43 protein-coding genes, 4 tRNA genes and 1 riboswitch (2 of these 48 only partly in view) are annotated in these 57,671 nt (G+C 40.2%); of the genes, 28 read left to right on the forward strand and 19 right to left on the reverse strand.

All coding sequences use genetic code 11. The features are described from left to right. Positions 1-529: the 3' portion of a nucleotidyl transferase AbiEii/AbiGii toxin family protein gene (locus AC1EKB_RS00820; protein WP_415694713.1), read on the forward strand. 410 nt of this gene lie to the left of the window's left edge; only the last 529 of its 939 coding nucleotides appear in the window; its start codon lies off the left edge, out of view; its stop codon occupies positions 527-529. A 91-nt stretch (positions 530-620) separates the two neighbouring features. Here AC1EKB_RS00820 and AC1EKB_RS00825 read toward each other — a convergent pair whose 3' ends face one another. After that, positions 621-1,274, reverse strand: a complete 654-nt coding sequence (locus AC1EKB_RS00825) for a DUF4125 family protein (protein ID WP_415694714.1) — start codon at positions 1,272-1,274, stop codon at positions 621-623. A gap of 109 nt (positions 1,275-1,383) precedes the next feature. After that, on the reverse strand, positions 1,384-3,459 hold the full coding sequence (locus AC1EKB_RS00830; RefSeq protein WP_415694715.1) for a DUF4037 domain-containing protein: 2,076 nt from the start codon (positions 3,457-3,459) through the stop codon (positions 1,384-1,386). A gap of 280 nt (positions 3,460-3,739) precedes the next feature. Between AC1EKB_RS00830 and AC1EKB_RS00835 the strand changes: the two genes are divergently transcribed. Then, complete coding sequence (locus tag AC1EKB_RS00835) at positions 3,740-6,145, forward strand: BspA family leucine-rich repeat surface protein (RefSeq protein ID WP_481248566.1); 2,406 nt, start codon at positions 3,740-3,742, stop codon at positions 6,143-6,145. Between the two features lie 201 nt (positions 6,146-6,346). Here the strand turns inward: AC1EKB_RS00835 and AC1EKB_RS00840 are convergent. Then, positions 6,347-6,420, reverse strand: a tRNA-Pro gene (locus tag AC1EKB_RS00840). Positions 6,421-6,868: 448 nt separating this feature from the next. On the opposite strand from AC1EKB_RS00840, the gene lysS reads away from it, so the two are divergent. Together lysS and AC1EKB_RS00850 are read left to right on the forward strand one after the other, a co-directional pair. Beyond that, positions 6,869-8,545 carry a lysine--tRNA ligase gene (lysS, locus tag AC1EKB_RS00845; RefSeq protein ID WP_060785558.1) on the forward strand — a complete coding sequence of 559 codons (1,677 nt, stop codon included), beginning with the start codon at positions 6,869-6,871 and terminating at the stop codon, positions 8,543-8,545. 155 nt (positions 8,546-8,700) lie between these two features. Then, positions 8,701-9,441, forward strand: coding sequence for a phosphoglyceromutase (locus tag AC1EKB_RS00850; protein WP_415694717.1), 741 nt, complete (start codon positions 8,701-8,703; stop codon positions 9,439-9,441). Between the two features lie 149 nt (positions 9,442-9,590). Here the strand turns inward: AC1EKB_RS00850 and phoU are convergent, their stop codons facing one another. Next, positions 9,591-10,271 carry a phosphate signaling complex protein PhoU gene (gene phoU / locus AC1EKB_RS00855; RefSeq protein ID WP_481248567.1) on the reverse strand — a complete coding sequence of 227 codons (681 nt, stop codon included), beginning with the start codon at positions 10,269-10,271 and terminating at the stop codon, positions 9,591-9,593. A gap of 145 nt (positions 10,272-10,416) precedes the next feature. Here phoU and AC1EKB_RS00860 point away from each other — a divergent pair, with 145 nt between their 5' ends. Beyond that, entirely contained in the window at positions 10,417-11,856 is a 1,440-nt protein-coding gene (locus AC1EKB_RS00860) for a sensor histidine kinase (RefSeq protein ID WP_481248568.1), read from the forward strand. A gap of 58 nt (positions 11,857-11,914) precedes the next feature. On the opposite strand, the gene AC1EKB_RS00865 is transcribed toward AC1EKB_RS00860, so the two are convergent. After that, a complete protein-coding gene (locus AC1EKB_RS00865) occupies positions 11,915-12,181 on the reverse strand; it encodes a hypothetical protein (RefSeq protein WP_020759075.1) in 267 nt (88 codons plus the stop codon). 146 nt (positions 12,182-12,327) lie between these two features. Here AC1EKB_RS00865 and AC1EKB_RS00870 point away from each other — a divergent pair, with 146 nt between their 5' ends. The 3 genes from AC1EKB_RS00870 (at position 12,328) to AC1EKB_RS00880 (ending at position 15,456) form a co-directional block, all read left to right on the forward strand. Beyond that, complete coding sequence (locus AC1EKB_RS00870) at positions 12,328-13,353, forward strand: CHAP domain-containing protein (protein WP_415694720.1); 1,026 nt, start codon at positions 12,328-12,330, stop codon at positions 13,351-13,353. A gap of 100 nt (positions 13,354-13,453) precedes the next feature. Next, the gene (locus tag AC1EKB_RS00875; RefSeq protein WP_415694721.1) at positions 13,454-14,221 is read left to right on the forward strand and encodes a C40 family peptidase; all 768 of its coding nucleotides are present in this window, start codon (positions 13,454-13,456) and stop codon (positions 14,219-14,221) included. A 191-nt stretch (positions 14,222-14,412) separates the two neighbouring features. Then, a complete protein-coding gene (locus tag AC1EKB_RS00880; protein WP_481248569.1) occupies positions 14,413-15,456 on the forward strand; it encodes a universal stress protein in 1,044 nt (347 codons plus the stop codon). Between the two features lie 126 nt (positions 15,457-15,582). Here AC1EKB_RS00880 and AC1EKB_RS00885 read toward each other — a convergent pair whose 3' ends face one another. Together AC1EKB_RS00885 and AC1EKB_RS00890 are read right to left on the reverse strand one after the other, a co-directional pair. After that, the gene (locus AC1EKB_RS00885) at positions 15,583-16,821 is read right to left on the reverse strand and encodes a glycosyltransferase (protein ID WP_415694723.1); all 1,239 of its coding nucleotides are present in this window, start codon (positions 16,819-16,821) and stop codon (positions 15,583-15,585) included. Positions 16,822-16,985: 164 nt separating this feature from the next. Continuing rightward, positions 16,986-17,405, reverse strand: coding sequence for an OsmC family protein (locus AC1EKB_RS00890; protein WP_481248570.1), 420 nt, complete (start codon positions 17,403-17,405; stop codon positions 16,986-16,988). Between the two features lie 116 nt (positions 17,406-17,521). On the opposite strand from AC1EKB_RS00890, the gene AC1EKB_RS00895 reads away from it, so the two are divergent. The 3 genes from AC1EKB_RS00895 (at position 17,522) to AC1EKB_RS00905 (ending at position 19,661) form a co-directional block, all read left to right on the forward strand. Continuing rightward, positions 17,522-18,394 carry a thymidylate synthase gene (locus AC1EKB_RS00895; protein ID WP_481248571.1) on the forward strand — a complete coding sequence of 291 codons (873 nt, stop codon included), beginning with the start codon at positions 17,522-17,524 and terminating at the stop codon, positions 18,392-18,394. Between the two features lie 79 nt (positions 18,395-18,473). After that, positions 18,474-19,097, forward strand: a complete 624-nt coding sequence (locus AC1EKB_RS00900; protein ID WP_481248614.1) for a dihydrofolate reductase — start codon at positions 18,474-18,476, stop codon at positions 19,095-19,097. Between the two features lie 18 nt (positions 19,098-19,115). Beyond that, positions 19,116-19,661, forward strand: coding sequence for a low molecular weight protein-tyrosine-phosphatase (locus tag AC1EKB_RS00905; RefSeq protein WP_481248572.1), 546 nt, complete (start codon positions 19,116-19,118; stop codon positions 19,659-19,661). A gap of 112 nt (positions 19,662-19,773) precedes the next feature. On the opposite strand, the gene AC1EKB_RS00910 is transcribed toward AC1EKB_RS00905, so the two are convergent. Together AC1EKB_RS00910 and AC1EKB_RS00915 are read right to left on the reverse strand one after the other, a co-directional pair. Continuing rightward, positions 19,774-20,559 (reverse strand): DUF4191 domain-containing protein, encoded by a 786-nt coding sequence (locus AC1EKB_RS00910; protein WP_248901087.1) that lies wholly within the window; start codon positions 20,557-20,559, stop codon positions 19,774-19,776. A 162-nt stretch (positions 20,560-20,721) separates the two neighbouring features. Beyond that, positions 20,722-21,378 (reverse strand): DUF3043 domain-containing protein, encoded by a 657-nt coding sequence (locus AC1EKB_RS00915; RefSeq protein ID WP_415694727.1) that lies wholly within the window; start codon positions 21,376-21,378, stop codon positions 20,722-20,724. Between the two features lie 116 nt (positions 21,379-21,494). On the opposite strand from AC1EKB_RS00915, the gene AC1EKB_RS00920 reads away from it, so the two are divergent. From AC1EKB_RS00920 to AC1EKB_RS00930, 3 genes are all read left to right on the forward strand, one after another. Further along, on the forward strand, positions 21,495-22,862 hold the full coding sequence (locus tag AC1EKB_RS00920) for a M20/M25/M40 family metallo-hydrolase (protein ID WP_481248573.1): 1,368 nt from the start codon (positions 21,495-21,497) through the stop codon (positions 22,860-22,862). Between the two features lie 104 nt (positions 22,863-22,966). Beyond that, a riboswitch (TPP riboswitch) is annotated at positions 22,967-23,069 on the forward strand. 61 nt (positions 23,070-23,130) lie between these two features. Then, the gene (locus tag AC1EKB_RS00925; protein ID WP_415694729.1) at positions 23,131-23,742 is read left to right on the forward strand and encodes an ECF transporter S component; all 612 of its coding nucleotides are present in this window, start codon (positions 23,131-23,133) and stop codon (positions 23,740-23,742) included. Between the two features lie 83 nt (positions 23,743-23,825). Beyond that, positions 23,826-26,504, forward strand: coding sequence for an ATP-binding cassette domain-containing protein (locus AC1EKB_RS00930; protein WP_481248574.1), 2,679 nt, complete (start codon positions 23,826-23,828; stop codon positions 26,502-26,504). Positions 26,505-26,517: 13 nt separating this feature from the next. Here the strand turns inward: AC1EKB_RS00930 and AC1EKB_RS00935 are convergent. After that, positions 26,518-26,590, reverse strand: a tRNA-Arg gene (locus AC1EKB_RS00935). A 597-nt stretch (positions 26,591-27,187) separates the two neighbouring features. On the opposite strand from AC1EKB_RS00935, the gene AC1EKB_RS00940 reads away from it, so the two are divergent. The 8 genes from AC1EKB_RS00940 to AC1EKB_RS00975 all read left to right on the forward strand — a co-directional run bounded on the left by AC1EKB_RS00940 (position 27,188) and on the right by AC1EKB_RS00975 (position 37,563). Further along, on the forward strand, positions 27,188-27,847 hold the full coding sequence (locus AC1EKB_RS00940; protein WP_481248575.1) for a hypothetical protein: 660 nt from the start codon (positions 27,188-27,190) through the stop codon (positions 27,845-27,847). 151 nt (positions 27,848-27,998) lie between these two features. Beyond that, on the forward strand, positions 27,999-28,580 hold the full coding sequence (locus AC1EKB_RS00945; protein WP_481248576.1) for a tryptophan transporter: 582 nt from the start codon (positions 27,999-28,001) through the stop codon (positions 28,578-28,580). A gap of 145 nt (positions 28,581-28,725) precedes the next feature. Then, positions 28,726-30,594 (forward strand): ABC transporter ATP-binding protein, encoded by a 1,869-nt coding sequence (locus tag AC1EKB_RS00950; RefSeq protein ID WP_481248577.1) that lies wholly within the window; start codon positions 28,726-28,728, stop codon positions 30,592-30,594. Positions 30,595-30,608: 14 nt separating this feature from the next. Further along, positions 30,609-31,382 (forward strand): energy-coupling factor transporter transmembrane component T family protein, encoded by a 774-nt coding sequence (locus AC1EKB_RS00955; protein ID WP_481248578.1) that lies wholly within the window; start codon positions 30,609-30,611, stop codon positions 31,380-31,382. A gap of 56 nt (positions 31,383-31,438) precedes the next feature. Further along, positions 31,439-32,539 carry a 1,4-dihydroxy-2-naphthoate octaprenyltransferase gene (menA, locus tag AC1EKB_RS00960; protein ID WP_481248579.1) on the forward strand — a complete coding sequence of 367 codons (1,101 nt, stop codon included), beginning with the start codon at positions 31,439-31,441 and terminating at the stop codon, positions 32,537-32,539. 215 nt (positions 32,540-32,754) lie between these two features. Beyond that, positions 32,755-33,543, forward strand: a complete 789-nt coding sequence (locus AC1EKB_RS00965; protein WP_481248580.1) for an ANTAR domain-containing response regulator — start codon at positions 32,755-32,757, stop codon at positions 33,541-33,543. A gap of 96 nt (positions 33,544-33,639) precedes the next feature. Continuing rightward, positions 33,640-36,651, forward strand: coding sequence for a DNA polymerase I (gene polA / locus AC1EKB_RS00970; RefSeq protein WP_481248581.1), 3,012 nt, complete (start codon positions 33,640-33,642; stop codon positions 36,649-36,651). Between the two features lie 57 nt (positions 36,652-36,708). Beyond that, positions 36,709-37,563 (forward strand): Nif3-like dinuclear metal center hexameric protein, encoded by an 855-nt coding sequence (locus tag AC1EKB_RS00975; RefSeq protein ID WP_415694737.1) that lies wholly within the window; start codon positions 36,709-36,711, stop codon positions 37,561-37,563. A gap of 79 nt (positions 37,564-37,642) precedes the next feature. On the opposite strand, the gene AC1EKB_RS00980 is transcribed toward AC1EKB_RS00975, so the two are convergent. The 5 genes from AC1EKB_RS00980 to AC1EKB_RS01000 all read right to left on the reverse strand — a co-directional run bounded on the left by AC1EKB_RS00980 (position 37,643) and on the right by AC1EKB_RS01000 (position 43,503). Further along, a tRNA-Leu gene (locus tag AC1EKB_RS00980) sits at positions 37,643-37,729 on the reverse strand. A 66-nt stretch (positions 37,730-37,795) separates the two neighbouring features. Further along, the gene (locus AC1EKB_RS00985) at positions 37,796-39,775 is read right to left on the reverse strand and encodes an FAD-binding protein (protein ID WP_481248582.1); all 1,980 of its coding nucleotides are present in this window, start codon (positions 39,773-39,775) and stop codon (positions 37,796-37,798) included. Between the two features lie 64 nt (positions 39,776-39,839). Beyond that, positions 39,840-41,357 (reverse strand): DNA-processing protein DprA, encoded by a 1,518-nt coding sequence (gene dprA / locus AC1EKB_RS00990; RefSeq protein WP_415694739.1) that lies wholly within the window; start codon positions 41,355-41,357, stop codon positions 39,840-39,842. Beyond that, positions 41,354-43,039, reverse strand: a complete 1,686-nt coding sequence (locus AC1EKB_RS00995; protein WP_481248583.1) for a YifB family Mg chelatase-like AAA ATPase — start codon at positions 43,037-43,039, stop codon at positions 41,354-41,356. The genes dprA and AC1EKB_RS00995 overlap by 4 nt, the downstream gene beginning before the upstream one ends. Beyond that, the gene (locus tag AC1EKB_RS01000) at positions 43,039-43,503 is read right to left on the reverse strand and encodes a YraN family protein (protein WP_415694741.1); all 465 of its coding nucleotides are present in this window, start codon (positions 43,501-43,503) and stop codon (positions 43,039-43,041) included. The genes AC1EKB_RS00995 and AC1EKB_RS01000 overlap by 1 nt, the downstream gene beginning before the upstream one ends. Positions 43,504-43,745: 242 nt before the next feature. Here AC1EKB_RS01000 and glgX point away from each other — a divergent pair, with 242 nt between their 5' ends. After that, positions 43,746-45,869, forward strand: coding sequence for a glycogen debranching protein GlgX (gene glgX, locus AC1EKB_RS01005; RefSeq protein WP_020757416.1), 2,124 nt, complete (start codon positions 43,746-43,748; stop codon positions 45,867-45,869). A 162-nt stretch (positions 45,870-46,031) separates the two neighbouring features. Here the strand turns inward: glgX and AC1EKB_RS01010 are convergent, their stop codons facing one another. After that, complete coding sequence (locus AC1EKB_RS01010; protein WP_481248584.1) at positions 46,032-47,084, reverse strand: ABC transporter permease; 1,053 nt, start codon at positions 47,082-47,084, stop codon at positions 46,032-46,034. A gap of 135 nt (positions 47,085-47,219) precedes the next feature. On the opposite strand from AC1EKB_RS01010, the gene AC1EKB_RS01015 reads away from it, so the two are divergent. From AC1EKB_RS01015 to aroA, 5 genes are all read left to right on the forward strand, one after another. Then, a tRNA-Pro gene (locus AC1EKB_RS01015) sits at positions 47,220-47,293 on the forward strand. Positions 47,294-47,653: 360 nt separating this feature from the next. Beyond that, on the forward strand, positions 47,654-48,256 hold the full coding sequence (locus AC1EKB_RS01020) for an ECF transporter S component (protein WP_415694743.1): 603 nt from the start codon (positions 47,654-47,656) through the stop codon (positions 48,254-48,256). 199 nt (positions 48,257-48,455) lie between these two features. After that, positions 48,456-50,057, forward strand: coding sequence for an ABC transporter ATP-binding protein (locus AC1EKB_RS01025; RefSeq protein ID WP_415694744.1), 1,602 nt, complete (start codon positions 48,456-48,458; stop codon positions 50,055-50,057). 2 nt (positions 50,058-50,059) lie between these two features. Beyond that, positions 50,060-50,953: an energy-coupling factor transporter transmembrane component T family protein gene (locus AC1EKB_RS01030; protein ID WP_481248585.1), complete on the forward strand. Its 894-nt coding sequence runs from the start codon at positions 50,060-50,062 to the stop codon at positions 50,951-50,953. A 74-nt stretch (positions 50,954-51,027) separates the two neighbouring features. Further along, positions 51,028-52,395 (forward strand): 3-phosphoshikimate 1-carboxyvinyltransferase, encoded by a 1,368-nt coding sequence (gene aroA, locus AC1EKB_RS01035; RefSeq protein WP_415694746.1) that lies wholly within the window; start codon positions 51,028-51,030, stop codon positions 52,393-52,395. A gap of 102 nt (positions 52,396-52,497) precedes the next feature. On the opposite strand, the gene AC1EKB_RS01040 is transcribed toward aroA, so the two are convergent. The 3 genes from AC1EKB_RS01040 to AC1EKB_RS01050 form a co-directional block, all read right to left on the reverse strand. Continuing rightward, positions 52,498-53,727: an acetate/propionate family kinase gene (locus AC1EKB_RS01040; protein WP_481248586.1), complete on the reverse strand. Its 1,230-nt coding sequence runs from the start codon at positions 53,725-53,727 to the stop codon at positions 52,498-52,500. Positions 53,728-53,881: 154 nt separating this feature from the next. After that, on the reverse strand, positions 53,882-55,540 hold the full coding sequence (gene pta / locus AC1EKB_RS01045; protein ID WP_481248587.1) for a phosphate acetyltransferase: 1,659 nt from the start codon (positions 55,538-55,540) through the stop codon (positions 53,882-53,884). Between the two features lie 282 nt (positions 55,541-55,822). Beyond that, positions 55,823-57,671, reverse strand: the 3' portion of a protein-coding gene (locus tag AC1EKB_RS01050) for a phosphoketolase (protein ID WP_464407583.1). It continues 629 nt past the right edge of the window; 1,849 of the gene's 2,478 nt are visible here — the last part of the coding sequence; the start codon falls outside the window, past its right edge; its stop codon occupies positions 55,823-55,825.

The raw sequence follows: 57,671 nt of genomic DNA on the forward strand, positions 1-57,671 counted from the left end.
TAAAATTAGGTTTCCTTTTTCGGTTGATATAGCTACTGGAGATCCAATGTATCCAGAAGTTAAAGTGGGAAAATATTCTACTGTTCTTGGAGATGATATAGATTTGCAAATGTATCCACTTGAATCAGTATTGGCTGAAAAATTGCAAACCATTCTTTCTAAGGCGGAGAGTAATACAAGAAGCAAAGACTTTTACGATATTTACGCAATTATGAATTCGCTGAATGCGTCTAATAACGGGAATTGTGGAGTTGCTATTTCGTATTTAGCCGATTGTGAGTTTGTGAATCAAATTAATGAAAGTATTGATTTTAGTGTATTAAAAATTGCTATGTCACTTACTTGCAAGCATAGAAATACGTATTTTTCAAAAGTAAAAGCATGTGAAATACTTGAATGTATCTCATGCGATAGTGCTGTAATCGATAGATGGAATAGATATGCTAAGAAGCATCAGTACGCGAAAAGTGTAAATTTTGAAGATGTTATTTCCGCTATCTCAAAACTAATAAATCTTATGCTTGATTAGGTTTTTTTTAGCTTTGATTTTGTAGCTTGCTTTTGTGCTTCATATTTTCATAGATAACGCACAAAAGCAAGTTTTTTTATAAGCAAGTTAACTAGTGTGCGCATTCGGCCGAATCGAGTGAGTCATAGCCATACATGTGCAAAGTATTCGTAATAATCATTTGCGTAAGATTTAGATTTTTTGCCGTTAAATCTTCTATAAAAGTTTTATATTTAGCAAAAGTTTCGGCAGAATACGTGCTTAATTCTCCTCGCAAATATGTTTCAAAAGACGTATTTTCTGCTGTATCTTCGCTTGTTTTTAGAACGCGCATTGCAATACCTAAATGCGTGTAGCGATTGCGAAAATCATCTGCCCATTTAACTTGCGTTAAAATAATCTTCTCTTGCTCACTTTTTCTAGGCTCTAAAATCGGCTTAATATAAGGCTTAATCGTGCGTTCAAAAATCTCTGGCGCAGTAGACTCCATCATTCTTGCATATTTTTCTGTTATCAAATTTCTACCATCGCTATTTGCGCGCTCAAGATCTTGCCTATAAGACTCTTGCAAGTCAAGCGGCCATGCCAAAAACTGACTCATGCGCATAATGTGGAACGTTTGCCAATCTCCTTGGCAATTTGCGCGCCCGCCTTCGTTTTCTGTAAGCTGAAATTGCTGCCATTCTAGTCTTGTAATTTCTTCTGCAATTGTGTGATTTTTGCTGTCTATTTGCGTTATTTGCGCGTTGTCTTCTTTGCTAATCATTTTTAATCCTATCGATTTTAGTTCTAGTAATCTTTTATACTATCTCCGATTAGGGTTTGCTGTGTTAATCTAGCTTTTCGAATTTCACGAGTTTTAATTTTCGCGAGTTTTACAAGCTATGCAAGCATGCATCTTTTTGCTTAATATGTGCTTCAACATACGGGCGCTGCCATTCTAAAAACGTTTCGCCGCAATTGCTTAAGCCTTGATATTTAAGCTCTTCCACTACTTCGTTGCACACGTTTTGAATAATCTCGTTTATTTTAGATTCGGCTTCGCTGCTTCCTTTTGTGCCTTCGCCAAATCCGATTCCACCAAAGCATGCCGCGGAGCTTAGTCGCATAAGCGATTCAAGCTGATTGCACACGTTTGAAAGTCTAGACGCCATTCGCGCGCTGAGCTTGCGTAAAGCTGCAAATTGCCACTTATAATATGGCAAATATCCCGTACTTATTGGGTTATTTAGAAAAAATACGATTGACGCGCTTGCATGCACAAACTCGTTTATAGAAAGCCATGCTGCAGCTCCGTCTTTTCGCGCTAGCATTCGTGGAACATTGTATTGGCCTGCTTGAGCCATCATGCCAAGCCTTCTGGAGATTAGTGAGATTCGCACATCGTCTGGCATAAGCTTAAAACTTTGACGCGTTTTGCTAAATTCTCCAAGTGGGTCTGCAAAAATTTGGCCATTCGTAGCTGCAGCAAGTGTTGACTCGTTTAGCGAAAGCCACAAATACGGCTCGTCTTGGCTTGGCGCGGCGGAAAATCCTGTTATGTTTTCAAAAAACTCAGATGTACTAAATACTCCGACTCGCTTACTGCTTTCACATGATTTAGCGCGTGGAGTTTCTTCGCGAGAACCAAAACCAGCAAATTCTTGCGGCAAATCGTTGTAAGCTGTTTGCAAATCCTCGCCAATTTTCGCATAGTCTTCATCTGTAAGCCATAAGCAGAATCCTGGTCCAAAATCGTGGTCTCTAGAAATCTCGTCGTCAAATCCGTAGCATTCCGATCCGTGACCAACTAATCCTGCAGCTATGCGGTTTTTATAGTCCCTAAATTCTTCAAGTTCAAGCAGCGGCTTTCCGTAAGTTTGCCAATATTCTTTTGCAAGTTGCATGCCGTTTTTGATTTTTGGGTTATCTTCTGCTTTTATAGTTCTGCTTGATTTTATAGTGTTATTTAATTGTATGGTTTTATCTATTTTTATGGTTTTATTTGACTCTGGCTGTGTCTCATCGGTTGCTGGCGACTTTTCCGCATCACACCGAATCGCATCCGCCACGCCAGTCTCCGTAAATTTTTCTGCTGCCTTCTGTGATTGCTGTAGATTTTCCAACGTAATCGCATAGGACTCGCTATCTTTTCCGTAACATTGTGCTATTAAATCAAGCGCTTTACTGTATGCGTCTACAGAATCGGAATACTCTTTTCGTGCATATTGAACTTGCGCATATCCTGCCAACGCAGAAGCGTAGTGCGGTTGATTTTGGTTGTTTCCTGCAATGTACATGCGAATGCTGGTTGAAGCATGTTCAAAAGCAGAGTTAAGAGTTGCAGATTTGCTATTCGTGCTTTCCCTAGGCTGCGAGCACTCTTGCAAAATCGCAAGCGCAATATTCGTGTGAGTTGCTGCTATATCTATGTCTGTTGAAGGATTGATACTCGATTTTTGCAATATATCTAATGCTTTTTCAAGCTGATCTATTGCCTCTTTAATTTTGCCTGTTTCGCTGTAAAGCATTGAAAGATTGTTGTGAAGGGCCGCGAGCTTTCTATCGTTTGGTTTCAGTGTTTTCGATGATTCTTTAAGAGCTTTAGAATATATTTCTGTTGCGCGCTCATAATCGCCAGCTGCGCGAAGACTAGTAGCAGCGTTTATAAGCGTTGTTGTGCCAGCTTCACTGCCTGCTAGTTGCATTTTATTTGAAAGTTTTAGCGCATTATCAATGATTTGCTTGTTTTTTGCGTATTCTCCTCGAGACCTATAAAATCCCATCAACTCGTTTAACACAGATAGTTGCAATGCTTGAGCGTTTGATTCTTCTTGGTTTGTTGTTTCTTGGTTTGCTTTTGCTTGCGATTGGTTTAGAGCGTTTAGCAAATATTTTTCGATTTCTTGCGCGTTTGCGTGATTAGCAAACATACTGTCTAGTTCTTTATACAATTGCGAAACGCTTAACATTTAAGCCACCTTGCTTCTTGCGATTTAATTCCGTTTTACTCACTACTCAATCATACAGAGTTATGCGTTTATACAGAGAATTACGCGTTTATAAGAGTGTTGTAATGCATGCGAATCCTGTTTTATTTTTTAATGATTTGTGATAAAGAAGATATTTTCTAACTTATTTCCTGATTTTTCTTTCATTTTTTTTTTTTTTAAGAGCTATACTTTCGTGCGTTGTATTGAGATTAGCCCGTATACGGGCTAACGATGGGATTGCGTAACTCGGAGGACTTCAATGAGGGGTAGTCTGCATAATAACGTTATTGGTTTGGTTGCTGTTTTTGCAACTATTGCAATGACAATGGAGTTTACTGGCAATGTAGCTAATGCTGAAACTGCTAGCGGTGTATCTAACAATATATCTAGAACTACTTCTAATACTAAGGCTAGTGAGAGTCCTGAAACCGATGTTACAAAAACTACAGAAAGGTCTTCCGCTGAATCTGAACCATCAGCGAGTAACATTTATAATAAATGGGGGACGGCTTCCTCTGGCATTAATTTGAAGGTTATGCTAGAAGAAAATAATGATAAGAATGAAGAAGGAACTCTAACTCTTCATATTAAGCCTGTTGATGATAAGCAAATAGCTCGTATAACTACACAGTTGAAAAACAGTACAGTACATGTAAACAACTCAAAGTTCGAATTATCAACTGTTGCTAGCAAAATTACTAAAGTTGTATTTGATGAACAAATTACGATGAGTGTATCTGAGAACATGTTTAAGGACATGGAAAATTTGGAGAGTGTTGAAAATATAAATAACATTAAGTTTAAAGAAGATAAAAGCAAAGATAAAAAACAAGCCGACATTGTTACAACAGCATATATGTTTGAGGATTGCCCAAAACTTAAACATATTGGTGGTATTGAAAACTGGGATTTAACTAATGTTGTTAATGCTGATGACATGTTCGACGGATGCTCTTCTATTACAACTTTAGACCTACATGGTTGGATAGTTCCTGATTTGGAATTAGCTCAAGGCATGTTTATGAATATGACAGCTCTGACGACTTTGATGTTGTTTAAACAAAAAGAAGCCAGTTTAACTCGTATTAATAACATGTTTACGGGTGATCAAAAATTAAACAAACTCAATAATATTGCTGATTTAAAAACATCAAAGGTAGTTGAATTCTACCAAACATTTGCTAAGACTGGTTTAACTACTTTAGACTTATCTAAATGGGATACTTCCGCAGCAGGAACAGATAAAACCGAAACGTTAGGCGGAATGTATGCGATGTTTGCATTAATGCCAAATCTTAAATCGATAAAATTTGGTGAAAAATGGAACACAAGCAATGTAACAAATATGTCTTCAATGTTTTATAACGATTCCAACTTGAAGTCTATTGATGTGTCTAACTGGAATACCAAAAAAGTCACAGACATGCATTATATGTTTGAAGGATCTGGTATTCAATCTTTAAATATTAGCGGATGGACGATTCCTCAAGGAACTGTAGATATTCCTGATGGTAATGATAAGACCTATAAAGTAAGTACTTCTTCAAATATGCTATATACCAATAATTTGCGTGATGTAACATTTCCTCACGTCAATATTTATTCCTCTATTCCAGTAGGCGTTTGGCGTGATTCCTCTGGAATATCGGGTGTAAATCCAGGTGAGAATATTGATCTTATTGCTAATACAAAATCCTCTAAAAAGTCAAACGAGCCTGCTAAAAGGCCTGTTACTAGTACGAAAACAATTATTCGTAAAGTACGAGACTACATTAAAGTAACTTTCAAGACAAGCGGTAAGAATAGTAAAACTGTTAATTGCATAGCGGATGTATTGCAAGGCAAAGATCCTGCAACCAAGAAAGCCAATACTTACTCAATTAATGGAATTCAAAACTTTATTAGTTGCAATCAAGAAGATGCAAATAAAGCTAGTAGGTCTGCTAGTGGTTCGTCTACTATGACTCTTTTTCAAGTAAAAAGTGCGTTAGGAATTAAATCAGGCGATACCGTTAAGTGGGATATTGATGAAACTCCAGTAGTAAAAAGCATTAAAGAGATAGTTCGTGGGCAAGGTGTAAATGCTGTTCACACAGGCATCTTCCATTCTGCAAGAGATAAAGATGCTATAGAAGTAACTGCTGACAATAAAAAAGAGCAGTCCGATTCTGTTTTTGGTGCCTATATTCTTTTGCCTTGGAAAGATGTTACGTTCACTGCGCATGTGACGCACAATCCATCGAATCCAGGTGGTGGTTCTAATCCAAGTGGTTCTAATCCAAGTGGTTCTAGCCCGATTAAGGATACGAATCCGAATAAGGATGTGAATCCTGATTCTTATTCAGACGAAAGTCTATCTGACGCTAAACATAATCATCAAAATATTTCTATTGACTCTACGATTTTGAATAATGGTGTTAATTCTGCAAAAACAAAAGATATTCGCAATAACACGTATGAAAAGAATATTAAGAAATCTAATAATGACGGAGAGAAAAATATTGCTGGTCAGGGTCACAAATCTGTGCCTATGCTGGCTCGCACTGGTAGTGTAATTGCTGAATTAAGCATGTGTGCGTATGTGGTGATGTGCGCTGGAATTGCTGTGTTTGCATGGAAGTGGAATCGTTTTGCTACTTCGCGTGGAAGCCACTTGCGTAAATAAGTTTGTTTTTGCAAAACCATTATTTGCAAGCATCAAAATCGAATGTCGTCATCGTTATGTCTCAGTGGAATATGTGGACATGTCCGCTGAGACATAACATTTGAAATTAACGCGAAAGCGGACATATGCGCTGAGACATGTGATAGAAAATAAAAAATCTCAGCGGAATATGAGGACATATCCGCTGAGATATCACAAAAGTCGGGCTGGTGGGATTTGAACCCGCGGCCTCTTCGTCCCGAACGAAGCGCGCTACCAAACTGCGCTACAGCCCGATGTTAATTGTGTGAATTCATCTTGCGAATACATGATGCAACTACATGCTGTAATCGCTCATGAAACACTACAACAACTTGGTTATAATAGCGTGAACTTGCTACAAAATATCATTGTGTGTCGCTGGTGTGTGTTGCTGTGTGTGTCGCTAGTAAATAAATTTTTTGAGATTTTATTAAAAATTTACTTTCACTTTTTTATGGCTTGCATGCAATCTGCAATATTTGCAAAATCATGTCTCTTTTCGTAAATAATTTTGTATATCTTAATAAAATAATAAAAATTTTTACTGTAAATCTATTTTTCTTCCGAAAACAGAAAAATATAAATATTTCTATAAAAATGTGTATTTGATGTAAAAATGATTCGCACAATCAACTAAATAACGCAATAAAACGTATTTGTTGCGCACTTATCTGTATTACCTAGTAGCTACAATTAGCGACTATGAGTGACACGAATACTACAATGCTCGCTGCGCAAAACGATGCAGCAGAAAATGAATCAACAGACAACGTCAACGAAATTGACACCGTTGAGCATGCCGAAATGCTGCTCGCGCAGGATGAGGTTATTGCTAAGCGTGTAAACGAGGGCGCAAGCCTGGACGAAGCAATTGACCCAAGCAATAAAGAGTTTGGTCCCCTTGCGCACCCAGAGCAGGTGCAAATGCGCGTTGCAAAGCGCGCGATGATGCTTAAGGAAGGCGTGCAACCATACCCAGTGCATCTTAACGTTACGGATACAATCGAAAAAGTTCGCGCCGATTTTGATGGCAAGCTTCAAGCTGGCGAAGAAACCGATACAGAGGTTGGCATTGCTGGCCGCGTGCTTTTCTTGCGTAATGCTGGCGGCTTGTGCTTCGTTAAGCTTTCTGCTGGTGACGGCACTACGATTCAGGCGATGGTTTCCAAGAAGGAAATCGGCGAAGAATCAATTAAAAGCTTCAAGCAGATGGTTGATTTGGGAGACCATTTATACGTTCGCGGTCGCGTTATTTCTTCCAAGACGGGCGAGCTTTCCGTATTTGCAACAGAGTGGGCGATTGCTGCTAAGGCTTTGCAGCCGCTTCCAGCTTTGCATAAGGAATTAAGTGACGATACTCGTACTCGCAAGCCATATATTGGCATGATTGCAGACGAGAAGATTCGAGATATGGTTCGCAGGCGTTCGCATGCTGTTGCTTCTCTTCGCCGCACTTTCGACAGCCACGACTTTTTGGAAGTCGAAACTCCAATGTTGCAAACGGTTCACGGCGGTGCTGCTGCTCGTCCGTTTACAACTCATATGAACGCTTTCGACATTGATCTCTACTTGCGTATTGCTCCAGAGCTTTTCTTGAAGCGCTGCTTGGTTGGTGGTATTGACCGCGTGTTTGAAATCAACCGTGATTTTAGAAACGAAGGCGTGGATGCAACTCACGCTCCAGAGTTTACAATGCTTGAGGCTTACCAGGCTTACGGCACTTACGATACGATTGGCGCTCTTACTAAAGAGCTGATTCAAAAGGCTGCTGTAGACGCATTTGGCTCCACTAAGGTGACTTTGCTTAATGGCGAAGAGTACGATTTTGGCGGCGAATGGAAGCAAATTACCATGTACGGCTCGCTTTCTGAGGCTTTGGGTGAGGAGATTACGCCAGAAACTTCTGTTGAGCATTTGGGCGCAATCGCAGACAAGCTTGGCGTTGAGCGCGACGAAGTGGAGAATCATGGCAAGTTGGTTGAGCACTTGTGGGAGCACTTCTACGAGGATAAGCTTTATGAGCCAACGTTTGTGCGCGACTTCCCAGTGGAGACAAGCCCACTTGTTAAGGGTCACCGCACAAAGCCAGGAATGGTTGAAAAGTGGGATTTGTACGTGCGCGGCTTTGAGCTTGCAACTGGCTACTCCGAGCTTAACGATCCTGTTGTGCAGCGCGAGCGCTTTGTTGCTCAAGCTAAGGATGCTTTGGCTGGAGACGTTGAGGCAATGGATATTGACGAGGACTTCATTGAGGCTCTCGGCGTTGGTATGCCTCCTGCTGGTGGCATGGGAATGGGTATTGACCGCTTGCTAATCGCACTTACGGGCGCAACCATTCGCGAGACGATTACGTTCCCACTTGTCAAGCCACTTCGCTAGTTGTGATTATCGCTAGTTGTATCAGTTATAATCAGTTGAATTAATCTTAAAAGTCGTTGAATGCTGTTTTTAGTGTTCGGCGACTTTTTGATTAAATTTTTCGTGTTTGTTTACTTTTTGTAAGTAGTCGTACGAAACGAATAGACTAGGTAACTATGACATATAAATTAGTATTGCTCCGACATGGTCAGAGCGCATGGAATAAGACCAATCAGTTCACTGGTTGGGTTGATGTACCGCTGACTGAGCAGGGTGTTGAGGAAGCTAAGCATGGTGGCGAGCTTCTTAAAGAGAAGAACGTTCTTCCAGACATCGTGTTCACTTCTTTGCTTCGTCGCGCTATCAACACCGCGAATTACGCGCTTGATGCAGCCGACCGCTTGTGGATTCCAGTTCGTCGTAGCTGGCGTTTGAACGAGCGTCATTACGGTGCTTTGCAAGGCAAGAACAAGTCTGAGATTCGTCAGGAATATGGCGATGAGAAGTTTATGATTTGGCGTCGTTCTTACGCAACTCCACCTCCACAGATTGATCCAAACGATGAGTATTCTCAGACGAATGATCCTCGTTACGCAGGCGATCCAGTTCCAGAAACTGAAGCTTTGGCAAACGTTGTGACTCGCGTAACTCCTTATTGGGAGTCGGATATTATTCCAGAGCTTAAGTCTGGCAAGACTGTAATGATTGCAGCTCACGGTAACAGCTTGCGCGCAATCGTTAAGATGCTCGACAACTTGAGCGAAGAAGAGATTTCCAAGGTGAATATTCCAACAGCTATTCCTCTTCTTTACGAGTTGGACGAAAACTTTAAGCCAATCAAGCCTCGCGGTGAGTATTTGGATCCAGAAGCTGCTGCTGCTGGTGCTGCTGCCGTGGCTGCTCAGGGTCAGAAGTGAGTTTGACTAGCTTAAGTTAGCTTAATTATCTTAAATTAACTTAAATAAAAAGTAGGTTTGCAAAATTAATTGCAAGCCTACTTTTGTTTTACAAGTTATTTTTGTTTTACGAGCTACTTTTGTTTTAAGTTTTTATTCAAAATCGTGTTTTATGCAACAACTGTGTCTTTATCTGGTTCTGGCTTCTTAGTTGGGTCAAATCCCGAAACAATAAATACAACTTGTCTTGCAGCAGCAACGCTGTGGTCGCCGATTCGCTCCATGAATCTGCTTAGAAGCACTAAGTCAATCAACTGTTTTCTAGTGCCGTTCCAGTCTTCACTTTCTACAAGCGCAAAAATGTGTTCGTGCAACTTATCCATTACATCGTCGCCATGAATAATTGCATCTGCTACATTAACGTCTCTATTTGAAAGCATGTCTGTTAGTTGCGTAGAAAGAGCGCGCAAAAAGTCAACCATTTTTTCAACAGTTTCTTTTGCTTGACTTGGTATTGCACAATCAGGCCAATTTCTTCTTGCGATTTGTGCAACGTGACTTGTTAAATCTCCCATGCGCTCAAAAGTTGCAGCAAGCCTCATAGTTGCAACTACTTCTCGCAAATCCGTTGCAACTGGATTTTGACGTGCAAGTAATATTAAGCACTGATCTATAACGTTTGCTTCTAGTGCGTCTAGCTTTGCATCGTTATCTATAACTGTTTGCGCGGATTCTAAGTCCGCGTTTACTAGAGCGTTTCCAGCATCGTTCATGGCTTTTGCAACAAGCTCTGCCATGCGTTCAATGTTTGATGCAACTGCTTTCATCTCTTCGTTGAAAATCACTCGCATGGTGCGTCCTTTCTTGCGTTCAATTGCGTTTGGAGCATATTCGCGTTTGTTTAGATTGCCCTAATCAAGTATAGACTACTGTGCGCACGTGCGTTAAACGTATTAGTCGCTTAAATGTGAGCGCGTTAGAGTATTCTTTAAGAGTATGCTTCAAGATTCGCCATATTCGCCTTTAATGGTGTTTGTTGTTTTTGCTTTGATTGCACTTTGCGTTGCAATTGTTGTGGTTATGTTTGCTTTTGACTTTGTTCTATCAGCATTTCGCAATGTTTTTGTTCCGTTTTTTGATTCTACTTTTAGTCGTATTTCTATGACTTTTAGACGTGGTTCTAAGCGCATTTTTCGCATAATTTTTCATCGTAATTTTAAGAAAATGCAAAAAGTTTTGGGCGATTCTGATTCCGATTCTGATTCCGACTTTGATGTAGACGATAGTTCCGAAGACATTAGCTACGATGCTTGCGCTGTTTTAGCTATGCTTCCAGGAGCTACGATTGTTGTTGATAAAAATAACGAAGTTTTGCGCGCGAGTTCGCAAAGCTACACTCTTGGTGTTGTTTTAGACGATTCGATTGTTCAGCCGCGCGTTTTGCAATCTGTAAATAACGTGCGATCTTCTGGAGGCTATGAAAGCTTTGATTTAGTGACTTTTACTCCTAAACAGTATGTAACGATTAGTGAAGATAACGATTTTTATGTAGATAATGTAGATAATGTAGATAAAACTTCGTATTTGCAATCTTCGGCTGCTTTCGATTCTTCATTAACACAATCTAGCGATTCCGCGTCTAATCCTTCTACAATTTCTAGACCTAATTGGCTTAATATTACAGTTGGAAGTGTTGGAACAGGCAAAGTCGTTGTTATTATAAACGATTCCAGTGCTAAGCATCTTTTTGAGCAAACGCGAAACGATTTTATAAGCAATGTTTCTAATCAACTTATTAGCTCAACACGCATGATTTCCAGCCTTACTAATGTTTTGCAAAGCAAAGATGTTAATGCAAGTCGTATTAAAGATATTGCTGCGTCTGCTCAAAAATCGTCTAAACACTTGGAACATATGTTAGAAGATTTGCTTCTTCTTATGCGAGCTCAAAGTCCTATTGATGCTTCAAAAGCTAGTGTTGTAAACGTTTTGAAAGTGTTGGAAGATGTTAAAAATCTTGTCTTTGCTCTTTCGTCTAGTCAAAATGTTCGCGTAATTATTAAAGCAGATTCTTCACTTAACGTTTTAGCGGATTCTAGTCAAATAAGCAGTGCGATTAGAAAACTTGTTGAAAACGCTATTATCTATTCTAAGAAAAATAGTGTTGTTGCGCTTTGCGCTTTAAAGTCAGAAGATAATCGATTTGCTGTGATTCGCGTTGTTGATTCTGGAATTGGAATCCCACTAAAAGATCAGCCGCGTATTTTTGAACGTTTTTATAGATCGAGTAATCAAAATGACTTTAGTAAAGACGGTGTTGGATTAGGTCTTGCTATTGCTAAGCACGTGGCTCTTACACATCACGGTAGCATAACATTGTGGAGTAGGCCTGGGCAGGGAACTACTGTTAATTTTGCGATTCCGCTTGCAAAGTAGTGCGCAAAGTAGTGCGCAAAGTCTTATGCAAAGTCTTATGCAAAGCTTGATTAGTAACTTATTTTCCTAATCTTCTATAATCCCAGCGATCAAAGTGTTCCCAGATTAAAAGCAAAATTCCAATTACGAATCCGCTAAGGCAAATTACAGCAAAGAACCACAATAAAAAGTGTAAAATAGCAAGAACAACTGTGATTAATGATGCTATTAGCCAAATAATCGTTCCAGCCATAAACGCTTTGCACAAGTCTACTCGCAATGGCTTAGGCGCTTCTTTGCGCGCGTCTGGATTAATAATCGGTGCTAGCTTCATATGATTAACCATACATCTTTGCGTGTTCAATATCAATTTTAAGAATTACATTGCGTAATACATTGCGTATTGTGTTTCGTATCCGTACCACATTGTATCCTTTAGATTTGTAAGTGTAAATTTGCGAATACGATTTAGAAGATTTTAGGAGCGATTTTATGAAGCATGCTGAGCATGGCGCTAAAGCGAAGGGGCGGTTTAATTCGCCTTTTATGCTTTTTACCTCTGTGCGCGGTTCTCATGCATCTTCTAGCAATCGTCATGCATTTTCTAGCAATAATAGTGCAGCCGTTTTAGCAAATAATGGTGCTGTTGTAAGTCTAGAAAACGTAGATTTAGAGAACGTAAATCAAGAATTTGCTGTTTCGTTATCTCGTCGCCAGCTTCGTTTAGCACGTGTTGCTAAAGAACGTAAGAATCGCATGATTGTTTCTGCTTCTTTGTTTGCGTTAGTCGGAGCTGCTTTAACTTCTATGACGTTGAACAAGCCTAATAGCATGGATTCTTTGGCTTCTAAATCTTATTCTTCTAAGTTGAGTTTTGTAGACGATTCTTCTGCTCAAGCAGCATCTCGTTCTAGTATGCGAGAAAGCATTAATCGCGCTAATAAATATTTGAACTTTAGCAGCGCAGTTGCTGGCCTTGAATCCGATTTAAGCGCATTTTCTACTAAGTCTTCTCATAAGTCTAAGTGGGATTTGGGTTCTAATTCCGATTTTAAGGTTTCGGAAATGTCTAAGTCTGCAGCAAATAATCCGAATGTTGCTGTTTTCTTGGATTCAGACGCAAAGATTGTTCCATCTGGTTTTAATCCAAATCACGATTCTGGCGATTCAGGAAATGCCTACGAATTTAGCCAATGCACTTGGTGGGTTTATGTTCGCAGGCATCAGCTTGGACTTCCTGTTGGATCCAATATGGGAGACGGATGGATGTGGGGCTGGACTGCTCGCAAGCTTGGCTACTGGGTAGATAACACACCTCGTCACGTTGGAGACATAATGGTGTTTGGCCGCGGTCAGGCTGGCGTTAATCGCACTTATGGCCACGTTGCAATCGTAGAAAAGATTAATCAAGATGGTTCTATAGAAACATCTGAATCTAGCGCCGAATATCACGGTAGAACTTATTCAAGAGCTGTTAGTGCTAAAGATGCTTCCGCTTTTGAGTTTATTCACTACTAATCTTTTAAGAGTTACTTGCATAATATTAGGCTTATAAACTTTTGTTGGTTTATTATGCGTTTTTTAGGCGCTTTGTATTGTTAACGTGTTAACATCGCTAATGATGGTTAAGCAAAAGTTTGAACAAAAGATTAAACAAAATAAGATTTTTTCTTCTGTAGTTGCGGGAGTTGTATGTACGACTCTTCTTGCTACTATGGTTCCTTTTGCTTGTGCTTATGCAGAAGAGTCTGCAATTACTTCTACGCGTTCGTTCCCTAAAGTAACATCTGTTAAGCGCGATTTATTAACAGAATCTACTTCTACAAGTGTTGATTCTAGTTCGCGCTGGGGTGGTATTGAGTCTTTGAATGTTCCACAAACTAAAAGTGCTGCAGAATTGGCGGCTCAGGCTTCGGCTCAAGCGGCTGCAGAAAATGCGCGTAATGCTGCTCGCAATAATGATGGCGATTACGATTCCGCTGCAAGTCGTTCTGGTGTTAGAGGAACATCGCAAAGCTATTTTGTTGCTCCTCCAGATGGTTCTTCTACGTCGTCAATGCTTAATTTTGCTGCTCAATTCTTAAACAAAGTGCCGTATCGTTCTGGTGGAACAACTCCTGCTGGTTGGGATTGCTCTGGCTTTGTACAATACGTTTTTGCAAATATGGGTGTTTCTTTGCCTAGAACTTCTGGCGCGCAAGCAACAGTTGGCACAGCTGTTCCAAGTCTTGCTCAAGCAGCTCCAGGAGATATTATTGCAAATGGCACTCACGCTGCGATTTACGTAGGCAATGGAATGGTTATTAATTCGCAATATGGCGGAACAAAATATAGCCCTATTCCTTACGTTTTTACATCTGCTTATTCAATTCGCCGAGTTTTCTAGCGTTAGTTTTCTAGCGTTAGTTTTCTATAGAGATTTTTTGGCGTAAGTCGCAAGTTTTTTTAGCAGAAATCGGCAATTGGCAAGTCATAAATAGCAAATCTTCTGTGTCGCGATAGACTCAAAACAATTAAACGGCTATTGTAGTATTTAAGCAAAGATTGCAAAATTCGCGCAATACTAGGAGGATCTAGATGACACAGAATGTTATTACACAAGAAAAAGCTGTTCTTGTAGGCGTTGATGGTTCTCATGCAAGCTATAAGGCTGTTTGGTGGGCGTCAAACTACGCTAAGCATGCTGGATTGCAACTTCAAATTGTTTGTGCATACTCTTTGCCAAGTTATGCTGCTGTGTCTTTTGACGCAACTTATAATGCCATCGGAGACGATAATGTTGCTCATCAAGACGCTCAAGAGATTCTTTCTAAAGCTAAAGCTGTAGCTTTAGAGCAGGGTGTGGATGCAACAACTTTGATTGTTACTGGCGACCCATCTTCTGTGTTTGTGGAGCTTTCTAGAAACTATCAACTTATTGTTATTGGAAACCGTGGTAAAGGTGGATTAGCAGAGCGTTTACTTGGCACAACAAGTTCTTCGCTTCCTGCATACGCTTATTGCCCAATTGTTGTTGTTCCATATACGGATGATGATGGTCAACGAATCCACTTGAACAATAAGATTTCTAAGATTGCTGTTGGCTCCGACGAATCTAAGTGGGGATTAAAAGCGCTTGAGATTGCTGCAGATTTGGCAGATAGTTGGAATGCTCAATTAGATGTGATTTCTGCTGTTCCTAGCGTTCAAGGAGCCGAGGGAGATACTGCAGTTATGGGATCTTATATGGAAGATCTTGACGAGCGTGTAAAGCCAATTTTGCAACGCTTGCCAAACTTAAAGATTCATCGTTCTGTAGTTCCTGGCTCTGCTGTAAATGCTTTGACTCAAGCTAGCTTAAACAACGATTTGGTTGTTGTTGGCTCTAGAGGCAGGGGTGGATTTACTGGTTTGCTTCTTGGTTCGATTAGTCAAGGTTTGCTTCAGCATTCGTCTAGACCAGTGTATGTTGTTCCTCGCAAGTACGTGGAGCTGAGCGCTGCACAAGTGGCTCAGCAGGCTAAGGTAAGTAACGATACTAGTGCTATTGATTCTATAAGTGGCGTTCATAAAGTTGATGTTCCAAAGGCTGGTGTTGAAGAAGCTAAGCAAATTGAGCAAACAATTGATCCGCTTCACTAGTAGATTGAAGTAGAAAATAGCGTCCAGAGCACTAAGATGGTGTTTTGGACGCTATTTTGTTTCAAAGCATAGCATTTATAATATGCGCTTTTTATTGTTTAAGTTTGATTTTATTTGTTCTTGATTTTACTTTCTTTTAAGCAAAAATCGTGCGCGTCTTGCTTCACGCTTAGCGCGTTTTTGAGCTAGTTCTTGGTTGTTAATGCTAATTGCGCGCTCATAAATCTTAATTAATTCTTGAGCTTGCTTTTTAAAGTCATTATTCTTTGAATATTCAAGAACATTTGCTTTTAACTGCTCTTGCTCTTCTTTGCTCATATTAAGAACGCGGCTAAACACTTGCTTAAAGTCTTCTTTAGAATCCCATTGGTATCCATTTTTGCCACTAATAATTTGATTTTCATTAGGAGCATCGTGCTTAACAAGCGCAAACAATCCAGAGGCCATTGCTTCCAGCATAGAAAGCGAGTGCATCTCCGATAGGGAAGCGGTAGTGTAGTAGTCCATTGCGTGCAAATATTTAGGAATTTGCGTGTGCTCAATAGGTCCTAGAAGGTAGATTCTATCTTCAAATCCTTTGCTTGCTACCTTATTGCGTAAGTCTTCTAAATCAGGGCCTCCGCCAATAACAACAAGTCGAGCTAAATCGCGCGGAAAATCGCAATACATAAAGTTGTCAATCAACTCGCTAATGTTCTTTTCGGCGCCAATTCTTCCAACAAACACAAAAAGCTTTGTGGAATCAGCAATACCGTATTTTTTACGGAATTCTTCTCTAAAAGCAATTCGCTCTGGTGTTGGTAAAAACTTTTTGTATTCAACGGCATTGCTAAGAACAACAACCTTTTTATCAACTTTTTGTCTGTCAATATAAGCTTGAGCCTTAGCAGACATGCTCGTAATAATTGTTGCGTTCTTAGAAAATCGCGTAAAATATTTTGCCGATATATTTCTCGAAAACTCAGTAAAATGCTTTAGACCAATGTAAAACAGGAATTTATCGTATTCGGTATGTAGCGTGTACACAACTGGAATATGCTCTTTTTTGGCCACTTCTAGGCCGATTTCTCCAATGCCAAACTCATTTTGAATATGAATAATATCTGGCTTAAAGTTAATAGGGAATTTTTTGCGCATGTTTCCAATTGGAATAGCAACTCTATACTTATAAAGCTTTTTCAAAAGAATGCCTGGAACGTAAACAACGCCGTCTACAAGCTTGGTTTTACGCTGTTTTTCGGAGCCAACTGTAACAACAAGAACTTCGTGCCCAAGTTCTTCGTACATTTTTTTAAGCATGTAGGATTGTGTTGCTACGCCGTTTATGTATGGTGGATACGTTTCTGTAAAAATCGCGATTTTCAAAGTTTCCTCCGATTACATAAATAGCTCTAACAACGTTAAAAGTTTAGCATTGTGTTTAGCATTGTGCCACAAATCGTTATTTTTTGCCACTTTAGTGGCGTTTTTTGAATCATCGGCTAGTGGCCATTTTCCGCGTGCTAAAAGTGCTGTCGCAAATCTTCCCGTTAATGCCGAATATTTACGCTAACTTGTACAGCAGCTCCGCGCTCAAGCGTGTGCTTAACTGTGCAACCCTTGCTAATATGCTTTTCCATGCGTTCTTTTAGTGCTTGTGCATCTTCGTTAGTTAGTGCAGGCTTTGCGCTTGTAGTGTCTACTGTTAAGTCTTCTTGGAATCTTAAGTAAGTTCCTTCTTCTAGGTCGTAAGTGCCATTTACAACTACGCGCGCGCCTTTTCCTTCTCCAATCGCATGCTCAACAGCGTATTGGCTGCTTAAAGCTGTGCAACCAGCTAGAGCTATTTGCATTAGTTCTACGGGAGAAAATTGCCCTTCACCTTTGCCAAATTTTAGTGTTGCTCCGTCTTCGCTTTTTGCAATCCAAGAGCCGTCTTCTAAACGTTCGACCCATATTCTTCTAGACATTTTTGCTCCTTTGCATTTGTTGTGCTTAGCTAAAACAATTATATAGAGATGTACAGTATAAGTATATTTGCACATGCATTGGTAGTGTTGAATTTAGCTAATGCTAGAATAAACGTATGGCTTTAACTCAACAAGAACTTGCAGATTTGCGCGCGCGCGTGCCGCAAAAACCAGTGTCAAATATTCCTACTCCTTACGAGGATTTGGTTAGAAAAATCTTTATGGAAGGCACATTAAAATCAGATCGCACTGGTACGGGAACAATATCTCTTTTTGGTCAACAAATTAGATTTGACTTAAGCAAGAGTTTCCCGCTTATAACCACAAAAACTGTGTTCTTTAAGGGGCTTGCATACGAGCTTCTTTGGTTCCTTAAAGGCTCTAGCAATGTGCGCTGGTTGCAAGAAAACGGCGTGCATATTTGGGATGAGTGGGCAGACGAAAATGGCGATTTAGGGCCTGTTTACGGCGTTCAGTGGAGGAGTTGGCCAGCGCCAACTGCTGAAAATCCAAATCGCACAATCGACCAGATTGCAAACGTTATGGATCTTATTAAAAATCATCCTGATTCTAGAAGAATGATTGTTAGCGCTTGGAATCCTGCAGAAGTAGAGAATATGGCTTTGCCTCCATGCCACTCGCTTTTCCAGTTCTACGTTGCCGATGGCAAGCTTTCTTGCCAGCTTTACCAGCGTTCTTGCGATATGTTCCTTGGTGTGCCATTTAACATTGCGTCTTACTCGCTTTTAACAATGATGATGGCTCAACAAGCAGGATTAGAGCCAGGAGAGTTCGTTTGGACTGGTGGCGATTGCCATATTTACGACAATCACGTTGAGCAAGTGCTTGAGCAGCTTTCGCGCGAGCCGTACCCGTATCCTAAGCTAGAAATTCGCAAAGCTGATTCTATTTTTAGCTACGACTATAGCGATTTTAAGGTTGTTGATTATAAGCATCATCCTACGATTAAAGCTCCTGTAGCTGTGTGAGATTTTGGTTGTTTGCTTGTTTGCTTTGTTTAGTGATTGATTAGTAGGCTTACGTAGGAGTTTTATGACTAACAATATTATGACTAGCAATATTCCTGTGCGCTTAATTTGGGGGCAAGCGTACGATTTTGAAGGTCGCGCAGGAGCGATGGGTGTAAATGGCGGCATGCCTTGGAGACTTTCCCCAGATTTGCGCTATTTTAAGGCAATGACAATCTCTTGCCCAGTAATAATGGGCAGAGGAACTTGGGATTCTATGCCAAAAAAATTTAGGCCTCTTCCCGGTCGCGAAAATATTGTTGTTTCTAGGAATCCATACTTTAATCCAAATGGAGCAAAAAGTTTTACAAATATTGAAGACGCAATATGCTACGCAAAAAAGTGGATTGAAGATAATCCTATTGAACTTGTAGATTCTTTGGATTTGCCAAAAGATGGCAGAGCAATTTGGATTATTGGTGGCGGCGCAATCTTTAGAGAAGTGATTAAGTCACAAATTGTTGACGCATCTTATGTAACTCAAATTGACACTAGAGTAGAAGCAGATACGTTTGCTCCAAACATTCAAAAACTTGTGGATGATGGATTGTGGAAAGTTGCGCGCGATGGCGATTGGCAGGAATCGCCTATAAAAGTTGGCGCGAATCAATTTAACGCAAAATACAAGTTTATGGTTTATGAGCCAGTTAAATCTAAAAAATAAGCTAGATTAAGGATATGTATGGAATCTTTAAGCAAAATTCACGTAGATGCTAAGCATCCGTATGTTGTTATGACAGTTTGTACGGGTAATATTTGTAGGTCTCCAATGGCAGAAATCGTTTTGCGTAACGAGTTTAAGCTTAGAGGATTAAGTGATGTTGTTGCTGTAAAATCATGCGGAGTAAGCGACGAAGAATACGGAAATCCGATTGATAGGCGTGCGCAAAAAGAGCTTAAAAGTAGGGGATATTCTTTGCCATTAAGCCATTTTGCGCATAGGATTGAGCGAGATGAAATAGAAGAGACGAATCTTTTTCTTCCAATGACTGCTTCGCATATGCAATCTTTGCTTAGGATTATTCCACCGCAAAAGCGTAGTCTTGTTCATATGTATAGGTCGTTTGATCCGTCTTTAGAAAAGCCACAAGCTGGCCGTGAAGCTGCTTTAGACTTGGCGGACCCTTGGTATGGTGGTCCTAAAGAGTTTGAGATTGCAATGGATCAAGTGGAGGAGTGCGCTCCGTACATTGTTGATTGGGTGGAATCGCAGATAACTCGAGAATAGTATTTGCATATAAATCGCAAGTAAAATCACAAGTAAAATCGCGTATAAATATATTAAAACCAGACGAACCGCTTGGAACGTCTGGTTTATTTTTAAACCTAAAAGCCTAGGTTTATTTTCCTCTTAAAGCTCTGCGACTTACGCGCGGAGTATGCGTAGGGTCAATTCCCTTTGGGATTCCAAATCCTAGCTTTCCTTGCAAAGTGCGTAAACGATCGTTTAGAATCGCAAGCTCTGTTTTAGTTAGGAAGAATCTGCGATTTGGGTGAATTGCAGCAAGAGGAGCAAACTTGTGATTTGTAGGAATCAAAGTTTTAGACTTTAGAACTTTACTCCTTAAATCCTTAAGCTTAATTTGATTTTGGCCATTTCCAACGCAAATGCGGTAAACAGGAATATTGGATCCAGCTGTAACACTTTTAATAGCATGCTCTTGGCGTTCCATAGCATGAGTCAAGCGTTCGTAATTGCCTTCTCCAACAAGAAATATTCCGTTAAAACCAGTTCCACGCCAAATTGCATCTTTGGTGCGAGGATCAACCCATACTGGCTGTTGTGGGAAAGTAAAACCGCCTTTATTGATTGCGCTTAAAATTCCAGCTGCAGCTCCAGGCTTACCTTCTAGTTTTGCGTATCCAACTTTATCTGCGCGCTTTGTTAAAACAACAGTAAAAAGCAAAAGACCAAGCATAAGCGCTGTTACAACCATCATAATCCATGTAAAAATGGACCAGCGTAAAATAGCGCCAACTATAACGCATAGCACTACAGGGGCTACAAAAGCCAGGCCAAGCCAAAGCGGAAGCTGCTTATCGTCTGTATGCGTGTACTTGTAAATGCGCACAATTTGTGAAATCATGCCCGATTTCTTAGTGTTCTTTGACTTCTCGTTTGCCATTTTGCGTTTATCCCCTATACGATATTCGCGTTAATTTTGTTTTGTGCTTATTGCAAGGTTTTATACCACGGGTTTGTTACCACGTTTTTGCCACTATTGCTTAAGTAGCATGCTGCAAACACACATTTCTATAAATCATATCTTTGTTGGTATACTAGCGTTTTACTTTGGCCAATTACCGCGTTTTGGCGTGCTTGGCTTTGGTAGCCTCCACCTGCGCATTTGTATTGCACGGCTGCAAGCATACATTGCCGATCTAGAGCTTTTAGCAACAGCAGCTTGGCCGTATCTTTTAACAAGTTCTTTTCTAAGCTTTCGCCACATTATTAAAACGTCAATAATTGCAGCAAAAAGATACGCGTAAAGAATAATCGCAAGCGCAAAATAAAGAGCAATATATTTAGTAGACAAGAAGTTTTGCGTAAAGAAGATGCAAATCATAATCACGATTGCAAATGGAACAAAAAACTCGCCAATATTAAAGCGCGCGTCTACATAATCGCGAATATACACTCTCCAAGGAAGCTGCTCCGACTTTGGCATATGCGCTAAATCGCCGCTCTTCATAGCTTCGTATTGTGCGTTTTCTTTTTCTCGCAATCGTGCTCGAGCAGCCTTTGCGCTAGCTTTTCTATCTGTTGGAACTAGCGGTCTAAGATTTTGCGCTGCAGCTTCGCTTTGCTTTGGCGTTGGAGCGTTTTTTGTGCGAGTTTTTGGCTTATTTTCTACTTTATTTTCGCTATTTTTATTGGCTGATGGTTGATCGCCATTTTGTGCGTTATTATCAGCGTCTCTTTTTACGAATGGATTCCATGTCATGTTTGCAGATTACTCAACAGACTAGACGCGTTATTAGCAATTTCGTTGGTTATGAATAGTCTGATAATAGTAATTCAACTAATGTTTTTACTAATCTACTGTTTTTTGGAGGACTTATGGCTGTTCTAGAGGTTGACGATGTGCGCTCACGTGTGCAAAACGCTTGGGAAGACGTTATTAGCGTATTAAATAAGAAGATTTCTTTAGGAGCTGTTTCTGCTAAAGGCATTACTGGGGATCATATGCGTGCTTCTGCTGAATACGTTGCTAGTGTATTGCGCGAAGTTGGTGTTGATGCTCGAGTTGAACAGTCGCAAAATCCAGATGGCACTCCAGGTGCATTCGAGGTTGTTGGATCTAGGATTGTAAACCCAAGTGCTCCAACTGTTTTGCTTTACGCTCATCACGATGTTCAGCCTGTTCCAGATGCAAGTGAGTGGAATACGGATCCTTTTAAAGGAACTGAGATAGATGGGCGCTTGTATGGTCGCGGCAGCGCGGACGATGGTGGTGGAATTGCTATTCACTATGGTGCTTTGCGAGCTTTAAGCGAAGATTTAGGCGTAAACATTAAAGTGTTTATTGAAGGCGAAGAGGAGATGGGCTCTCCAAGCTTTATTCCTTTTATTGAGTCTCACAAAGATGAGTTTGAATCCGATGTGATTATTGTTGCAGATTCTGGAAATTGGTCTGCCGAAGTTCCAAGTCTTACGACTAGCTTGCGCGGAAACACTACAGTAGACGTTAAGGTTAAGGTTCTTGATCATCAAGTTCACTCTGGACAGTTTGGTGGTCCTATTTTAGACGCATACACGCTTGCTTCAATGCTTGTTGCTTCTCTTTACAACAAAGACGGCGATTTAGATGTTCCTGGAGTTGAATCGCAAGAGCCTGTTGGCGGTTTGCAACGCGATTTAGATGAGACTCAAGTTAGAGCCGATTCTTCGGTTGTTGATTCATACAAGCTTGCAGGAACGGGATCGCTTGCTGCACGAATGTGGACTAAGCCAAGCTTGACTGTTATTGGAATGGACGCGCATCCAGTAGAAGAAAGCTTTAACGTTATTGCTCACGAGACACGCTTGCGACTTTCGCTTAGAACTGCGCCTTGCCAGCGCCCGGAGGAAGCGCAAAAAGCATTGAGTGACTTTTTGGTTAAAAATGCACCGTTTGGCGCGCAAGTAACTGTAGAGCCTTTAGATAATGGCATGGGTTGGGCTATGGATCCAAATGCTGTTGCAACTAAAGATGCGCTCGCATCTATGAAAGACGCTTTTGGTGTGGATCCTATTAACAAGGGCGAAGGTGGTTCGATTCCATTTATTCCAGAATTGCAAAGAATCTTCCCTAAAGCTCAAGTTTTGGTTACGGGTCCTGAAGATCCAAAGTCTAATGCTCATAGCCCAAACGAGTCGATTTCTCTTTTTGGCTTGAAGTCAAATATTGTAACGGAAGCTTTGCTTCTTAGCCGTTTAGCGAAGTAATAAAGCAGTGAAGTAATATTGTAAGTTCTAACTCGCGCATAAAGTACCTGGATATATGGGTTTTGATGTATTTTGTGCGCGAGTCTACACAATGCCGTAGAATCTTCACTCGACACGGGTGCTTTGCGCTAATTCGTAAAGCTGAGAGAAACCGCTTGAACGTGAATCCAGGTAATACTGGCGCACGGAGGTCAGTTTTTCCCGTGCCTACGGTAATTCTGTGATTTAGGTGATTTTCTAATTCACAGCGTGGAATGAAAGGCACACAATGGTAGAAGAAAAAATTTCTATCCAAGCTAATTTGCGATGGCGAGTTGCAGATATTGCTGCTGCTTCTGTAATTGCTGTTGCTTCTGCTCTTGTTTATTGGGTTGTAGCTATTACTTCTTCAGCTCCATGGGCGCTGTTTGAAAGTGTTCTTCCAGGTTTTGGCGGCTTGATGAATGGCTTGTGGCTTTTTGCTGGTCCATTGGCTGCTATTATTGTCCGTAAGCCTGGCGCTGCAATCTACGCTGAAGTTGTTGCTGGAGTCCTAGAAGCTCTTCTTGGAAATCAGTGGGGTGGATGGTCTACTTTCGTAATAGCTTTAGTACAGGGTATTGGTGCAGAAATTGCATTTGCTGCATTTATGTATAAGCGTTGGACTCTTGATTCTATAGTTCTTTCTGGCGTTCTTTCTGGCGTTGGATGCTGGGCTTATAGCTTTATTAAGCATTTCCAAGGTATTGATCTTGTTGGAAGCTACGGTATTGCATATCTTGTTACAACAGCTGTTTCTGGTGCTGTTATAGCAGGTGTTTTAATGTGGTATTTGTTTAAGGCTGTAGCGAATACTGGAGCTTTAGACCATTTTGCTTCTGGCAGAGAAATACACAAATAGTTCATGCTAAATAATCAGATATTTATAAATTATTTATAAATAGAAAATAATTAAATAAAAATCATTGCCATAAAGGATTTGCTATGCCCGATGCATCTAAAACGCAGGTTTTAAACGAAAACAACAAGCATAAAGCTGAAACTTTCCTTCCATCGGCTTTTAATGCTGCTCAGTTGCGTTTTGAGAATTGGGGTTATCGTCATGCCTCTCGCAAAGCGTTTGCTGTTCGTGGTTTAAACCTGACTATTGAAGCAGGGCAGAGAGTATTGCTATTAGGTGCATCAGGCATAGGTAAATCCACTATTCTTGAAGGCGCTGCTGGATTAATAGGCAGCGATATTATTCTTAAAAGTGATTCAAACGATAAAAATAGTAACTCTTCTTCGCATAATGTTTTAGTTGAAGACGAAGATGGCGGAGTGAGTGAAGGCGCGGTATTAGTAGACGATGTACCAGTTCATAAGGCTCGCGGACGTGTTGGCTTAGTTTTACAAGACCCAGAAGCGCAAGCGATTTTTCAACGTTTAGGAGATAACGTTGCGTTTGGTCCAGAAAATATGAATGTTCCACGCAAAGAGATTTGGAATATTGTTGACGAAAGTCTTAAAGAAGTTGGATTAGATGGATTGCAACTTCATCGTTCTACTGCACATTTAAGCGGTGGCCAAATGCAGCGATTGGCTCTTGCAGGCGCGCTTGCAATGAAGCCTAGCGTTCTTCTTTTAGATGAGCCTACAGCAAATCTTGATCCAGACGGCGTTGAGCAAATTGTTTCAGCAGTTGGAAAAGTGCTTGACGATACTCATGCAACAATGGTTCTTGTGGAACATCATGCGCAGCCTTGGATTGATTTAATAGACAGAGTGATTGTTCTTGGGCTTGAAAATAGCGGTAATAGTAATAGTGAAGATAGCGAAAACTTTGTTCACGATGACGATATTGCAAGAGACGAGAATGCTAAAACAGTAATCGTAGCTGATGGAACTCCTGATCAGGTGTTTACTCGCAAGGATCTTGATTTTGAAGATCTTGGAATATGGCTTCCAGACAAGTATAAGGATTCAAAAAATCGCAATATAAGTAGGATTCATGTTAAAGGAGAGCCTGATTACGATCCTTCTGTAGGAGATGGGAAAGTAGTTTTATCTACAAAAAACCTTGCGATTAGCCATACGGATACTCCAATAGCCAAAAACATTAATCTTGAGTTTAATTCTGGTCAAATAACGGCTTTGGTTGGTGCAAATGGTGCTGGAAAATCAACTTTGTCGCTAACTTTGGCAGGGCTAATTCCGTCAATAGAAGGCGAAGTTGTAGCAAGTGAGAATCTTTGTAAAGAGTTAGACTCAAGTGATCCTATAAAGTGGAAGTCAACTGAACTCGCTAAAAGAATTTCGTACGTTTTTCAAAATCCAGAACACCAATTTGCTTGCGGAACTGTTTTAGAAGAGGTTATGTTAGGCCCTATTAGAACAGGCATGAGCGAAGAGGATGCTCGATCAAAAGCTAAAGAATTGCTAGAGCGATTTCGATTAGGCAGATATGCCAATGCAAATCCGTACACGCTTTCTGGTGGAGAAAAGCGCAGACTTACAGTTGCTGCATCTTTGGCCGCAGCTCCAAGAGTTTTGATTTTAGACGAGCCAACTTTTGGCCAAGATCGAAAAACTTGGATGCAAATTATAAAGTTGATTGCAAGCCTTAGAGCAGACGGCGTTAGTGTTATTGTTGTTACTCACGATAAAGAGCTAGTAGATGCTCTTGGTGCGCGTTTGGTTGAACTTTTGCCTATTAGTGAGCATAGAAGCGAGCCTATTAGTGAGCATACTAGCGAGCATAAAAATAGTGATTCTGACGATTTAACACGCGCTGGCGAGTCGCAAGCAAAAGAAGATTTAGAATCATCGCAAAGCTTGTCTTCTACAACTAATGCAACGAATATTTCTCGAATAAAAGTTAGCGCTGTAAATAAGCGTGATGAGCAAGAAAGAGCTGCAAGTTGCTCGCCATTTTTAGCTTCGCTAAATCCTGTTTACCGCATGCTTGGAGCTTTTCTACTTTCCATTCCTTTGCTATTTACTCTAGATTGGCTTTCTTCGACTATTGCACTTGTTTTAGAGTTTGTAATTTTATGGATTGTTGGAATGAATCCTTGGCGTGTTGTTAAGCTTTCTTGGCCTGTTTGGGTTGGTGCGCCTGGATCGGCTCTAGCAGTGTGGTTGTACGGTAAATCTGGCGGTCAAACGTTGTTTGATTGGGGAATTATTCACGTAAGTGAGCACTCAACAACTCTTGCAATTGCAACGTTTATTCGTATTTTAGCGATTGGTGTTCCTGCAATTGTTACTGTTATTGGTATTGATGCTACAGATTTAGCAGATGCTTTTAGTCAAGTTATGCATTTGCCAGATAAGTTTGTTTATGGTGGATTAGCGGGAATGAGGCTTTTTAGCGTTTTACAAGACGATTGGGCAGCTCTTACTGCTTCTAGAAGGTCTCGCGGTCTTGGAGACGATAGTAAGATTCGCGCATTTATGCCTCAAGCTTTTGCGCTTCTTGTTCTTTCGATTCGTAGGTCTAGTACTTTAGCAACAGCAATGCAAGCGCGCGGTTTTGGAGGAGAAAATCCAAGATCTCATGCGCGCATAAGTCACGTAAATAAGCGCGATTATGTGTTTATGGTTGTGTGCTTAATTATTCCTGCAATTGCATTAATTGCATCTGTTTACTATGGCACGTTTGCGCTTCTTGGTGGAAATTAATTAACGCAAAACGTGGGCTTGATGGGATTCGGACCCACGGCCTTCTGCTCCGGAGGCAGACGCTCTATCCACTGAGCTACAAGCCCGCAACTTGTGAAAGTATACACGTTGCTAGGGATTGAGGTTGTTTTATATAAGATTAGACATGCGCTTTGTGTACTTACGGCGTTTTGCTTGGAATTGTGCGGATTTAAGTGGTTATATTTTTACGTGTTTTTGCGTGATTTTTTGCTAATTTTATATTTTTGTTTGCATTTGTACTTTTATGGTGTTAGCATCGAACACAACACAAACGCATATCGTAAATTTTACGGTGTTAGGTTTGTGATTGACCACATAGGCATTTAGCTTTTGCAGCTAAAGTATTTAAGGAGGCGGCTATCATGCGTAACATGAATGCTCAAGCTCGCGATACTTTTGATGCTGCTCGTATGTGGTGGTGGCAGACTTCTCTTTGGCGTAGTTTACTCTAAAGTTTTAGAAGCTGCTTGTTTAGGCTTATAAAAGACCTCTAGGGTAAACCTAGGGGTCTTTTTTATATCCTAAAACGCAAAATCCATTTGGTTTTAATCCAAATCTAAAACAATCTAAACAATCTAAACCAATAACAATCTAAACCAATAACAATTTTCAAATCAAAATTGTTGAAAAACAACGTAAAAATTTACGTAAAGGAGAAAATCATGAATCAGGAGTCCACTAACGTAGAGTCCACTAACGTAGAAGCCACTAACGTAGAAGCCACTAACGTAGATGCAACATCTGCACAGTCCGAAATTAATCAAGCAGCTACTTTGCTAAAAGGCGTAAATGTTAAAAAGCACGCTTTAGATATTACGTCTTTGGTGTTAGTTGCTGTTCTTTTTGCAGCAGGATGCATTCTTGATTTTACAGTTGCAAAGTCGCTTTCGATTGGAAATATTCAGCCAGAGTTTGTTATTGCATCGTTCTGCTTGTCTATTTTGCTTGTTCGTCCAAATGTTATTCAAGGTGCGATTATTGGCGCATTAGCTGCTACTTTGATTCAATTTAACACTTCGATTCCTGGTCTTGAATACGCTTGCGATATTCCAGCAGCAATCATTATGACGTTAGTGCTTATGGGATACTTAAAAGCTTTCCCTAAGGATGCTGCTAGAAAGTTTAGTGTGTTCCCATTTATCTCTACGTTTGTTGCAACTGTTATTTCTGGAATGATTTTTGCAACAATCGCATCTTTCTTTATTCTTCACTCTCCAAACACTGTTCTTGTTATGCTTCCAATCATTTTGGGAACTGCTGTGTTTAATGCTGTTGTTGTTGAAGTTCTTTACACTCCAATTCGACTCGTTTTGCACAAGTAAATCAACATTGAAGAAATTGAAGAATAAGAAATAAATTAACTTTAATCAACGTAAACAAATATAAACAAACATAAATGAATGTAAATAAACGTAAATAAACATCAAAAGTCGATAATTAAAACTTAATTATCGCAACATAAAGGAGAAGATTATGAATCAGGGAATTAATGGACATGCAGGTAGCATGATTAATGCTGTAAGTATTAAAAAGCACTCTTTAGATGTTACGTCTTTGGTGTTGGTTGCTGTTCTTTTTGCAGCAGGATGTATTCTTGACTTTACAGTTGCAAAAGCGCTTTCAATCGGAAATATTAAACCAAACTTTTTAATCGCATCATTCTGCCTTGCGATTTTGCTGGTTCGTCCAAATGTTATTCAAGGTGCGATTATTGGCGCATTGGCTGCAACTTTAATGCAATTTAACGCATCTATTCCTGGTCTTAATTATGTTTGCGATATTCCAGCAGCAATTGTTATGACTTTGATGATTATGGCTTATGTTCACGTTTTTCCTAAGGATGCTGCTAGAAAGTTCAGTATTTTCCCACTCATAGCAACTTTTATAACTACAGTTGTTTCTGGTTTAATATTTGCTTCTACTGCATCTTTCTTTGTTCTTCATTCTCCTAAGACGATTCTTGTTATGCTTCCAATCATTTTGGGAACTGCTGTGTTTAATGCTGTTGTTGTTGAAGTTCTTTACACTCCAATTCGACTCGTTCTACACAAGTAAGTGTTTGAATTTGTTCTAGATGATTTGTGTTGGATAATATTTAGCAAGTCATATAATTATCAAAGAATAAATCGTAGAATAAGCATAATCATAGAATAATCATTAGTAATAGTAATTGTTAGGTTTTTAAGAGTTAGGAATTATTGTGCCTTTGCTTGAGTTAAAAGATGTGTCTTTTAAGTATGTGAATCGGAATAAAGATGATTCTTTAGACTCTTCAAAGGCACAAGATTCCACTTTTGCGCTAAAAGATGTAAGTCTTAGCATAGAATCTGGCGAATTCGTTGGTATTATTGGCCCTTCTGGGTCTGGTAAAACAACGCTTGCTTCGCTTTTTTCTGGCGCGATTCCGCATCATTATTCTGGCGAACTTTCTGGAAGCGTTAAGATTGCGGGTCAAGACACTAAAAATCTTGCTTTAACTAATATTGCTTGCTTAATTGGATCTGTTATTCAAGACATTGATGCGCAAATGGTTGCTGCAAATGTGGAAGATGAGATTCTTTTTGGCTTAGAAAACTTTGGCGTTGCGCATAGCGAAATACCAAGTCGAATAGATGAAGCTTTGCAAATTGTTGGCATTAGTGATTTGCGCAACCGCGATTTAGATACTCTTTCTGGAGGCCAAAAGCAGAAAGTTGCGATTGCTGCTATTCTTGCGCTAAAGCCTAAAGTTATGGTTTTAGATGAGCCTACGTGCGCTTTAGACCCTGTTTCTTCTAAAATGATTTTTTCGATTCTTAAAGATTTGAATAAGAATTTTGGAATAACGGTTGTTGTAATTGAGCAAAAAGTGGCGCTTTTAAGCGAGTATTGCAAGCGTTTAGTTGTGCTTTCTAATGGCACTTTGTCGCTTGATTTGCCTGTTAGCCAAGCGTTGAAAAACATGGATTTGCTTTATTCTATTGGAATAAATTATCCGCGCACTACGCATTTGGTTAATGATTTACAGAGCAAGAATGTTTGCTCTAAAAGCGATTTGCCTGTGTCTGTAGAAGATACAGTAAATACTATTGTTAATACGATTAATAGTAGAAAATCTTTGACTTCTAATAGTAATTCTCATGGTGATTCTCATGGTGAATTTGATAATAGCGAATGCGATTCAAACACATCGGCGGTTGCTGGCGACTTTTCGCACGAATCGCAAGCCTACGCACAATCTTCCGCACAAGATCAATCAAAAAACACTTCTCCGTGTCTTTCGCTTAAAAACGTAAGTTTTTCCTACCCAAGTGGCGTTAGTGCGCTAAAAAACGTGTCTTTTGAAGCTTACGCTGGGGAGCTTGTAACTCTTGTTGGAAGAAATGGCGCTGGAAAAACAACTGTTACTAAGCTAATCAACGGTTTGCTTAAGGCGAGCAGTGGCAACATTTTTATTGATGGTAAAGACACTAGCAACATGAAGATTAGCCAAATTGCTCACTATGTTTCTACGCTTTTCCAAAATCCAGATCGCCAGCTTTGCAAAGATACTGTTTTAGAAGAAGTAGCGTTTAGTTGCATTCTTTTAGGAGAGTCTGTTAAAGATGCTAATGATCATGCAATGCAAATGATTGAAAAGCTAAATCTAGACCCTAAAGCAAGCCCGTTTATGCTTTCTAGAGGACAGCGTCAAATGGTTGCATTGGCTGCAACTGTTGTAACTAAGCCTAAGATTCTTGTTTTAGACGAGCCAACGTGTGGCTTAGACTACATGGAATGCTTGCGCATTATGCAAGTTGTAGAAGACCTTAGAGATCACGGTTGTTGCATAATAATGGTTTGCCACGATATGGAAGTGGTTCTTGACTTTGCAACGCGCTTAATCGTAGTAAACGATGGGAAAATTCTAGAAGACGGAAGTATAAGTTGCGTTTTTGAAAACAATGCGATTTGCGATGAAGCTGCATTATGCGCTCCGCTTTTATGCGCAGTATCTCAAGGCTTAGTCAAGAATGGTTTTGATGCTTGTAAAGGCTTGTATAAGAGGGATATGTTGGTTGATGCTCTTAAAAAGAGTTGCAATTTGTAAAGCAAGGTGTAATTATGCAAACTAAAATCTTAACGTATAACGAAGGCTCAACTTTTCTTCACAAAGCAAATCCTATTGCAAAACTCATATTAGCTATAAGCGTTGTTGTGTCTGCTTTTATAGCTCAACAATTTAGCATTCTTGTATTTATTGCAGTTCTTATTCTTGCTGGCATGGCTATGGCTGGGATTCTTAAAGCGCTGTTTCCTCTTGTGCGCGCAATGCTTATTCTTGGCGTTGTAATGTTCTTTTTGCAAACAGTTATTGCTCAAGGCGGAAACTACATGTTCTTATGGTTTAGCACAAAAGGAATTTCTGTTGCATTGCGAGCATCTTTAAGGCTTTTTTGCTTTGCATTGCCTCTTGTAAGTGTTCTTAGCATTACAAAATTAAACGATTTAGCTAATGCTGTTGTTCAATACTTACACATTCCATATTGCTATGCTTTTACGATCACTACAGCTGTGCGATTTGTTCCTATTTTTGCGTACGAAATGTCTCAAATTACAGAAGCTCAAATGGCAAGAGGAGTGGAGTTCGATACAAAGAATCCTTTCAAAAAGATTAAGCTTATGATGCCTTTGATTGTGCCTCTTTTAGTTTTGTCTGTTCGTAAAGCAGATAGTTGTGCGCTAGCTGCAGAAGAGCGAGGATTCTATTTGCGCACACGTAAGTCTTCTTTTAGAAAATATCCTTTTGGCTGGCGTGGATTTGTTCTTCTTGTTATATCTGTTTTAATGATTGCTTTGCCAATTCTTGCGTCTATGTTTGCTCCACAAATAATCTAAAATAGTCTAAACTAATCTAGAATCAATTAAAAAATTCTAGAATTTAGGCGATTTTAATGACTAATATTAAGTTTTGGCTTAAAGGTGCAAGACTTTATACTCTTCCAATCGGGATTGTTCCAGTTGTTATGGCAATTTCGATTTTTGCAAGGTATTTATTTAGCGGTCAAATACTTGTAAAGACTTATAATGTTGAAAATTTTGCTTTGCAAGCGTTTTTGTGTTTGTGTGTTGCTGTTTTTATGCAAATTTCCGTAAACTACGCAAACGATTATTGTGATGGTTTGCGAGGATTAGATAATCAAAGGTCTAAGCGAGATGTAAGCGCAGAAAACAAAGCGCTATGTGACGTGTCTTGGAGGCTTGCAAATGCTGGTATTAAGCCAAAATCAGTGTTGTATGCTGCTTGCATATCTGCTCTAATATCGTGTGTTTTTGGATTAGTTATTACGATTAGAAGTGGAATTTGGATGTTTATTCCGCTTGGATTAATTTGTGTTATAGCAGCTTGGTTTTATGCAGGAGGATCACACCCATACGGATATAGGGGTTGGGGAGAGCTTAGCGCATTTTTGTTCTTTGGACCAGTAGCGTTTTTGGGAACATTGTGCGCGCTTTTTTACGCAAGTGGTTTTTCTAAAGATTCAATAAATGCATCAAGCATTGAGCAAATTGTGTTTTGCGTATTATTATCCTTTATTCCAGGTGGATTTTCTGCTTGCCTTATGATGATTAACAATTTAAGAGACATAGAAAGTGATATGCAGCATAAAAAGATTACTGCAATGGCTTTGCTTGGCAAGCGCAAGGGCAGTGTTGTGTTTACTTGTGTTACTGTTTTAGTGGCGATTTTACAATTTGCGTACGTGCTTTTATATGTGTTCTATTCGCGATTTATAGGCGTATTTTTAAGTATTGATAACCCTTATAAAACTGTTTTCGCATTAAGCAATACATTGTTTAATAATGGTGTGTTTGTTGTTTCTTGCATTCTGTTACTATTGACTACTTGCGTGTTTATTAAAAAAGCGTGCTCGCTAATATACGCAGTTATTAATGGGAATTATGCTAGTGCTTTTCCATTGTGCGTACAGTTAGCAATGCTCGGTGCTTTGACTTTTGTATTGTCATTATTTGCATGTGCTTTACCGCATTAAAAAGCGGTTTGTAGCGTATTTTTATACACGCATGCGAGTAAAATCGTTGGCAACGCGCACAGTGTGCTTTTAGTGTTTGTGCATAAAACTTGCATGATGCTAGCCTAAAAAATAAACGCAAAGATGGCGAGTATGAGTATTAAGGGTGCGAATGTATGTGTTAGTGGAATGCATAGCGCTGTTGCCTTGTGTTTTGGTAAGGAAATGAGGTTAGAATGTCGGCTGAAAACAGCGATGAAGAGATGGGGAATGCGCCTGTTGTGCTTACAGATGATGAATTGCGTAATGCATATGAATCGTCGAATAGCGTAGAAAGCAATAATAACGATAGCGATAAAAAAGAAAACAGCGTTAAAACTGTTGTTGTTGCAGAAGATGAAGCAGTAAACCGTATGGATCTTGTAGCAATGCTAGAAGATAACGGATATAAGGTTGTTGGTCAAGCTGCAAATGGGCAGGAGGCTATTGACCTTACTCGTGAACATCGCCCAGACGTTGTTTGCATGGACGTTAAAATGCCTGGTGTGGATGGAATTCAAGCGGCTGCTACGATTTGCGACGAAAATATTGCACCTGTTGTTATGCTAACTGCTTTTTCTCAATCTGACTTAGTTAAGCGCGCTACTGGCGCTGGAGCAATGGCGTATGTTACAAAGCCTTACGAAGAGTCAAAGCTTTTGCCAGCTCTAGAAGTTGCAATGGGCAGATTTAGCGAGATTAACGATTTGCTCGATAGTGTTGAGCGCACAGAAAACAAGCTTCAAGATGCTCAAGATCAGCTTCGTAAAGCAGAAGAAAAGCTTAAGAAAGCAGAAGATACTCTCGAAGAGCGCAAGCTTGTAGATAGAGCAAAAGGCCTACTTATGGATAAAGCTGGGTTCTCGGAGCAGGGTGCTTTCCGTTGGATCCAAAAAACTTCTATGGATCAGCGTATTCCAAAGAAGCGTCTTGCGTTGGCTATTATCGCTAAGTATGGCGAAGAAAAGCCATCTAGCGAAGCGTAGTAAGTCAAAATAATTTTGATAATCGCGGTTTCTTGCGCGAGCTATGCATAAATAATTTCAAAAGTTCATTTTATAAAAAACGCAGGTGGGTGTTAAGTGGATACCAGCATCGTTGCAAACGAGGATTCTTTGAATAGTGAGGATTATAAGGGAACGTTGTTGGTGGTAGATGGCCACTCACTTGCGTTTCGTGCTTTTTACGCAATATCGGCAGATAATTTTTCCACAAAATCTGGTTTTGCTACTAATGCAATATGGGGCTTTTCTACTATGCTTTCGCAAGTCATAGAAAAAGAGAAGCCAGATAAGCTTGCGGTTGCTTTCGACGTTAAAGGTGGAACTTTTAGAAACAAGCTTTTGCCGCAATATAAGGGTACTCGTGAAGCTGCTCCAGAAGAACTTATAGCTCAGTTGCCCGTTATTCAAAAAATGCTTAGTGCGTTAGGTGTTAAGTACATTACAAAGCAGGGCTACGAAGGCGACGATATTATTGCTACTTTGGCAACTATGGGTGCTAATGCTGGTTATAAAACGCTTGTGCTTTCTGGAGATCGCGATGCTTTTCAGCTAATTAATAACACTATTAACGTGCTGTACCCAGGCAGGCATTTTAAGGATCTAAAGCAAATGGATCCTAATGCGATTGTTGAAAAATACAATGTTACGCCTAGTCAGTATTCAGATTTAGCAGCATTGCGCGGGGAAACGTCTGATAATATTCCAGGAGTTCCAGGAGTTGGAGATGGTTATGCTGCTAAGTGGATTAATCAATTTGGCAGTCTAGAAGGCATTATTGAAAACGCAAGTCAAATCAGTGGTAAAAAAGGCGAGTCTTTACGAGAAAGCATTGATCAGATTCGATTAAATAAAAAAGTTAATACTCTTGTTAAAGATTTAGATCTTGGAGTTAGTGTTAACGATCTTGATTTTGGCAATGTAAACGCTGCGTCTGTTGGAGAGCTGTTCGAAAATCTTGAATTTGGTTCGCGTACTAGAAGAAAGATTCTAAAAGAGTTTACGCGCGGGAGCAAAGAGCTTTTAGATGAGAATATTAAAACAATGATTTCTGCTGGAAGTGCGCATGCAGAAAATAGTGGTTCTACGGAATCAAATGATTCAGATGATATAGAAGACGTTAAAACTCTGTTAGATAAAATAAACGTGCATAATATTAATTCTGAGTCTGATGCAGATAATTGGATTAGTATTGCAAAATCTTGTGTTGCGGATTCTTGCGACTTTTCCGACTCGTATATAAATAGCGCAAATCTTATAAGAAACGACTTAGAATGCGCAAAAACAATAAAAGAGCATAAAGAATTAGTAGTATTTGCTGTAGAAGAAAAAAACAACACTAATCAGTTTGGTATTTTTGCAAAAGCATTAATAATCCTAGCTGGTAACGACGCTGCAATTGTGTATGCAAATGTTCTTAATGAAAATAGTGGAATCGCTTCTAAACTAAGAGATTTTATAAAAAAGCATGAGTCTTCAGTTGTTTTGCATGATTATAAAAAGCATATTGCTCTTTTAGCGTCTCTAAAAGTTGTAGAAGATAATTATTCTTTTAGCCCACTAGTTGACATTCGCTTAGCATCTTACTTAATTGAGCCAGATTTTAAGAACGAAAATCTTTGCGATATGGCTGAGCATGTTTTGAATATTCATATAGGCTCTTCGCAATTAAACGATGAACCGACGCAAGGCAAACTTGATTTTGATATTGATAGCAGCCAGGATTCTAAAGAGCAAGATTCGCAAAGTCAAGATAACCAAGAATTAGAAGAAAGCATGCTAGAAACAGCTTTGACTATACGTTTGCTTTCTAAACAATATGCGAAAAAGTTGGATGAGCGCAAGCAAACTGGCTTAATGATAGACGTTGAAATGCCTGTTTCTAGAGTTTTAAGGAAGATGGAAGATACGGGCGCTGCTGTAGATATGCTACGACTTGCGTCTATGAAAGATAATTTTGCAAGTGAAGCGAATTTTGCTCAAAAAATGGCGCTAGACGTTGCAGCTAAGCAAATAAATTTGCAAAGTCCTAAGCAAATTCAGCAACTGTTGTTTGAAGACATGGGTCTAAAGCCTACTCGTAGAACAAAAAGTGGATCGTATACTACTAATGCAGAAGCTTTGCAAGAGTTGTATGCAAAAATTGATCCAGATGAAAAGTCAAGTCAATTTTTAGGTGCTTTGCTTAAGTATCGAGAAACTAATAAGTTAAAGCAAATTGTTCAAAGCCTTATTGATGCTGCAAGATATAAAGACGGTAGGATTCACACGACTTTTGAGCAAACTATTGCTGCTACTGGTCGATTAAGTTCTTCGGACCCAAACTTGCAAAACATACCAAACAAGAATGTTGATGGTAGGGAGATTAGAGCGGCTTTTGTTCCAGGAAGAGACTATGAGCAGCTTATGAGCTGCGATTATTCGCAAGTGGAACTTAGAATTATGGCTCATGCTTCTGCAGATAAAACGCTTATTGATGCTTTCCAGTATGGTGTTGATTTTCATAAGTTTGTAGCGAGCTTAGTTTATAGAATTCCAATAGAGCAAGTTAGTGCAGATCAGCGTAGCCACGTTAAAGCAATGAGCTACGGGTTAGCATATGGACTCAGTACGTATGGTCTTGCAAAGCAACTAGGAATTAGTCCTGCTGCTGCAGAAGTTCTTAAGGAAAAGTATTTTAATACTTTTGGTGCAGTACACGACTATTTGGAGTCTTTAGTAGATAAAGCTAGAAAGCTTGGATACACTCAAACAATGTTTGGTAGAAGAAGATATTTCCCAAAGTTAAATTCTACGAACAGGGCATCTAGAGAAGCTGCAGAACGAGCTGCTCTAAACGCTCCTATTCAGGGAAGTGCTGCAGACATTATGAAGCTTGCAATGATTAGAGTAGATGATGATTTGCGAAAAGCTAATGTTAAGAGTCGCGTGATTTTGCAAATCCACGACGAACTTGTTCTTGAGATTGCTCATGGCGAGGCGGATGTTGTAGAAGATATTGTTAAAAATGCTATGGAACATACTGTTGAGCTTTCTGTTCCGCTTAGTGTTTCTACTGGAGTTGGCGCTGATTGGCAGCTTGCTGCGCATTGATTTTGTTTGTGAGAATTATTGTAAAGACCACTGTAGGATTATTGTAAAGGTGTGAATATGGCAACTTTGGGTGATATTGTTAAGGTCTTAGAAGACTTGTATCCTCTGTGTCTCGCTGAGCCTTGGGATAATCCAGGATTAATCGTTGGCAACCCTTCGCATAAAGTTAATAAAATTGTTTGCTTATCGGATCCAACTTTAGAAGCTGTTGAAGAATCATGCAAAATGGGAGCGGATTTGATTGTTTCGCACCATCCTTTGTTTTTTAAGTCGGTTCACGAAGTTTCTGGTTTTTCTGTTCGCGGAAAAATAGTTCAAACTCTTATTGAAAATCGTTGCGGATTGTGGGTTGGTCACACTAATGCGGATGCGGCTTTTAGGGGAGTAGCAGATGCTGCAGCGAATGCTTTTGGTCTTAAGGATTTGCACCCTCTTGTTCCAGCAAATAATAACCCTTCTCTTGGGCTTGGCAGAGTTGGAGTGCTTGAGCAAAAAATCACGCTTAAAGAGTTTGCTATGCGCGTTTTTAACGCTTTACCTGCTACTAAGCTAGGCGTTCAAGTGTGCGGAGATGTTGATGCAATGGTTAGTAAAATAGCTGTTCTTCCAGGATCTGGTGATTCCTTATTTGATGAAGTTCGCGCTTGTGGAGCAGACGTGTATGTAACAAGTGATTTAAGACATCATCCTGCAACGGACGCGTACGAGCAAGCTATTTATGAATCGCAACTAACGCACTCTAATATTATTAAGCCTATGCTTATAAACACTCCTCATAGCGCTATTGAATCTTTGTGGTTTAAGTATGCTGTTAAAGATATTCACGATTCTATATGTAAGAATTTTGGTGAATCATTAGATGTTTCTTGGATTGGTAGAGCTTTTGACCCTTGGAATTACGTGATTAACTAGTGCGATTAGTGTTTGCAATTAGTGTTTGCGAATACGAAACAAAAAAGTCTTGCTGATTTCTCAGCAAGACTTTATTTTGTGTCCGGAGCGGGACTTGAACCCGCACGCCTGTACAAATAGGCACTAGCACCTCAAGCTAGCGCGTCTACCATTCCGCCACCCGGACGGGTGTTTTAGACAACAGATAGAACTATAACATCTTTTTTAACTCTTTGCTTCGGCGTGTTGCAAATTAATTGATTTTTGTAATAATTTCTTTAATTTCGCTAGCATTTTGAGCGTTAATTGGACGATTTGGGTCAAAATCCACTACTACAACTGGAATATTTTGCACTTTTCCGCTTAAATCCACTATGGAATGTTGCGGATTTTGGCTGTTGTTATGCTGTGGATAATCCAATCTTGTAAAAGATCCTCTAGATTCATGTCTTGCAAGTGATGCTTGCAAAACTGCTTTTGCAAATGTAATCAAGTTTTTCAATTCCAAAATAGCTGTCAGTTCTTGATTAAAAACAAGATTTTTAGAATGCAAAGTAAGCATTTTAGCTTTTGGAATAATAAGCGTATCGATTTTTTGCAAAGCTTCTTTAATGCTCTGTTCGTTGCATCTTACTGCAACAGCTGTTTCCATAATCTCTTCTAGCGCATCTAAAAGCATGTATGGATTTTGCTCATTTTTTGAATCATTCTCGCTTTGCATAAGAGCGCGTATTTTTTGGATTCGCTTTTTAGCTAACTCGTCTATTTTTGGGGTTTTATTTTGTAAATTATATTGATTATTTTGATTATTTTGTTCTAGAGTTTCTTCTTGATTTTGAGTTTCTTCTTGATTTTGCAAGTCTTTTGCAATAGATTTTCCTGCGATTTTTCCAAATAAGCAAGCGTCAAGAAGTGAGTTTCCGCCAAGGCGATTAGCGCCATGAACTCCCGAGCACGCACATTCTCCAGCAGCGTATAATCCCTTTATGCTTTGTTTTTTCCCTCTATCTAATTTATAGACTTGGCTGTTAAGAGTGATTGGTATTCCACCCATTGTGTAGTGTGCAGTAGGCTTAATAGGCACAAGATCTTTTGAAGGATCTAAATGCGCATATTTTTCAATCGTCTCAACAACTTGCGGAAGAGCATCTAACATGTGCTGTTTTTCTATATGAGTCATGTCTAGCCAAACGCAATCTTTTTTATCAACGTTGCTAGTTGTGTCTTCCACTCCTCGCGCTGCATCGACTTCTGCTATAATCGCCCTGCTTACAACGTCTCTTGGAGCTAAATCCGCGTGCGTATTGTCGTAGTTCTTCATAAATGCTTCGTTTTTGCAATTCCTAAGCACTCCGCCTTCTCCTCGCGCAGCTTCCGAAAGCAATATTCCAGTGTGCGCTAATCCAGTTGGGTGGAATTGTATAAACTCTATGTCTTCTAATTGCAATCCAGCGTTTAGCGCTAAAGCCATTCCGTCTCCAGTTAAATCCCAAGAGTTGGAAGTTGTTGCAAATAGTCTTCCAGCGCCTCCAGTTGCAATAAGAACATTGTTTGCGCTTATTTTTTCTACGTTTCCAGTTTTTTCGTTTAGCGCTATAATTCCTTCTACGCTGTTTGTTTCGCTATTTATTGCAATGTCTGTAACGTAAATTTCTTCGCTAATGTTAATATTTTCTTCTAAACATTTTTGCCACAAACTGTATAGAATTTGGTGGCCGATTCTATCTGCAGCGTACGCAGCTCGCCTAACTGGCTGTTTTCCAAAGTCGGCAGTGTGGCCTCCAAAGAATCTTTGATTAATGTGACCGTCTTTTGTTCTAGAAAAAGCAACTCCAAAGTGCTCAAGTTCAATAACTGTTTCTCTAGCTTCTTTTGCTAGGATTTTTGCTGCGTCTTGATCGCTTAGCCAGTCGCCTCCGTGAACAGTGTCGTAATAGTGCCATTGCCAGCAATCTTTTTCTACGTTTCCTAATGATGCTGCGATTCCGCCTTCGGCAGAGCCTGTATGAGATCTTAATGCTTGAAGTTTGCAAATCACTAATATTTTAGGTTGTTTTCCTTGAGATTTTAGCATTTGGTACTCTTTAGACTTTACTAAGCCTAATGCTGCTGAAAGTCCTGCAGCTCCAGCTCCAATAATTAAAACGTTGTAAAACGAGTTATTTATTTTTATTTGCTCGCTTTTTTCTTGACTTTTTGCGTTTAATTCGCTTTGCTCAAAGTTTGATTGCATAACACTTATTTTCTCATATTTTTCGCATTTTTATTTAAGACTTTATGACTTTTTTATTTAAGACTTAAGTCTTTTTTCGATTTATGCTAAAAACGCCATTTTGACTTTTGATTAATTCGTCTAACTCAAGAATCGCAAGCTCTCCTGATATTTGTGATATTGAAAAATCGCCATTTGTTTCCGTTTTTGCAATAACTTCATGAATGTTGTCTATGTTTGAACATACTTTGTTGTGCTTGCACTTGTAAATCGCTTTTAATATAAGCTTTTGTAAATCATTGCAAGTGTCTGGAATGCTTTCGTTATTGCCTAGTGAATGTGGCAAATAATGATGTGAATTAGGGTAGATGTCTTCTATATCTCTGTGTGAGCATATCATCATAGCTTTTCCGTCATGAATAAGCATGTTGCATCCAGCGTTATTTGGCAAAGTTACGTCTCCAGGAACTGCGTACAATTCTCGGTTTAATTCCAATGCCCAATTTGCTGTGTTTAACGCTCCCGACCTTAATCTAGCTTGAGAAACTATGACTTTGCTAGCAAGGGCTGCAATAAGGCGGTTTCTTAGCAAGAATCTGCGTGCTTCTGGAATAGTTTCGGGGCAAAGCTCGCTTATGCACGCGCCTCCGCTTGCAAGTATTGCGTTAAAAAGTTGAGCATTACTACTTGGACCCATATTGTTTAGTCCTCCAGCAAAAACGACTATTGTTTTACCCACAGGGCTTGCGTTTATTGCGTGGCTGTCCAATGCGTCTAATGTTCCCCAATGTGCTGCAGCATCAATTCCGTAAGCTCCGCCAGAAACAATTGTGTGCCCCTTTTTAGCACACGATTTTGCGAAAGTAAAGCTAAGCTCGTACCCGTAGTCATTGCATCCTCTAGATCCAACGATTGCAAGTGGTTGTTTGCATTGAATAAGAGCGTTTGGGTCTCCAATTCCCCATAAGCAAAGTGGTGGAGCAACCTTGCATTTTGTTGCTAAATCTTGTAATTGTTTAGGCCAATACTTGCTTTTTGGAGATATAATCCATTGTGATCCGCTTGAGCTAAACCATTTTTTGAGTTTGCTTGCATCCCAAAAAGGTAGTTTTTGCATTCGTAGGCACCATTTTTTAACAGACTTATGCAATACAGCAAAATTATTTACTTCGTTTTTATTATTTGCACTTTTACCGCCCCAAATTTTAAGACCTTCCAAAAAGCATTTTTCTAGAACTTTGATTTGTGGGTGATTTTTTACAATGTTTATAAGCACATTATCTAAATCGTTTGTGCTTGAATTGGTATTGCCTTCTTGTTGTTCATTTTCGCTCGAATCTTTTTTATAGCAATTTGCTGGAAAGTCAAGTTCTAATTGTTTATTGCTTATTTTGCTTGCGTTTTTAGTAATTGATTCGCAAATAGAATATAGCGCATCTACAATGCTTGCAGCATTAACAGTTCCTATAGTAAGCGTGTACATTATTGCGTCTGCTCCGTCTGTGCAAAACGTTAGGATTGCTCGCGCTAAAGTATCGTCATTTATTGTATAAATATCGCTTGTTTGCGGGTTTGTTATATTTGCGTTATTTGTGCTAATCATATTCTTGTCCTTAAGCTAATTGCTTGAGCCATATCGGTTAAATCTGGGCAAGTGTGACCACAAAGATCTGCTAAAGTCCAAGCAAGTCTAAGTGCTTTATCTGCTCCGCGTAAACTCAACTTGTGTTTTTCAAGAGACTTATTTATAAGCTCAATCGCTTTTTGAGATGTGTATTTTCTAAGCCATGTTCCAGAAGCTTGAGCGTTGCAACTCCAGCCAAGTTTCTTAAAACGATCTTGCGCAACAAGTCTTGCGTTTTTTACGTTTTCACGCATCATTGCACTAGTCAAAATTTTTTCCGACATTTGACTTGCGCCGTTTTCTAACATGGCTTTTTTAGTTATGATTTTTTCTACTGGCGGAACATCCATTTGAATATCAATCCTGTCTAGAATTGGGCCAGAAAGTCTAGAAAAATAGCGTATGCGTTCCTTCTCTTTACAAGTGCATCGCTCTCCATTTCCGTACGCATATCCGCATGGGCATGGGTTTGCTGCTATAACGAGCTGGAATTTAGCAGGATACAGTGTTGTTCCTTTAGATCTAGAAACAGCAATATGGCCAGATTCCAATGGTTCTCTAAGTGTTTGCAAAACTCGTGGTGAAAATTCTGGAGCTTCGTCCATAAATAAAACTCCACAATGCGCGCGAGTTATGATTCCGGGTTTGGCTAAACCTGCGCCTCCTCCTATAAGAGATGCTGCGGAAGAAGTGTGATGAGGCGCTTCAAAAGGCGGAACGTCCGTTATTCCGTAGTAGGGAAGTGTTCCGCAAAGCGACCTAATAGATGCCACTTCTAGCTGCTCTCGCTCGTTAAGAGGGCACATTATGCTTGGCATTCTAGAAGCTAGCATTGTTTTTCCAGACCCAGGAGGACCTATCATCATAACATGGTGTCCTCCAGCTGCCGCCACTTGCAAAGCCCACTTTGTGTGCTCTTGACCTAATACTTCCGACATATCTCCAATCTCGTTTAATGGCTTATCGTTATGTACAGGCTCAACGTTATCTGCCATATTTTTGCTAGAGTATTTAATGCTGTTACTATTAGAATTGTGCAAATCGCCAGCTTTTTCTCTTTCTTCTACTCTAATGTGGTCGTACGTTTTAATCGCATTTAACGCGCGTTCTCTGTTCTTTTCGGCAATCGGCCTAGCTTCGTCTTCTAATTTTCCGTTTAGCTCGTCTACTAAATCTAAAATATGCTTAATACCAATTGCTTCAATCCCATTTACTAGTTTTGCTTCTTCAAGATTTCCGTATGGAATAATCATTTTTGTAATATTTTTTTGCTTAGCGTATAGTGCGATTGGCAGCATTCCTTGAATTGGCAAAACGGATCCGTCTAAATTAAGTTCGCCTAAAATAATAGTGTTTTCTAGCTCACTAAGTGGAATAATTCCTCTAGCGCTTAGTATGCTTGCTGCGATTGCAAGGTCGTAAGAGGCTCCACTTTTTGGCATAGATGCAGGTGAAAGATTTACTGTTAGTCTTGTGTCTGGCCAGTCGCATCGCAAAGACATATATGCTGATTTAACTCGTTCCCTTGCTTCACTTAAAGAAGTGTCGGGAAGGCCAATAATTGAGAATCCAGGCAGGCCGCTAGATATGAATGCTTGCAATTGTATTGTAAAGGCTTTTAACCCGAGTAGTCCTACAGATAATGCGTTTCCAATAATCATTAGAATGCTCCTAAAATGTGGTGTGTTTGAATGTTTTTGTCTTTTAAAATAAGGATTGATACAACGTCGAATCGTATTCTTCTATGCTTAAACATTTTGTGATTTTCTAGCCAATTGAATGCAGCTTTATGCGTTTTTATACGTTTTTCTTCTGTTACTGCTTCTAGCGGAGTACCAAAACGTATGCTTCTACGCGTTTTTACTTCAATAAATACGATTATTCCTTCTGTGTTCATCATTACAACGTCAAGCTCTCCAAAACGGCTATGCCAATTTCTATCTAGCAAAATCCAATTTTTAAGCATTAGTTTTAGTGATGTGTATTCTTCGCCAAGGCTGCCTATTGTTTTATTTGGTATTGAAAAGTCGCATAGTTGTTCTTCGACTTTTGCTACGCGTCTTAGCAGCTCTTCTTGTTGTATATTTTCTTGTTGTATATCTTCTTGCGATATATCTAATATCATGTTTTGCTCGTTTATCATGATGCAATTTCATCAAGCTTAAAATCTTTTTTCTAGCTTTTTAGAGCAATGTGGTTAAAGGCTATACTTCGGCGTGTTGCCCTTTATTTAAGGGAAAATTATATTGTTTGATAAAGTATTTTTTTATTTTCTAAAAAAGCTTGCATTATGTAAAAGTTTAATCTTTTTTAAGAATCGCCTTATGTATTGATGAAAACTATATAAATATATGCAATACTTGAATTATGCAAATTAGACCAGGTTCTATGTATCCGCTTGGAGCTACCTACGATGGCGCGGGCGTAAACTTCGCATTGTTTTCCGAAGTAGCAAAGCATGTTGAGTTGTGCTTGTTTGACGAACAAGACAACGAAACGCGCATCGATATGACTGAGCAGAATTCTTATGTTTGGCATACCTACATATCTGGAATACAGCCAGGCCAGAGATACGGCTATAGAGTTCACGGTCCGTATGATCCAAATCATGGATTGTGGTGTAATCCAAACAAGCTGCTTTTGGATCCATATGCTAAGGCGATTGAGGGCAATATTGACGGCGACGAGAGCCTGTTTTCTTATTGGTTTGCAAATCCAGATGATTTAGCAGCAATGAACACTTTGGATTCTGCAGATCACACTATGAAAGCTGCTGTTATAAACCCATATTTTGATTGGGGGAACGACCAGCACCCAATGATCCCATATCACGATAGCGTGATTTACGAAGCTCATGTTAGAGGAATGACGAATCTAAATCGTAATGTTCCTCCCGAAATTCGCGGAACGTATGCTGGATTAGCTCATCCAAGTGTAATATCTTACTTAAAAAAGCTTGGAATTACTGCAATTGAGCTTATGCCTATTCATCAATTTGTAAACGATTCTTTCTTGCAAAATAAAGGCTTAAGCAACTATTGGGGATATAACACAATTGGCTTCTTTGCTCCTCAAAACTCGTATTCAAGCTCTGGTCAGCGCGGCGAGCAAGTAAACGAGTTTAAGGCAATGGTTAAGGCGTATCATGCTGCAGGAATGGAAGTTATTCTAGACGTTGTTTACAATCACACTGCAGAAGGAAACGATAGGGGTCCAACATTAAGCTTTAGAGGAATTGACAATCGTGCTTACTATCGCTTGGTAGATAACGATCAGCGTCATTATTTTGACACTACTGGCACAGGAAACTCGCTTCTTATGCGATCTCCTAAAGCCTTGCGATTAATCACAGATAGCTTGCGATATTGGGTTACGGAAATGCATGTAGATGGATTCCGATTCGACTTGGCTGCAACGCTTGCTCGTCAATTCCAAGAAGTAGATAAGCTTTCTGCATTCTTCGACATTATTGAGCAAGACCCTATTATCTCTAGCGTAAAACTTATTGCAGAGCCTTGGGATATTGGCGTTGGCGGATACCAAGTTGGTGGATTCCCTCCAAGCTGGTCCGAGTGGAATGGTCGCTACCGCGATTGCGTACGCGATTTTTGGCGCTCGCAGCCTTCGACTTTGCCTGAGTTTGCAAGCCGACTTATGGGAAGCTCCGATTTATATGAGCAAAATGGTCGTAAGCCTGTAGCTTCTGTAAACTTTATTACTGCTCACGATGGCTTTACTATGAACGATTTGGTGAGCTATAACGAAAAGCATAATGAGGCTAATAAAGAAGGTAATAACGACGGTGCTAACGACAATCGTTCGTGGAATTGCGGAGTAGAAGGCCCTACAAATATTCACGATGTTAACGAGCTTCGTCAGCGTCAAATGCGAAATCTTTTCTCCACTTTGCTAATGAGCCAGGGCATTCCTATGATTTGCGCTGGAGACGAGATTATGCGTACTCAAAATGGAAACAACAACGCATATTGCCAAGATAATGCTATTTCTTGGATTAATTGGGACTTTGATTCCACTCAAAAAGATATGTTTGACTTTGTTTCTAAGCTTATTCATTTAAGGTTGGATCACCCTGTTTTACATAGGCGTAGGTTCTTTATTGGTCGTATGCCTTCGGACGATGCTTCAGAGATTCCGCAAGTAGAGTGGTTTGATCACACAGGTTCCGTAATGGATATGGAAGCTTGGACTAATACTCACGCGCTTTCGGTGATGATTTATTTGAACGGTTCAGATATTCCAGAAACCGATTGGTACGGAAGCAGAATGGTCGATAATGACTTTATTCTTATTTTCAACGCGCATTATGAGCCTATAACTTTCACTTTGCCAGATAAGCGTTATGGCGAAAAGTGGACTCTTGTTGTAGATACTCATAATCCAAAAGGTCCGCAATTGCATTACGAATCTGGTTTTAATATTGTTGCTCAATCAAGAAGCTTCCTTCTTCTTATGAGCGAGAAGCAAGAATAATATAAAAAAATAATATCAATAATATTAAGAATAATATAAGCAAATTAATTAATTGTGGCCTACGGCTTTGCTGATTTTAGCTGGTGGTAGGTCACATTTTTAATATCTTGATTTAATATCTTGATTTAATATCTTGATTTAAGACATTATTTAAGATTTGACTTAAGACCTTAGACGGTCGCTTTGCATAGCTGCGACTTGTCTTGAAAACACTATTATCCACCCTAAAAATAGTAAACAAGACAAAGCTTCTACATTTGTTAAAGTGTTATTGCCATGAACCCATTGGTTTCCAACCCAAGCCGTAAGAATAACGGCTAAATCCGAAGCAACGTAGAATGTTTTAGAAAGCCTAGGAGCAAGCCATGGAAGGCATATAAGCATTGTGCAAATAAGGCCAGTAACGCCTCTAGCGCATAAATCGTGTATAACAGGGTGGGGAGTATAGCGGAACGTTCCGATTCCAATAAATGCTATTCCTCCAAGAATCAGTAAAGCTGCCATAATGGTTGTTCGAGTCTTAAAATGCTTTGTAGCGTTATCGCCCTTATTTTGCAAGATTTCGTGCTGTGTTGCAACAAACTCGGTTATAGCAAAGTAGCTTGTAATAATAATGCATATTCCAGCTAGAATCAGCGTTGCGTTAAACATGCTTGCTGCGAACGTTGTTCTATCGCCTAGTTGAGAGAAGTTATTGTTGTACCAATACGGGTCGTCGGAAGTTAATCCAGCTGTTGCAGCTCCAGAAATCACAAATAGTGGAAGAAGCGAAGCAACGGTTTTTGCTTCTAAAAGTTCTGCTTGTACAAGAGTTGCGTATCCAACAATTCCACTTAATGCGCAACAAAGAACAGGAAGATAAGTGTTTACGGCGCTTCTTCCAATAATGCTGTTGATTATAGAAAGAAGAGCAAAAGACATAAGTAGCATTGTTGCGCCATAAATTGTAGAAAGCGCGATTATTTCAAAAGCATGTTTTGCAATTTGCAACCAATTCTTTTTAAGGATTCCTTTGTGTGTTCTTAAATATCCGACTACAAAAGTGCACATGCTGCAAGACGCAACCACTCCAGACGCCATTGTAAACAAACGTTGCGTAACTTGCCATATTGCTGGCATTGTGTTTATGTATATAGACATTACAATCATGCCAAATAATGCGCATGCTAGAAAAGCGATTAATCCAGCCGCCTCTGCACGTTGAAAACGCCCCATATAAACCTCTAAAATTCGTTTCCTATTTTTCAATGCTGATTCTATTCTATCGCGCGTGTTGCAAATTTGCGTTTGTCGGCAATGTGCGCTATTGTATTTGATTGTGCTTGGAGCTGGTAATCAGCTAGAAAGCCTCGGGGTGTAGCGCAGTTTGGTAGCGCGCCTGCTTTGGGAGCAGGATGTCGCAGGTTCGAATCCTGTCACCCCGACTTTTTTGTATCTGCTTGTTTTCTGTGTATTTTTAATCAAATTGTGTATTTTTAATCGAACTATGTATTTTTAATCAAACTGTGTACGTAACTATGTATTTATATAAAATTGCGTATTTGTATTTTAAACACTTACTATACAAAAAAGCACTCTATGTGTATTCTTGTATAGGTGAGTTTTTGATGCATTATTTGCATTACATTCTTACACTGTGATTATAAATATTTTGACTCGGGAGCCGTTTTGGCTGAGAGGAAGCGAAAGCTTCGACCGATTGAACGTGTGCTAAGTAATATTAGCAACGGATGTCGCTCTTTTCCCGTGCCCAAATCTTTCAATATTGAAGAAAGGCACTTATTATGACTAATGTTTCAATGGAACATTCTAATCGCTGGCGTATTCTTGATATCGTCATAGCTGCTATCATCGCTGTTGCATCTGGCGTATTATTCTGGGCTTGGGATATTGTGTGCGCAGCTCCTACTAATCTTTTTGCAAGCTTGTTGCCTGGTGCGGAAGGCTTATCTAATGGTTTTTGGCTTTTTGCTGGACCTTTAGCTGCAATAATCGTGCGTAAGCCTGGCGCTGCATTGTTTGCCGAAACGCTTGCTGCTTTTGTGGAACTTATGTTAGGAAATCAGTGGGGTGTTGGCGGATCGTTAATCGTCGGTATTATTCAAGGCGTTGGCGCTGAACTTGCATTCATTTTCTTTATGTACAAAACATGGAATCTGCTTTCCACTGCAATATCTGGATCGTTAGCAGGCGTAGCTTGCTTTATTTACAATTGGGTTAGCGGCGGTCAAGGCTGGAATACTCAGTATATTATTGCAAATCTAATTACTTCTATTATTTCTGGCCTTATTGTTGCAGGTATTGTTGTGTGGCTTGTTCAAAAGGCATTAGCTGCAACTGGTGTGCTTGATCGTTTTGAATCGGGCCGTCCTCAAGCATTAGTGTGAGTTATATCTAAATACTAATTGCAACTTGTAAACTATCGTGTTTAATGCTCAAAATGCAAAAACACGGTAGTTTACTCGTATGATGTTTATATTTCGTACTTGTTTTATGTTTTATATTTTTTGAAATTGTGTTATGCAATTTTTATATTTTTAGATTTTGCTATTTTTAGATTTTGCTATGCAATGAAAGTTTGTTTGTATGCAATTTGTTGATAAAAACGAGTGGACTCCAGCGAGCGTAGTCGCTAAAGACTGGGGTTGGAGACACGCTACGCGCAAAGATTTTGTGTTAAGAAATGTAAATATTGATATTAAGCCTGGCGAGCATGTGTTGCTTTTAGGTGCTTCTGGCGCTGGGAAAAGCACGTTTATGGCTGGTTTAGCAGGTGTTTTAGGTGATGAAACAGAAGGCATGGAAGAAGGTAGCCTTCTAATCGGTGGCGTTCATGCTAGAGATGCTCGCGGAAAAGTTGGACTTGTTATGCAAGATCCTGATTCTCAAATCATTCTTGAAAGAGTAGGCGACGACGTAGCTTTTGGAAGTGAGAATCTTGGAGTTAATAGCGAAGAGACTTGGAATCGCGTAAAGCTTTCGCTAAAAGCTGTTGGATTAGACAATATTACTCGAGGAAGTCAGGGTCTTAGACGCTCAACACAATCTTTATCGGGAGGTCAAAGACAACGTCTTGCTTTAGCAGGAGTGCTTGCAATGCATCCTGGGTTACTGCTTTTAGATGAGCCTACAGCTAATCTAGATCCTAAAGGTGTTCAGCAAGTTCATGATGCTGTGGCGAATATTCTTAAAAAAACAGGTTCTACAATGATTGTAGTTGAACATCATATTGATGTGTGGCTGGATTTGATTGATAGAGTTATTGTTATTGGAAAAAACGAAAATAATAATGATGCAAATGTAGGATGCGTTATTGCAGACGGTAAGCCTGAGGATGTTTTTGAAAAATATGGCGATATGCTTGCAAAAGGTGGTGCTTGGGTTCCAGGAAGAACAGTTGAATCTTTTGCACCTAAACGTTGCGATGACGAAATCAATAGCGAAATCAATAGCGAAATCAATTACGAAATCAAAGATGCGGAAGAATCTGTTGCGCTCTATACTAATGATTGCTCTTTTGGAAGAACTCTGCCACTAGCAGAACATGTTAATGTAGCTTTTCGTTTTGGCGAAGTAACGGCTTTAATGGGGCCTAATGGTGCTGGTAAAACCACGCTAGCGTTAACGCTTGCAGGCTTATTAAAACCAATTGCTGGCAGTGTGTGCATGATGGAAAAGTATGTTCCAAAACGACGTAAAAATAATCTTTTTACTTGGAAAAGTCAAGAATTGCTAGGGCGAGTCGGCATGGTGTTTCAGGAGCCAGAACATCAATTTATAACATCGTCTGTAAGAGACGAAGTTGCTGTAGGTCCTAAAAAGCAAGGAAAAAGCGAAAAGGAATCTTACGATATTGCCGATAGCATGCTTGAACGTATGGATTTAAAGCGTTTTGCTCTTGCTAATCCTTATACATTATCTGGAGGAGAAAAACGTAGACTTTCTGTAGCTACGCTTTTAGCTGCCGCTCCGCGTGTTGTTATTATGGATGAGCCTACTTTTGGGCAAGATTTTAGAACTTGGACAGCAATGGTAAAACTTATTGCGCAAATACGCGATAGTGGCTCAGCGGTGATTGTGGTTACTCACGATGACGAGCTTGTAAAGTCTTTAGATGCCAGAGTAATAAGAGTTGAGTACGAAAAAATCGTAGAGTCCGCTCATAACTATAGCGAAGGGAATGAGTAGAAGTGAATAAAACTAGTAGTGCAGAAGAATCGTCTAGTATTCAAGTTAAAGATTTTGAAAGTTTATTAAAAGTTTCGCATATTGATGTAACAGCGTCTTCTAAACGTTTAGAAAGTGAACGACTAGTTTCGCCTTCTTGGTTTATTCGTAAGCTCAATCCAATAAGTCGTTTTATTGGAGCGTTATTACTCTGCTTGCCTATGTTTGTTACATTAGATATTGTTTCTGCTTCTATTGCATTTGGTTTAGATATACTGTTATTTGCAATTGCTGGAGTAACTCCTTGGTATGTTTTACGTCATACTTGGCCAGTTTGGATTGCTGCTTCGGGTAGTTTTATATCGGTTCTTTTATATGGTCAAAGTTCTGGAGATGATATATTTAAGTTTGGCTGGATGCATATAAGCCAAGGATCATTTTATTTGGCAATTTGTACCTTTGTTCGTGTTGCATCTGTAGCAGTTCCAGGCGTTATATTAGCCATTGGATTAGATCCAACTGATTTAGCAGACGGCTTAGTGCAGATTTTGCATTTTTCTCCACGATTTGTGTACGGAGCATTAGCTGGATTGAGAATGTTTAGTCTATTACAAAATGATTGGCGTGCTTTTGGTTTAGCTCGCAGGTCTCGTGGTATATCGGATGGTAAAGCGTTACAGCGCATGCTTTCGCAATCTTTTGGCTTGCTTGTGTTATCTATTCGCAGAGGCACGAAACTTGCTACAGCTATGGAAGCTAGGGCTTTTGGAAGTAGTATTAAACGTGTTCCAGCACGAAAATCGAAGTTAACAGCATACGATTGGATATTTTATGCAATTTGCATTGCTGTTCCTACTATTGCTTTATATGCTTCAATACAAACAGGATATTGGCATAATGCGTTTATTCGTATGTAAAGCATTGTGTAAATCATTTTGAAAATTGCAATGCGTACATATTCATAGATAGTATTCATAATATGAGCGGAATAATGAATTCTTATAATCATGATGATGTTTGGCAAGCTCCATCGTGTAATACGCCTTTGAACGCAACAGTGAATATTCCTGGAAGCAAGTCGTTATCTAATCGATATTTGATTTTGGCAGCTCTTGGAAGTAAGCCAGTTGTTCTAAAGGGATTGCTGAGATCAAGAGATACAGAACTTATGATTAACGCGCTAAGCGTATTTGGAGTTAAATGCGATTTTTTAAGCGAAGATGGCACTACAGTTTGCGTTATTCCGCCTAAAAATGGCGTTTTTAACGTAGATAATAATGCGGTTGTTAATTGTGGTTTAGCTGGAACGGTTATGCGTTTTGTAACGGCTTTAGCGCTGTTTGCAAATAATTGTGTGAAATTTGATGGAGATGAGCAAGCGTATGCTCGTCCAATGAAGCCTGTTCTAGATGGATTGGAGCAGTTGGGCGCAAAAATCGTATATCACGGAAATGTTGGATTCTTACCATTTAGTGTTACTCCGCCCAAAAATCTTGAATCATATAGTGTAAATTGTGCGCAAAATCCTAGCAATAATCGCGTTATTCGTATCGACTCTTCGTCATCGTCTCAATTTATATCTGCGCTGTTGCTAATTGCATCTCGAATTCCAGGAGGATTACAAATAGAGCATATTGGAAGCAAATTGCCTAGTATGCCTCATATTCAAATGACAATGGAAGATGTGCGCAAAGCTGGCGGAGTAGTAGATATGCCAAAAAGCGGAGTATGGCGTATTAAAGAGCATGACTTGACTTTGCCACATGAAGTTGTTGTAGAGCCAGATCTTTCTAATGCAGCGCCTTTTATTGGTGCAGCGTTGATTGCTGGCGGATGCGTTAAAATCCCTAATTGGCCGCTTAAAACAACTCAGCCTGGGGGATTGTTGCCTGGGATTCTTGAGCAAATGGGCGCAAAAATTGTTTTTGAGCATTCGGCTGCGGATTCTTCAACATTGTGCGTGACTGGAAGTGGCAAAATTCACGCAATTAAGTCGCTTGATTTGTCTGCTGCTGGCGAGATTGCTCCAAGTATTGCTGCGATTCTTGCGTTTGCAGACGGTGTAAGTGAGTTGCACGGTATTGCACATTTAAGAGGCCACGAAACGAATCGCTTGAGTGCAATAGTTACGGAACTAAATCGCGTTGGAATAGGCGCAGAAGAGTTAGATGATGGAATCCGTATTATTCCTAGCAAAAATATGCATGGGGAAGTGATGGAGACTTATGCGGATCATCGCATGGCAACTTTTGCATCAATGTTAGGTCTTCGTATATCTAATATAGTCGTAAAAAATATTGCTACTACGCGCAAAACTATTCCTGATTTTCCTGGTATGTGGAATAAGATGCTTGAATAGTGTGCTTAAATAGTGAGCCTAAATAACAAATAATCCCGAGTTTTTTTAACCCGGGATTATTTATGTGTTACGTTTTTACGTTACGTTGTTTTACACTACGATTTAGCGCTCAAACTTGTTGCCGTAAGAATCGACTCCAGCTTCTGCGATTTGTGCAGACTTTCGAGCGATTGCCAACTCTTCGTTGGTTGGGATTACAGCAATAATCACAGAGCTATCTGGAGTGGAAATAACGCGTGGCTCTTTAGAGCGAACCAAGTTCTTCTCTTTATCGAGTTTAACGCCGAATGGAGCAAGCTTTTCGCACACAAGAGCGCGAACAATCTCGTCGTTTTCACCAACGCCAGCAGTGAATGTGATTACGTCCACGCCGCCCATTTGAGCTGTGTAGTTGCCAATGTAGCCAACAATGCGGTGAACGTACACGCCAAGAGCAAGCTTAGCGTCTTCGTCGCCTTCTGCGATGAGCTTATGAATATCGCGCAAATCGCCGTGGCCAGTCATGCCCATCATGCCAGAACGCTTGTTAAAGAGCGTATCAAGCTCGTCTACGTTCATGTGAGCGTTGCGAATAAGGTGGAACACTACAGCTGGGTCAATATCTCCAGTGCGGCCGCCCATCATTAAACCTTCGAGTGGCGTTAAGCCCATAGAAGTTTCAATTGGCTTGCCAGAAATCTGAGCAGAAGCAGAAGCACCGTTACCAATGTGCAAAACAATCTGCTTTAAGCCTTCTGCAGGCTTTCCAACAACGCTTGGAACTACAGAGCCAATGTATTCGTGGGAAGTGCCGTGAGCGCCATAGCGACGAATGTGGTACTGGTTTGCAATATCTTTGTTCAATGCGTAAGTCGCAGCAACCTGTGGCAAATCGTGGAAGAACGAAGAGTCAAACACCATAATTTGTGGAACATCTGGCAAAAGTTCAGTCATAACTTCAGCGCCAACAGCCTCAGGGCCGTTGTGAAGTGGAGCCAAAACAGCCAAATCCTTCACCTTATTAATAGTCTTTTTGTTTACTAATGCAGGCTTAGGGAATGTTAAGCCACCCTGAACAACGCGGTGTCCAACAGCTACGATTCCAGACTCGGAAAGATTTGGACCATATTCTTCGAAGAATCCAAGTACGCGCTTTAAGCCCTGCTCGTGATCGTGAACTGGCTCGTCAAACTCATGCTTTTCGCCATTGAATACGTGCTTGTAGTGTCCGTCAACTGGTTCGCCAATTTTTTCTACGATACCAGACGCAATACCTTCGCCGCTTTCCAAATCGACGAGCTGGTACTTAATAGAACTAGAACCAGAATTGATAACAAGAACGGTTTTTGCCATGAGGGCATCCTCCATAAAGTGTTGATAAGGCTAGTAAATTGCCATGTTTAAGTGTACATGCAAGTTCCTACAATGAGTGCTTTTGTATTTACTTATTATTACATTTGCAAATCATTGTAAGAACTTGCAATTATTAAATTATTGCTTGCGATTATTAGAATTGCGCTTCCAATGCTGTAAGAGCAACAGTGTTGATAATATCTTGAACCAATGCGCCTCTAGACAAGTCGTTAACAGGCTTGTTTAAGCCTTGCAGGATTGGTCCAACAGCTAAAGCGCCGCTGGAGCGCTGAACGGCCTTGTATCCAATGTTTCCAGCGCATAAGTCTGGGAACACAAACACATTTACGTGGCCTGCTACATCATTGCCTTTAGCTTTGGATGCAGCAACAGTTTCGGACCATGCAGCGTCAAACTGAATAGATCCAACAACTTTTAAGTCTGGGTCGCTTTCTTTTACAATCTTTGTTGCTTCTTCTACAAGATCAACGTCTGGGCCTTTTCCAGATCCAAGAGTGGAGTAAGATAGCATGCCAACCTTAGGATCTAAGCCAAAAGCTTTAGCAGTTTGTGCGGATTGAAGAGCAATATCTGCAAGCTGTTGCGCGTCTGGATTAAGGTTGATTGCGCAATCTGCAAACACAGCTACATGATCCTTAAAGCACATAATGAATGCGCCAGAAACAAGCTTAGATCCAGGCTTAGTTTTAATAACTTGAAGAGCAGGGCGAACGGTATTAGCCGTTGAGTTAACAGAGCCAGAAACAAGTCCGTCTGCTAATCCAAGTACCACTAGCATTGTGCCAAAGTAGCTTGCGTCTTTAAGCTGCTCTCTAGCTTGATCTTCTGTCATGCCTTTCTTTGCGCGCAATTCGCAAAGCTTGCTAATCATTTTGCCAAGAATCTCTTCGTCGCTCATAGATTGGAAGCTTGCTTTGTTAAGAGACTTTAATCCAAGCTCTTGTGCTCTTGCAAGAATAGATTCGCTTTCTCCAATAATAATGAGGTTTACAATGTCTCGCTCTAGCAAGTAATCAGCTGCTTTTAGAATGCGATCTTCTTCGCCTTCTGGAAGCACTATTGTTTTCTTATTTGCTTTAGCTTTTCCAAGCAAGCTGTATTGGAAGGCGTATGGGGTAGTAGGAGCGGCAAATGGCTGTTGCAAAGCGCTAATGATTTCTTCATCTGCAACGTAATCGCTGAATTTATTCGACTCTGCATCGCTTATAGAAGGCAAAGTCCAAAGTGGAGCGCCATTATTGCTTTGAGCATAGTCTTCTTTTAGTTCTTTTGCTAAGTCTTCTTTGCAATCAGTTACAAACACGCCGAATACTTTTGTGTATTCTTTGCTAATGCTTGCGGATTGTGCTTCGATTGTTTGCAAGATTTGCTTGCTATCTCTGCCTTCTGCGCAAATGCTTAGGAACACAGGAGAAGCTAAGTCTGCTGCCACACTTGCATCGAATCTAAACAAGTCTGGATCAAATACAGAAGTAGAATCGCTTGATACAATAACGCATCCTTGAGCGTTTGTTGCGCTAATCAGCTCGTTGTAATGAGCTACAATGTCTCCTCTTAGTGTGTCTTTGTTTTTACGAACTGCGCATGGGCATGCTGCGATTACTTGTTCCAGCGTTGGTTTTGTGTTGCTTGCGGCTATCAATTCGCTTGTAAACACGTCATCATGCTTTGCGGATGGTCTAAAAACAGTTGTTGAATAATGATTAGAGAGAGCTTTTGTAACTCCTAGTGCTACAACATTGCGACTTTGCGCGCAATCTGCGCTAATAATAGTTACGTTAACTAACGACACGACTTTTCTCCTTTGATGCGTCTGTGTTTATTCTATTTTGCGTTGCATTTTATTTTGCGTTGCATTTTCGTTTTTGCTATTCTTCGTGTTTCAACGTTGAAAATTGCATGTCGAACGAAGAATCCTTAGCTATTTTAAGACTATTTGCAAAACAACAAGCGGAAATTTTGATTTTTATGTGTTTTATTATTAATTTTTTGTGCGACTAATTTTTTAGGGAGCCAACCTTTCGATTGACTCCCTAAAAATCAGCTAAGCAATTTTAGCGTTGATAGCTTAAAACTACTCGTTATCGCCAGCGGTTGCAGCGGTAGCGGTGACAGCGCCTGGCTTGTCGGTCTTAACGCCTGGCCATACCCAATCGGTGTAGTCTGGGTGATCAAGACCCTTGTCGACTGCATACTGGAAGGCTTCGAGGCGGAAGTCCTCGAGCTTCTTGATTTCGTCGGCATACTTAGCGGCATCAACCATGCGCAATGCTTCAGCAGTAAGCTCGTAACGATCCATGTCGTTCACGCGAACCATATCGTATGGCGTGGTGGTGGAGCCCTGCTCCTTGTAGCCATGAACGTTGAAGTTGTCGTGGTTTGGACGATCGTAAATCAAGCCGCGAACGTCATGTGCATAGGAGTGGTAAGCGAAGAGGACTGGCTTGTCTGCAGTGAAGAGATCAGTGAACTCTTCGTCAGTCAAAGCTTCGTTGTTTTCCTTAGCGGACTGCAACTTGAGCAAGTCAACAACGTTAACAACCTTGAACTTAACGCCAAGCTTGTTCAATTTGTCGGCAGCGGCCATCAATTCCTGCTGTGGAACATCGCCAACACCAGCAAGAACAACCTGAACTTCGTCATTGTTCTTAGCGTTGGAAGCCCACTTCCACTCAGCAGCACCCTTCTCGAGCTCTTCACGAGCTTCGTCGAGAGTCAACCAAGTAGCAGCTGGCTGCTTACCAGCGAAGATGGCGTTAATCATGTTGGTGGACTTGTAAGCCTTTTCAGCAACAGCAAGCAACATGTTGGAATCCACTGGGAAGTAGATGCCGATTACGTGATCGTTGTTGAAGGTCTTGTTCAAGAGCACGGAGGTTACGCCTGGATCCTGGTGCGAGAAGCCGTTGTGATCCTGACGCCATACGTGAGAGGACACAAGCAAGTTCACAGAGGAGATTGGCTTACGCCATGGGATCTCGCGAACTGTAGCCTCAAGCCACTTTGCGTGCTGGTTCAACATGGAGTCAATAACGTGTACGAAGGACTCGTAAGAGCTCCAAATGCCGTGACGACCAGTGAGCAAGTAACCCTCGAGGAAGCCTTCCATCTGGTGCTCGGAAAGCTGCTCGGTAACCTGGCCGGTAACAGCCATGTGCTCGTCGACTAAGCCAGAAAGGTAGCCTGCGTCCCACTGCTTGTTGGTTACCTCGTAAGCAGCCTGCAAACGGTTGGAAGCGGTCTCATCTGGGCCGAAGATACGGAAGGAATCTGGGTTGTTCTTTATGATGTCACGAGTGTAAACACCAAGACGACGGGTAGCTTCGAGCTGACCCCAGCCGTGACCGAATTCCTTAACTTCCTTGACTTCGTAATCCTCAAGCTTTGGAAGCTTAAGATCTTCGCGAATACGACCACCATTGGCATTTGGATTTTCGCCAATACGGAGTTCGCCCTTTGGCATGAAGGAAAGAACGTCTTCCTTAACAGCACCCTTTTCATCGAAGAGCTCTTCAGGCTTGTAGGACTTCATCCAGTTCTTCAAAACCTCGAAGTGAGCTTCGGTATCGCGAGCGGAAGCCAGTGGAACCTGGTGTGCACGCCAAGAACCTTCGGTCTTCTTGCCGTCGATGAACTTCGGGCAAGTCCAACCCTTTGGAGTGCGGAAGATAATCATTGGGTAGTAAGGGCGAGTTACATCGTTAGTCTGAGCCTTGGCCTTAATATCGCAAATCTCATCGAAGATAGTTTCAAACATATCGGCAAAGCGACGGTGAATGGAAAGATGATCCTCATCGTCGAAGCCAGCAACGAACTCATATGGTTCGTAACCCATGCCGTGGAAGAACTCGTGAAGCTCTTCGTCGGAAATACGGGAAAGAATGGTTGGGTTAGCAATCTTGTAGCCGTTCAAATGCAAGATT

Source organism: Gardnerella sialicivorans subsp. sialicivorans, from assembly GCF_056746795.1.

Bases quoted from the DNA above. Each gene is read 5' to 3' on its own strand.
- AC1EKB_RS00825 (WP_415694714.1), bottom strand. From the start codon at position 1,274: ATGATTAGCAAAGAAGACAACGCGCAAATAACGCAAATAGACAGCAAA.
- AC1EKB_RS00830 (WP_415694715.1), bottom strand. From the start codon at position 3,459: ATGTTAAGCGTTTCGCAATTGTATAAAGAACTAGACAGTATGTTTGCT.
- AC1EKB_RS00835 (WP_481248566.1), top strand. From the start codon at position 3,740: ATGAGGGGTAGTCTGCATAATAACGTTATTGGTTTGGTTGCTGTTTTT.
- lysS (WP_060785558.1), top strand. From the start codon at position 6,869: ATGAGTGACACGAATACTACAATGCTCGCTGCGCAAAACGATGCAGCA.
- AC1EKB_RS00850 (WP_415694717.1), top strand. From the start codon at position 8,701: ATGACATATAAATTAGTATTGCTCCGACATGGTCAGAGCGCATGGAAT.
- phoU (WP_481248567.1), bottom strand. From the start codon at position 10,271: ATGCGAGTGATTTTCAACGAAGAGATGAAAGCAGTTGCATCAAACATT.
- AC1EKB_RS00860 (WP_481248568.1), top strand. From the start codon at position 10,417: ATGCTTCAAGATTCGCCATATTCGCCTTTAATGGTGTTTGTTGTTTTT.
- AC1EKB_RS00865 (WP_020759075.1), bottom strand. From the start codon at position 12,181: ATGGTTAATCATATGAAGCTAGCACCGATTATTAATCCAGACGCGCGC.
- AC1EKB_RS00870 (WP_415694720.1), top strand. From the start codon at position 12,328: ATGAAGCATGCTGAGCATGGCGCTAAAGCGAAGGGGCGGTTTAATTCG.
- AC1EKB_RS00875 (WP_415694721.1), top strand. From the start codon at position 13,454: ATGATGGTTAAGCAAAAGTTTGAACAAAAGATTAAACAAAATAAGATT.
- AC1EKB_RS00880 (WP_481248569.1), top strand. From the start codon at position 14,413: ATGACACAGAATGTTATTACACAAGAAAAAGCTGTTCTTGTAGGCGTT.
- AC1EKB_RS00890 (WP_481248570.1), bottom strand. From the start codon at position 17,405: ATGTCTAGAAGAATATGGGTCGAACGTTTAGAAGACGGCTCTTGGATT.
- AC1EKB_RS00895 (WP_481248571.1), top strand. From the start codon at position 17,522: ATGGCTTTAACTCAACAAGAACTTGCAGATTTGCGCGCGCGCGTGCCG.
- AC1EKB_RS00900 (WP_481248614.1), top strand. From the start codon at position 18,474: ATGACTAGCAATATTCCTGTGCGCTTAATTTGGGGGCAAGCGTACGAT.
- AC1EKB_RS00905 (WP_481248572.1), top strand. From the start codon at position 19,116: ATGGAATCTTTAAGCAAAATTCACGTAGATGCTAAGCATCCGTATGTT.
- AC1EKB_RS00910 (WP_248901087.1), bottom strand. From the start codon at position 20,559: ATGGCAAACGAGAAGTCAAAGAACACTAAGAAATCGGGCATGATTTCA.
- AC1EKB_RS00915 (WP_415694727.1), bottom strand. From the start codon at position 21,378: ATGACATGGAATCCATTCGTAAAAAGAGACGCTGATAATAACGCACAA.
- AC1EKB_RS00920 (WP_481248573.1), top strand. From the start codon at position 21,495: ATGGCTGTTCTAGAGGTTGACGATGTGCGCTCACGTGTGCAAAACGCT.
- AC1EKB_RS00925 (WP_415694729.1), top strand. From the start codon at position 23,131: ATGGTAGAAGAAAAAATTTCTATCCAAGCTAATTTGCGATGGCGAGTT.
- AC1EKB_RS00930 (WP_481248574.1), top strand. From the start codon at position 23,826: ATGCCCGATGCATCTAAAACGCAGGTTTTAAACGAAAACAACAAGCAT.
- AC1EKB_RS00940 (WP_481248575.1), top strand. From the start codon at position 27,188: ATGAATCAGGAGTCCACTAACGTAGAGTCCACTAACGTAGAAGCCACT.
- AC1EKB_RS00945 (WP_481248576.1), top strand. From the start codon at position 27,999: ATGAATCAGGGAATTAATGGACATGCAGGTAGCATGATTAATGCTGTA.
- AC1EKB_RS00955 (WP_481248578.1), top strand. From the start codon at position 30,609: ATGCAAACTAAAATCTTAACGTATAACGAAGGCTCAACTTTTCTTCAC.
- menA (WP_481248579.1), top strand. From the start codon at position 31,439: ATGACTAATATTAAGTTTTGGCTTAAAGGTGCAAGACTTTATACTCTT.
- AC1EKB_RS00965 (WP_481248580.1), top strand. From the start codon at position 32,755: ATGTCGGCTGAAAACAGCGATGAAGAGATGGGGAATGCGCCTGTTGTG.
- AC1EKB_RS00975 (WP_415694737.1), top strand. From the start codon at position 36,709: ATGGCAACTTTGGGTGATATTGTTAAGGTCTTAGAAGACTTGTATCCT.
- AC1EKB_RS00985 (WP_481248582.1), bottom strand. From the start codon at position 39,775: ATGCAATCAAACTTTGAGCAAAGCGAATTAAACGCAAAAAGTCAAGAA.
- dprA (WP_415694739.1), bottom strand. From the start codon at position 41,357: ATGATTAGCACAAATAACGCAAATATAACAAACCCGCAAACAAGCGAT.
- AC1EKB_RS00995 (WP_481248583.1), bottom strand. From the start codon at position 43,039: ATGATTATTGGAAACGCATTATCTGTAGGACTACTCGGGTTAAAAGCC.
- AC1EKB_RS01000 (WP_415694741.1), bottom strand. From the start codon at position 43,503: ATGATATTAGATATATCGCAAGAAGATATACAACAAGAAAATATACAA.
- glgX (WP_020757416.1), top strand. From the start codon at position 43,746: ATGCAAATTAGACCAGGTTCTATGTATCCGCTTGGAGCTACCTACGAT.
- AC1EKB_RS01010 (WP_481248584.1), bottom strand. From the start codon at position 47,084: ATGGGGCGTTTTCAACGTGCAGAGGCGGCTGGATTAATCGCTTTTCTA.
- AC1EKB_RS01020 (WP_415694743.1), top strand. From the start codon at position 47,654: ATGACTAATGTTTCAATGGAACATTCTAATCGCTGGCGTATTCTTGAT.
- AC1EKB_RS01025 (WP_415694744.1), top strand. From the start codon at position 48,456: ATGCAATTTGTTGATAAAAACGAGTGGACTCCAGCGAGCGTAGTCGCT.
- aroA (WP_415694746.1), top strand. From the start codon at position 51,028: ATGAATTCTTATAATCATGATGATGTTTGGCAAGCTCCATCGTGTAAT.
- AC1EKB_RS01040 (WP_481248586.1), bottom strand. From the start codon at position 53,727: ATGGCAAAAACCGTTCTTGTTATCAATTCTGGTTCTAGTTCTATTAAG.